We start from the raw sequence: 56,064 nt of genomic DNA on the forward strand, positions 1-56,064 counted from the left end.
CGATCCGGTGGCGTATCGGCAGAATAAATGCAGGGGGTGGCTGCAGACGTCATCCGATAAAGTGGCTAAGGCATTGTTTTATATGAAATGATATAACGGTAATATAATACCGTTAATTAAATATATGATTTATATGAAGAGAAGGGGTTTGACAGCGCGCCAGAAATCGCCATAGTGCGCGCCGATCCGGCCGCCGGTCTTCCGGCGGTTTTTTCCACCCGTTAGGAAGTCCGATGAAGACCTACAACGCCAAAGAGTCCGAAGTGGACAAGAAGTGGGTGCTGATCGACGCCGACGGCCTGGTTCTGGGCCGTCTCGCGTCGCTCATCGCCATGCGTCTGCGCGGCAAGCACAAGGCGATTTTCACGCCCAACGCCGATACCGGCGATCATGTCGTGGTGATCAACGCCGAGAAGGTGCGCGTCACCGGCCGCAAGGAACAGCAGAAGGTATTCTACTGGCATACCGGCCATCCGGGCGGCATAAAAGGCCGTTCGGTGGGCGAGAGCCTGTCCGGCCGTTTCCCCGAGCGCGTCATCATGAAGGCCGTCGAGCGCATGCTGCCGAAGGAGAGCCCGCTGGCTCGCCGTCAGCTCACTAAGCTCAAGGTCTACAAGGGCCCGGCCCATCCGCATGAGGCGCAGCAGCCGGTGAAGCTGGATGTCGCCGCGCTCAATCCGAAGAACAAGAGGAACGACTGATCATGGCCGAGGGACGTACACTCGCCGATTTGAGCAAGGCCGACGCCGCCACCAAGGCTGCCGTGGCCGCCAAGGCCAATGGTGACGAGCGCAAGCTCGACAAGTTCGGTCGCGCCTATGCCACCGGCAAGCGCAAGGACGCGGTTGCCCGCGTGTGGATCAAGCCCGGCTCGGGCAAGTTCACCGTGAACGGCAAGGAGAGCAACAGCTACTTCGCCCGTCCGGTGCTGCGCATGCTGCTGCAGCAGCCGCTGGTGGTCACCAACCGGGTCGGCCAGTTCGACATCATGGCCACCGTCGTCGGCGGCGGCCTGTCGGGCCAGGCCGGTGCGCTGCGCCACGGCATCTCCAAGGCGCTGACCTATTTCGAGCCGGGCCTGCGCCCGGCCCTGAAGGCCCAGGGCTTCCTGACCCGCGATCCGCGCGTGGTCGAGCGCAAGAAGTACGGCAAGCCGAAGGCCCGCCGCAGCTTCCAGTTCTCGAAGCGTTAAAAACATCTCCGGACCCATGGTCCGGTATGGAAGGGGCCGGGAGCAATCCCGGCCCTTTTTTACGCCCGGTTAACGATACCGGGCGGATTCTACAGTCGGACTTCCTCCGTCGCCGCCATCCGCATGACCCTGACCGATGCCTTCATCCTGGTGATCCCGGCCCTGCTGCTGCTGCTCGCAGCCGGCGGGTTGGCGACGCATATCGAGCGCATGGCCTATTACCTCTACGATGCCGGCGATATGACCAGCATCAACGGCATGAGCCCGCCGCAGCTTCAGGTACGCCACGGCGAATGCCGGCGCGAGCAGGAACGGCTGCGCGTGCTGCTCGCCGATATGGACGAGCATATCGAAAGCCTGCAGCGCGAACGCGCCAGCCTGCTGGGGCAGGAGCGCGCACTGGCCGACGTGACAAAGAATTTCGTCGCCGAGGCCGGCTATCCCACGGTCGGTGCGCTCGGCTACTACATCAAGATGGAGGGGCCGTCCAAGGAAATGCCGTTCGCCGGTCTCGCCTCGGTGGCCACCTCGCTCAGCGGCCGGCGGCAGGTGCGGCTGGTGACCTGGGGGCTGGCGCAGGTGGAGGCGCAGAACTTTGCCATGAACTGGGCCGGCGACGGCGCCCGCATCGTCAATGTACGGCCCTTCGAGGGCCGGCTGCTCTGGCACGAGGCCTGACGATGTCCGACATCATTTCCATTCTTGCCATCGTCATTATCCTGGCGCTGGTCGGACTGACGCTGGCGGTGGTGATCGACCGCGGCCGCATGGGCTGGGGGCGGGCGGCGGCCGAAGCCACGGCCCGGCGGCGCCAGTACGAGGACATGGCCGAGCGCATCCAGCATATGGAGCGGGTGATCGAGGAACAGAAGACCGATCTGGTGAACAAGGAGGGCAAGGCCGGCGAGCTGGGCCGCGAAATCGAGAAGATCAAGACCGATCTCGACAGTCGCGAGCTGCCTTTCCGCTACACCACCGTGCCGATCGCCAGCGGCGACATGTATGGCCCGACCTGGCGTTTTGTCGCCCGCCAGCCGGCCCTGGCCGAAGGCGCCGCGCCCGACCATCCGGCGGCGCAGTGGGATGCCGGCCGAACCTACATCGTGGCGACTGTGAATCAGTCGGAGGCGCGCTCGGTGATGGACCGCCTGCTGCCTCGCCACCGCGGCTTCAACATCGTCGCGGTCGGCGCCATCGTTTCCAATGCCCCATCAGCCAATTAGCGCCGTTTTTCCCGGCGGAACCGCATTTATGGTTAAAAGCCGGCGCCGCCGAGTCGGCGGCAAATGATCCGTTGATTTGGCCCGGGCTTTGCCCGACATTTATCCCCAGGGGACATTCCCCCGGGAAAGATATGGGGCCGCGGGATGGATCCCGTCGATATCGTTTTCGCGCTGCTGCCGTCGCTGCTGATGTTCTTCGCTGTCTCGCTCGGGGCCAACAGCCTTGAGCGCTATGTCTTCAACTATGCCCGCAACCGGTTCGAACTTGATCGGCTCGCCGCCGAAGTCGAGGGCGTGCGGGCGCGCATCGGCAATATCCGCATCGAATACGACGAATTGCTGGAAGACAAGGCCGAGCAGGAACTGCGCCTGGGCGAACGCCAGTCGGCCTATGGCAGCATCATGGCGCGCGAGGTGGAATTCAGCGACCCGCGCAACATGGTCGTCTACGAGATCGGCATCCCCAAGCCGCGTATGACCGGCTGGTACGTGAAGGCGATCGGGCCCGAGATGCACGAGATGTTCAGCGGTCCCGGATCGACCGTCTGTCCGTTTCCCGGCCGGCGCGCGGCGCGGCTGGTGATTTGGGGCCTGCCCAACGAGGAGGCGGTGCGCCTGCGCGCCAAGAAGACCTTCGGCGCATTGTCGGAAATCATGGTGATCCGTCCCTTCGACGGCAAGCTGCGGCTCGGCGATGCCTGATTTCACCCTTCCGCAATTCATCGGCATCCTGGCGGCGGCGGCCAATATCGGCATCGCCATCATGATCATCCTGCTGCTGGGCGAGCGTTCGCATGCCGCCTGGACCCGGGTGCGCCTGCGCGCCGAGGAATTCGTTGCCCTGAAGGCCGAACTCGAGGTCAGCGCCGCCGAGAGCGAACGCGCGGTGCAGCAACTGCGCGACGATATCGCCGGGCTGCAATCGCAGGTGCAGCGCGCCGAGCAGGATATCGAGGCGCTGCACAAGCGCCATCGCGAGACCGACCTGCCGATGGGCTATGTCTCGACGCCCGTCGACGTGGTCGACCGGCGCTATCGCACCTGGCGTGTGGTGGTGCGCAATCCCGATCTGGGTGCGGATGCCGGATCCTTCAGCCATCCTGCCTACCGCTGGATCGAGGGCCGGCTGTTCGACGTGCCGGCGCCGAATATGGAATACGCGGTCGAGACGATGCAGGCCCGCTTCCTGGCCCGCGACGGCTACACGGTCGAGCCCGCCCGTGAGCGTCAGGGCACGGTCAGCATCGAAACGGCGGAAGCGATCTAGTTATATATTAGTTTAACTATAATCTATTACACGCGATCTTTGAAATTCGCGTCGATGTAAATAATCTGATTTCGAAGTGATAAGGTGTCTTCATCGTTAGTGTGAAGGAAGCGGTTCGACGAAGGGTCGTATTTAAACCGACTAAATACTTTCCCCTCTGAATTAAGTAATTCAAGGAATTCGCCAGTCAGTCGCCAACTAGATTCATTTTTATTTTTTCCAAGCCCGATATTGCCATCAGGCATAAAGCTGATTTGTTTCCGCGCATGAGCGCTTTTCGAATTAAAATGCAGCACCCAACCAGATTGGTTGAGAAGAGCGAGGATGTTTTCGCTCTTTTCTGTATTCTTTTTCTGGCGAGACGAAGCGAGCTTTTGAGCAAATTCCGAGACTCTAATCGCTAGCAAAGCTGAAGCGGCAAAAACACCGAAGATTTGAAAAACGATGTCAAGCCATTCAGGCCATACAGGCGTATAACGTGCAATCAGGGACCCAACTTCTTCATAAACTTTCTGCGGAATCTGATTTCCCAAATAAACCACTAGCGAACTGAGTGAGACAACATTCGTTATTACGAAGTCGGTATAAATATTCTTTTCTCGACGGGCGCTTTCGATTTGAAGCCGCCAATTCAAGATATGTTGAACAAAATTGTAGATGACGATGGCGGCAAGAATATGTGGGATCGAAGATGGATCCTTGAGTTTAAACGGCAGCAGGGAGTGACCACCATCTGGGGCCTCAATCCCGACAAATATTGAAACTAACAGAAGCCCTGAGAAAATTGTCAGGATGCGTTTTTGTCTAATATATGAGTTGGTAGGTTCCAATAGATTCTGCTTTTTAATTTTTACCGGTTCAGCTCCCGCATGCCGCGTTCCAGCCCTTCCAGGGTGAGCGGGAACATGCGCTGGCCCATGATCTGGCGGATCACGCCTACCGAGGGCGTGAAGTCCCAGTATTTCTCCTGCACCGGATTGAGCCAGATCGCCTTCGGATAGGCATCCAGCAGGCGCTGCAGCCAGATCGCGCCGGCTTCCTCGTTCCAGTGCTCCACGCTGCCGCCGGGCTGCACGATCTCGTAGGGGCTCATGGTGGCGTCGCCGACGAAGATGATCTTGTAGTCGTGCTGATAGGTGCGCAGCACTTCAAACGTGGGCGTGAACTCGCTGTGTCGGCGGCGGTTGTCCATCCACAACTTCTCGTAGACGCAGTTATGGAAGTAGAAGAACTCCATGTGCTTGAACTCGGCGCGCGCCGCCGAGAACAGCTCTTCCGTCACGCGGATATGATCGTCCATCGAGCCGCCGATATCGAACAGCAGCAGCACCTTCACCTTGTTATGCCGCTCGGGCACCATCTTGATGTCAAGATAGCCGGCATTGGCGGCCGTCGATTTGATGGTATCCGGCAGGTCGAGCTCCAGATCGGCGCCTTCACGGGCGAATTTACGCAGCCGGCGCAGGGCGACCTTGATGTTTCGGGTGCCGAGCTCGACAGTGTCGTCCAGGTTTTTGTATTCGCGTTTGTCCCACACCTTCACGGCGCGTCGGTTGCGCGACTTGTCCTGGCCGATACGCACGCCCTCGGGGTTGTAGCCATAAGCGCCGAAGGGGGAGGTGCCTGCGGTGCCGATCCACTTGTTGCCGCCCTGGTGGCGTTCCTTCTGTTCTTCCAGACGCTGCTTGAGGGTTTCCATCAGCTTGTCCCAGCCGCCCAAAGCCTCGATCTGGGCTTTTTCTTCCTCGGTCAGCACCTTCTCGGCCAGCTTGCGCAGCCATTCCTCGGGGATCTCGGCCGAGATTTCATTGCCGGCACCGATGAAGGACAGGCCGTTGAAGCACTGGCCGAAGACGCGATCGAACTTGTCGAGGTTGCGCTCGTCCTTCACCAGGGCAGAACGGGAGAGGTAATAGAAATCCTCCACCCGATACTCCGGCACGCCCTTGTCCATCGCCTCGATCAGCGTGAGATATTCCCGCAACGTAGCGGGCACCTTGGCCTTGCGCAGTTCGAGGAAGAAGTTGATGAACATGGCGTCCTCCCGGCTGGCTATGCCTCAGCCGCGCTCACGTTTAACCACGCTCCCGGCGGGCGATGAAGGCCAGCCGTTCGAACAGATGCACATCCTGTTCGTTCTTCAGCAGCGCGCCGGCCAGCGGCGGGATCAGTTTGCCCTGGTCCTTCGTACGCAGCGCATCGGCCGGCAGGTCTTCGGCCATCAGCAGCTTGAGCCAGTCGAGCAGTTCCGAGGTGGAAGGCTTTTTCTTCAGGCCCGGGGTCTCGCGGATGTCGTAGAACACGTTCAGTGCATCGCGCACCAGGTTCTTCTGCACGCCCGGATAATGCACTTCGACGATCTCTTCCATCGTCTCGCGGTCGGGGAAGCGGATGTAGTGGAAGAAACAGCGGCGCAGGAAAGCGTCGGGTAGTTCCTTCTCGTTGTTCGAGGTGATGATCAGGATCGGACGCACGGCCGCCTTGATCGTCTCGCCGGTCTCGTAGACGAAAAACTCCATGCGGTCGAGTTCGAGCAGCAGGTCGTTCGGGAATTCAATGTCGGCCTTGTCGATCTCGTCGATCAGAAGCACCGGGCGCTGCGGCGCCGTGAAGGCTTCCCACAGCTTGCCCTTCTTGATGTAGTTGCGGATATCCTTCACCCGCTCGTCGCCGAGCTGGCTGTCGCGCAGGCGCGAAACGGCATCGTATTCATACAGGCCCTGCTGAGCCTTTGTGGTGGATTTCACATGCCAGGTCAGCAGCGGCGCGTTCAGCGCCTTGGCGATCTCGATGGCCAGCACGGTCTTGCCGGTGCCCGGCTCGCCCTTCACCAGCAGGGGGCGCTCGAGCGTGATGGCGGCATTCACCGCCACCTTCAGGTCGTTGGTGGCGACGTAGGACTCGGTACCAGTGAACTTCATATGACGTTTCCCAGACGGTTCTGTGGAGGCTGCGATCAATACAGAACGCTAGGTCGCGCACGGCATCCGTGCAAGCCGTGACGTTACGTCAGGTCTGTGGGGATGGGCGGCGAGGCGACAGCTTAGCTGACGGTCTTGTAATTGATGCAGATTTTCGCCTTCTCGTCGCTGTCGATGGCCTCTCCGGTGGAGCCGCAGGTGCCTTCAGCGGCCTCCTGGCTGCCATTGACGGCATTGACGCAGAACAGCGAGCATTCCTGGCATACCCCGAAACCGCCCACCTGGTGGCGGGCCTGCAGGTCGTGCAGCAGGCGGGTCAGGCCTTTTACCATCGCACCGCCAAGTTCCTCGGCGATTTCCTGGCTGGCCTGCTCTAGGGTCTGCATCGGGTCCCTGGACAGCATCGCCTGACCGGCCTCGGTGAGGCAGAGATCAACCTGGCGGCGGTCGCAGGTCTTTTTACAGCGCGTGATCAGCCCTTTGTTTTCCAAGGCGATCAGGGTCTGGGATACGGTCCCCTTGGTGGCGCCGAGATACTCGGCCAGTGCGGTGGGGGAACGGGAATACTTGTTGGCCTGGGCGATAAAGCGCAGGGCTTCCCACTGGGCCGGGTTCAGGCCATCAGCGAACTGCAGCTCTCGCGTCAGGCGGCCAAGGCGATCCAGAAGAAGGATAACTCTTTGAGCCAGCGCATCTTTTTCAGCGGGGAGCGGGGCCGAAAGGGCGGACTTGCCCGGCTGTTTTGCCGTGGCGAGCGATTGGGCGGTGATTGGCATCACAGTTTTGTTTCGACTCGCTATTAAGCCTTGCGGCGGGTGGGAGACGAAGCGTAGAGTTTCAATCGTATCGACCCGATACCAACTGCCCCGCCTCGGCGCCGACACACAATGGTAGTGCAGCGCCCGGTGAAAGTCGATGGAGGACGTACAATGACCATCGCGCGTGCCCCCCGGACCCTTGATAGCGCCGACCGGCGCTACCTCTCGACCGTCATGACCAAGGCCATGCTGTCCGAGGAAGAGGAATTAAGCCTAGCGCGCCGCTGGCGCGTTGATGGAGATCAAAGAGCGATGCAGAAGCTGGTGACGGCTTACCTGCGCCTCGTGGTCGCCACCGCCGCCCGCTTCCGCAATTACGGCCTGCCGATGCCCGACCTGATCCAGGAAGGCAATATCGGCCTGATGCTGGCCGTGAACCGTTTCGATCCCGAACGCGGCGTCCGTTTCTCCACCTATGCGTCCTGGTGGATCCGCTCCTCGATCCAGGAATACGTGCTGCGCAACTGGTCAATCGTACGATCCGGCACTTCGGCCGGCCAGAAGGCGCTGTTCTTCAATCTGCGCTGGCTGCGCGCCAAGCTGGAACGCGCTGGCGGCGGCACTCTAACCCTGGACAACGCCACCCGCGACGAGATCGCCACCGCGCTCAAGGTCTCGCCGGCCGATGTGACCGCCATGGCCCAGCGCCTGGCTGCCCGCGACCACTCTCTGAACGAGACCGTTGGCGGCGAGGAGGGCGGCGATGCCTTCCAGGATTTCCTGGTCGATCCGGGCCCGAATCCGGAAGAGATCGTCGCAGCCAAGGTGGATGGCGGCCAGCGTCATGTCTGGCTGACCGAGGCACTGAAGGAACTGAGCCCACGCGAACAGCTCATCATCGTCGAGCGCATGCTGAACGAGGAGAAGGCGACGCTGGAGGAACTGGGGGGCCGACTTGGGGTAACCAAGGAGCGTGTGCGCCAGATCGAGACCAAGGCCTTTCGCAAGCTGCAGGGGTCGGTGCAGCGCCGCGCCCGTCAGGCCGGCGAGAAGCTGGTGGGCAAACTGGAAGGCCTGACCTCGCTGGAACCCACCCACGCATAATTCTGTCGGAATTGCTCAAGCAGGCCAGAGCCGCGCTTGACATCGGAAGGGGTGAAGGGTAAACCGCCGCCTGCCGCGGGGGTGTAGCTCAGTTGGTTAGAGCGCCGGCCTGTCACGCCGGAGGTCGCGGGTTCAAGTCCCGTCACTCTCGCCATTTCCGCTCAATCCGGAAAAACAAAACCCGCCCAATAGCTTGAGGCGGGTTTTTGTTTGCCTGCTTCAGGCGATCTCCTTGTCGGCCGGGACCAGATGGCTGATGCCGACGATGGGCCGATGCCGGCTGCTGGCCAGCAGCGCCTCGAAGCGCTCGACATTCGGGCTTCGCTTCCCCGTTGGACGGGGATGCCACAGATGCAGGACAACGGACGCGAAACGGCCCGACTTGCGCCGTAGACCAGCGCGAAGCAGCCGCAGCGCAAAATCCGAATCCTCCAGGCCATGGCCAACATAGGTGGCGTCAAAGCCATCCACCCTGTCGATATCCTGGCGCCAGACGGCCAGGTTGCAGGTCTGCACCTTCTGCCAGCGGTCGGGATGGCGATGGCGCCGCCAGTCGAGAGGCAAGTTCAGAAGCTGGAAAGGCCGGTTTGCCCTTGCGAAAAGGGCTCGGGCGAACCAGGCCAGCCGGTTGGGCCGGGTCCAGGCCAGGGGCTGTTTCAGCATTTTCTCGGTCTGGCCGCGTTTGATATAGCAGCGCGCCCCGGCCACGAAACAGCCGCGTTCGGCCAGCCGGGCATGGGCGGCGATGAAATCGGGCAGCACCATGCAGTCGCCGTCGATGAACACAATATAATCACCGCTGGCCTGCAGCAGGGCATTGTTGCGCGACTCCGCCAGCCGGAACCCGGTATCCGGCTGCCAGGCATGCAGCAGCGGGCAGGGCATCTCCGGCCGCAGGCGCTCGATCAATGCCCGGGTTTCAGGCCCCGAGCCGTCGTCGGCCACCACCACCTCGAAATCCGTCCGGCCATCCAGCCGCTGCCAGGCCAGGCTGCGCAGCACCATTTCCAGGAAAACCGGCGAGTTATAGGTAGAAACGATGACGCTGATCTTTGCCGGTGCAGATTTCACCGGGCCCCCCATTTGCATACGATTACCCACCCCGTGAGCACGCTATGCGATTCGCTGCCCGCATACCAGCCGATTCCCTGAAGCGATGAACAAGGCGCTCCGTGAACGCAGTCGATACCACCAGCGATAGGTGATTTATTTGATGGCAATCAGGAAAAGCGATGAAGGCGCCGTGACTTGCGTTTCATTTGCGCGGGGCCCGCGTGTTGCAGCGCGAGAAGGAAACGGCTAGAACAGCCACCAACCTTGGGCGGGGTGGGACCGGTCCGGGGAGAGCCGTTTTTTCGGAGGGGAATCACCGTGGACGCCCTGCTGCGGGAATATCTGCCGATACTCCTATTCCTTGGCCTGGCCATCGTGCTGGCCGCCGTTCTGGCCCTGCTGCCCTTCGTGGCTGCCAAGCGCGCGCCGGACCCGGAAAAGAATTCCACCTACGAATGCGGCTTCGAGCCGTTTGGCGACAGCCGCAAACAATTCGACGTCCGGTTCTATCTGGTCGCCATCCTTTTCATCATTTTCGACCTCGAAGTCGCCTTCCTGTTCCCCTGGGCCATCTCGCTCGGCGAGATCGGCGTCTACGGCTTCTGGTCCATGATGGTCTTCCTCGGCATTCTGACCATCGGTTTCATCTATGAGTGGAAGAAGGGGGCGCTGGAGTGGGAATGAGCAACGCCATGCAGACGACCAGCCCCAACAGCCAGTCCGGCGGCGCGCCGAAACTGGGCTCTGACCAGGACAGCTTCTTCAAGGACCTGTCGGATGAACTGGCTGACAAGGGCGTGGTGATTTCCACGCTCGACAAACTGGCCAACTGGGCGCGCAGCGGTTCGATGTGGCCCATGACCTTCGGCCTGGCCTGCTGCGGCGTCGAGATGATCCATGCCTATATGGCGCGTTACGACCTCGACCGGTTCGGGGCGATGCCGCGGGCTTCGCCGCGCCAGTCCGACGTGATGATCGTGGCCGGCACGCTGACCAACAAGATGGCGCCGGCCCTGCGCAAGCTCTACGACCAGATGGCCGAGCCGCGCTATGTGATCTCGATGGGCAGCTGCGCCAATGGCGGCGGCTACTATCACTATTCCTATTCGGTGGTGCGCGGCTGCGACCGCATCGTGCCGGTCGACGTTTACGTCCCCGGCTGCCCGCCGACCGCCGAGGCGCTGGTCTACGGCCTTCTGCAGTTGCAGAAGAAGATCTGGCGCACCGGTACGATCGCCCGCTGAAGGAATTGAAGCGATGAGCGAAGCCAAGGCCCTTCTGCGCGAACAGGAACAGGCGCTGCGCGACCTGGCCGACCATCTCTCGGCCGGTCTGGGCGCCGACCTGCTTGAAACTTCGGTGGCGCGCGGCGAACTGACCATCCGCGTTCCGGCCGTGCGCATCGTCAAGGTGCTGACCTTCCTGCGCGACGACGGCAACTGCCAGTTCGCCGAGCTGGTCGACATTACCGGCCTGGACTGGCCGCAGCGGCCGCAGCGTTTCGATGTGGTCTATCATCTGCTCAGCCTCAAGCTGAACCAGCGCATCCGCATCAAGGTGAGCACCGACGAGGAAACGCCGGTGCCGTCGGTGACCGGCGTCTATGCGGCGGCCAACTGGTTCGAGCGCGAGACCTGGGACATGTTCGGCGTGATGTTTTCCGGCCATCCGGATCTGCGCCGCATCCTGTCGGATTACGGTTTCGAGGGACATCCTTTGCGTAAGGACTTCCCGCTCACCGGTTATGTTGAGGTGCGTTACGACGAGGCGCAGAAGCGCGTGGTCTACGAGCCCGTGCAACTGAACCAGGAATTCCGCCGCTTCGATTTCATGAGCCCGTGGGAAGGCGCGAAATACGTGCTGCCGGGCGACGAGAAGGCAGGCGAGGGGCAGAAGTAAGATGGCCGAAGTCTCCATTGCCAATTACATGGTCAATTTCGGGCCGCAGCATCCGGCGGCGCACGGCGTGCTGCGCCTGGTCATGGAACTCGACGGCGAGATCGTCGAGCGCTGCGATCCGCATATCGGCCTGCTGCATCGCGGCACCGAGAAACTGATCGAGCACAAGACCTATCTGCAGGCGGTGCCGTATTTCGACCGCCTGGATTACGTCGCGCCGATGAACCAGGAACATGCCTTCGCACTCGCCACCGAGCGCCTGCTGGGCCTGGAAGTGCCCGCGCGCGGCCAGGCCGTGCGCGTGCTGTTCGCCGAGATCGGCCGCCTGCTGAACCACCTGCTGAACGTGACCACGCATGCCCTCGACTGCGGCGCCATGACGCCGGCTTTGTGGGGCTTCGAGGAACGCGAGAAGCTGATGGAATTCTACGAGGGCGTTTCTGGCGCCCGCATGCATGCCGCTTATTTCCGGCCCGGCGGCGTGCATCAGGACCTGCCCAAGGGCATGGCAGAAGATATCGTCAAATACCTGCCGCGTATGCTGAAGGTGATTGACGATATCGAGGGCCTGCTGACCGAGAACCGGATCTATCGCCAGCGCAACGTCGATATCGGCGTGATCAGCGCCAAGGACGCCATGGACTGGAGCTTCTCCGGTGTGATGCTGCGCGGCTCGGGCGTCGCCTGGGACCTGCGCAAGTCGCAGCCCTACGACGGCTACGAGAAATACGATTTCGACATTCCGGTGGGCAAGAACGGCGACTGCTTCGACCGTTATCTCTGCCGCATCGAGGAAATGCGCCAGAGCGCTAAGATCATCGAACAGGTAGTTGCCAACCTTCCTGGCGGCCCGATCGCCTCCGACGATCGCAAGGTGGTTCCGCCCAAGCGCGGCGAGATGAAGCGTTCGATGGAAGCGCTGATCCACCACTTCAAACTCTACACCGAAGGCTATCACGTGCCCGAGGGCGAGGTTTATGCCGCCGTCGAGGCGCCGAAGGGCGAGTTCGGCGTGTATCTGGTGTCGGACGGCTCGAACAAGCCGTATCGCTGCCGCATTCGCGCCCCGGGCTTCCCGCATCTGCAGGCCACCGACTTCATGTCGAAGGGCTACATGCTGGCCGATGCCGTCTCCATCGTAGGCAACATGGATATCGTGTTCGGGGAGATCGACCGATGAGTGGCGTCCATATCGCACCCCCGGAGCTGCAGCCCGCCAGCTTTGAGTTCACGCCAGAGAACATGGCGCTGGCGAAGACGCATATCGCCAAGTATCCGGAAGGCCGGCAGCAGAGTGCGGTGATGCCGCTGCTCGACATTGCCCAGCGCCAGCACAACAACTGGTTGCCGCAGGCCGCGATCCGCTACATCGCCGATCTGCTGGGCATGCCGGCGATCCGTGTGCTGGAAGTGGCCAGCTTCTACACGATGTACAACCTTGCCCCGGTGGGGACGCATTTCGTGCAGGTCTGCACCACCACGCCCTGCTGGCTGCGCGGTTCCGACAAGGTGCTGAGCGCCTGCAAGAAGCATCTGGGCGTCGGTCCGGGCGAAACCACGCCGGACGGCAAGTTCACCGTGATCGAGGTGGAATGCCTGGGGGCCTGCGTGAATGCCCCGATGCTGCAGCTCGGCGACGACTTTTACGAGGATCTCGACGAGGAAAGCACCGGCAAGATCCTCGAGGCGCTGAAACGCGGCGAGACGCCCAAGCCCGGCCCGCAGAACGGCCGGCTTTCGTCCGAGCCGCTCGGCGGCGCGACCACTCTCACCACTTTCAATCCTGCCGGCGCCGCTGGCGGGAATGACGACTGAGGCGGAGCAAGCCCCATGCTTCAGGATAAAGACCGCATCTTCACCAATCTCTACGGCCAGCAGTCGTGGCGATTGGACGCCGCCCGCAAGCGCGGCGACTGGGACAACACCAAGGCCATCATCGAGAAGGGCCAGGACTGGATCATCGAAGAGATGAAGAAGTCGGGCCTGCGCGGTCGTGGCGGCGCTGGTTTTCCTACCGGTCTGAAATGGTCGTTCATGCCCAAGCAGTCGGATGGCCGTCCCAGCTATCTGGTGGTGAATGCCGACGAGGGCGAGCCCGGCACCTGCAAGGACCGCGACATGATGCGGCACGACCCGCACAAGCTGGTCGAGGGTTGCCTGATCGCCGGTTTCGCCATGCGCGCCAAGGCCGCCTACATCTATATCCGCGGTGAATTCTACCGCGAGGCCGAGAACCTGCAGGGTGCCATCGACGAGGCCTATGCGGCCGGCCTGATCGGCAAGAATGCCTGCGGCACCGGTTTTGATTTCGATGTCTTCGTGCATCGCGGTGCCGGCGCCTATATCTGCGGCGAGGAAACCGCGCTGATTGAAAGCCTGGAAGGCAAGAAGGGGCAGCCGCGCCTGAAGCCGCCATTCCCGGCCAACATGGGTGTCTGGGGCTGCCCCACCACGGTGAACAACGTGGAAAGCATCGCGGTGGTGCCGACCATCCTGCGCCGCGGCGGCGAGTGGTTCGCCGGCATCGGCCGTCCGAACAACACCGGCACCAAAGTCTTCTGCATCTCCGGCCACGTGAACAATCCGTGCAACGTGGAAGAGGAGATGGGCATTCCGCTCAAGGAACTGATCGAGAAGCATGCCGGCGGCGTGCGCGGCGGCTGGGACAACCTGCTGGCCGTGATCCCGGGTGGCTCATCGGTGCCGCTGCTGCCCAAGTCGATCTGCGACGACGTGCTGATGGATTTCGACAGCCTGCGCGCCCAGCGTTCGGGCCTGGGCACCGCCGCCGTGATCGTGATGGACAAATCCACCGACATCGTGCGGGCCATCGCCCGTCTGTCGAAATTCTACAAGCATGAATCCTGCGGCCAGTGCACGCCGTGCCGCGAAGGCACCGGCTGGATGTGGCGCGTGATGGAGCGTCTGGTCGACGGTCGCGCCGAGAAGCGCGAGATCGACATGCTGCTTGAAGTCACCACGCAGGTGGAGGGCCACACGATCTGTGCGCTGGGCGATGCCGCGGCGTGGCCGATCCAGGGTCTGATCCGGCATTTCCGCGGCGAAATCGAGCGCCGCATCGACGCCTACCATTCGGGTTCGCCGGTTCTGCCGGCGGCGGCCGAGTGACGGCTGGCTGAGTAGGCGGGGAAGGGTACAAGCATGCCCAAGTTGACCATCGACGGCATCGAAGTGACGGTTGATCCCGGTACCACCGTGCTGCAGGCCTGCGAACTGGCCGGCAAGGAGATTCCGCGCTTCTGCTATCACGAGCGCCTGACGATTGCCGGCAACTGCCGCATGTGCCTGGTCGAACAGGAGAAGGCACCCAAGCCGATCGCCTCCTGCGCGATGCCGGCCGCCGACGGCATGGTGATCCACACGGACTCGCCGATGGTCAAGAAGGCCCGCGAAGGCGTGATGGAATTCCTGCTGATCAACCATCCGCTGGATTGCCCGATCTGCGACCAGGGCGGCGAATGCGACCTGCAGGACCAGGCCATGGGCTATGGCCGCGGTTCCTCGCGCTACGACGAGAACAAGCGCGCGGTCAAAGACAAATACATGGGTCCGCTGGTCGAGACGGTGATGACCCGCTGCATCCACTGCACCCGTTGCGTCCGTTTCGTGACCGAAGTGGCCGGCGTGCCGGAACTCGGCGCCATCGGCCGCGGCGAGGACATGCAGATCACTACCTATCTGGAAAAGGCGATGACGTCCGAGCTTTCGGGCAACGTGATCGACCTCTGCCCGGTGGGCGCTTTGACCTCCAAGCCCTATGCCTTCACGGCGCGTTCTTGGGAACTGCGCAAGACCGAAAGTGTGGACGCGATGGACGCTGTCGGCGCGAATATCCGCGTTGATGTCCGTGGCCGCGAGGTGATGCGCATCCTGCCGCGCCTGAACGAGGATGTGAACGAGGAATGGCTCTCGGACAAGAGCCGCTTTGCCTATGACGGCCTCAAGGCCCGTCGCCTCGACCGCCCTTATGTGCGCAGGAACGGCAAGCTGCAGGAGGCAACCTGGGCGGAAGCCTTTGCCGCTGTTGCCGGTGGCCTGAAGGGGCTGACGGGCAGCCAGGTTGCAGCCATTGCCGGCGATCTCGCCTGCGCCGAGAGCGTCATGGCGCTGAAGGATCTGATGGACAAGCTGGGGTCGCCAAACATCGACTGCCGGCAGGATGGCGCCAAGATCGATCCGACCCTGCGCGCCGGCTATATCTTCAACAGCGGCATCGCGGGAATCGACGAGGCCGATGCGATCCTGATCGTGGGCAGCAATCCGCGCCGCGAAGCCGCGCTGATCAACGCCCGCATCCGCAAGCGCTATCTTACCGGCAAGGTCAAGATCGGCCTGATCGGCGAGCAGGCGCAGCTGACCTATAAGTATGACTATCTCGGTGCCGGCCCGGCCACGCTGAAGGACATCGCCGAAGGGCGCGGTTTTGCGCAAGTGCTGAAGGCGGCGCAGAAGCCGATGCTGATCCTGGGGCAGGGCGTGCTTGCCCGTGCCGACGGCGCAGCCGTTCTGGCGCTGGCGAAGCAGGTCGCCGATGCCTGCGGCCTTATCAAGGACGGCTGGAACGGCTTCAACATGCTGCATACCGCCGCGGCCCGTGTCGGTGCTCTCGATTTGGGTTTCGTGCCCGGTCAGGGCGGCAAGGATGTGGCAGGCATCCTGGCTGCCGCGCAGTCGGGCGAGATCAAGGCGGTCTACCTGCTGGGTGCCGACGAGGTCGATACGGCCAAACTCGGCTCGGCTTTTGTGATCTATCAGGGCAGCCATGGCGATGCCGGCGCCAAACGCGCGGACGTGATCCTGCCGGGCGCCGCCTATACTGAAAAGGACGCCTCCTGGGTGAATACCGAGGGGCGGGTCCAACTCGGCCGCCGTGCCGCAGCGCCTCCGGGCGATGCCCGCGAGGACTGGGCAATCATCCGCGCGCTGTCCGATGTGCTGGGCCAGACGCTGTCTTACGATAACCTGGGCATGCTGCGCCGGCGCATGCTGCAGGCCGCACCGCATTTCGGCGCCGTCGACAAGCTGACCCCGGCCGCCTGGGGCAATTTTGGTGCCGCGGGCGCGGTGAGCGACCAGCCCTTCGTGTCGCCGGTCGCCGATTTCTACCTGACCAATCCGATCGCCCGCGCCTCTGCGACGATGGCCGAATGCTCGGCCCTTGCCCGCGACGCGGCCATGCCGAAGACGGGTACCCATGACTGACGCATTCTGGAACACGCTCTGGACCGGTTACGTCTTTCCGGGCGGCCTGATCCTCGTCCACATCCTGATGCTGACGGTACCGCTGCTGATCGCGGTGGCCTATCTGACGCTGATGGAGCGCAAGGTACTGGCGGCGATGTCGCTGCGCATGGGCCCCAACGTGGTGGGCCCCTTCGGCCTGCTGCAGCCCTTTGCGGACGCCGCCAAGCTGATCTTCAAGGAGACCATCATTCCATCGGGCGCGAATAAGTTTCTGTTCGTCGCCGCGCCTTGCATCACCTTCATCCTGGCGCTGATCGCCTGGGCGGTGATCCCGGTGTCGGAAGGCTGGGTGATCGCCAACATCAATGTCGGCGTGCTGTATCTCTTCGCGATCTCATCGCTGGGCGTCTACGGCATCATCATCGCCGGCTGGTCGTCGAATTCGCGTTACGCCTTCCTTGGCGCGCTGCGCTCCTCGGCGCAGATGGTGTCCTACGAAGTCTCCATGGGCTTCGTGATCATCACGGTGCTGCTCTGCGTAGGCTCGCTCAATCTCTCGGCCATCGTGGAGGCGCAGAAGACGGTCTGGTTTGCCCTGCCGCTTTTCCCGATGTTTATCGTTTTCTTCATCTCGGCGCTGGCCGAGACCAACCGCCATCCCTTCGACCTGCCCGAGGCCGAAGCCGAGCTGGTCGCCGGTTATCAGGTCGAATATTCGTCGATGACCTTCGCCCTGTTCTTCCTCGGTGAATACGCGAACATGATCCTGATGTCGGGCATGACCACGATCCTGTTCCTCGGGGGCTGGCTGCCGCCGTTAGACATCGCGCCGTTCAACTGGATTCCGGGCATCGTCTGGTTCTGCCTGAAAATCTTCCTGCTGCTGTTCGTGTTCATCTGGGTGCGCGCCACCGTTCCGCGTTACCGCTATGACCAGCTCATGCGTCTGGGCTGGAAGGTGTTCCTGCCGTTCTCGCTGTTCTGGGTGGTGGCCACCGCGGGCGTTCTCGTCGCCTTCGACCTGCTACCGAAAGGGGTGTAAGCCATGGCTCTGCTCGACCGCGGTGCCCGTGCCATCTTCCTCTGGGAAGTGGTGAAGGGGCTTGGCCTGACTTTCAGCTACATGTTCAAGAAGCGCGCGACGCTGAACTACCCCTACGAAAAAGGCCCGCTCAGCCCGCGGTTCCGCGGCGAGCATGCCCTGCGCCGCTATGCCAACGGCGAAGAGCGCTGCATCGCCTGCAAGCTGTGCGAGGCGATCTGCCCGGCCCAGGCCATCACCATCGAGGCTGAACCGCGTGAAGACGGTTCCCGCCGCACCACGCGTTACGACATCGATATGACCAAGTGCATCTATTGCGGCTTCTGTCAGGAAGCCTGTCCGGTGGATGCCATCGTCGAGGGGCCGAATTTCGAATTCGCCACCGAGACGCGCGAAGAGCTGTTCTACAACAAGGACAAGCTGCTCGCGAATGGCGAGCGCTGGGAATACGAGATTTCGCGCAACATCGCCGCTGACGCGCCGTACCGCTGAGCGCATCGCAGGCGAGGGGGTAAACTATGATCATCCAGGCCTTGGCCTTCTACCTGTTCGCAGCGATCACCGTCGCCTCCGGCTTCATGGTGATCGCCTCGCGTAATCCGGTGCATTCCGTACTCTTCCTGATCCTGGCCTTCTTCAATGCGGCTGGCCTGTTCGTGCTGATGGGCGCGGAATTCCTCGGCATGATCCTGGTGATCGTCTATGTCGGCGCCGTGGCGGTACTGTTCCTTTTCGTCGTGATGATGCTCGACATCAATTTCGTCGAACTGCGCCAGGGTTTCCTGCAATACCTGCCGATTGGCGGCCTGATCGGCCTGATCCTGCTGGTCGAGTTGGCCCTGGTGCTGGGCGGGTGGGTGATTACGCCGGCGGCGAAGTCGCTTGCCACCGACCCGATCCCGCCGGTTGACCAGGTCACCAACACCCATGCGCTCGGTGCGGTGCTCTATACCAAATACATCTACCTGTTCCAGGGCGCCGGCCTGATCCTGCTGGTCGCCATGATCGGCGCCATCGTGCTCACCCTGCGCTCGCGTCCGGGCGTAAAGCGCCAGAGCATTTCAGAGCAGGTCAGCCGCCCGCGCGATGCCGCAGTGGCGATCCGCAAGGTCGAGCCGCGGAAGGGAATCTGAACATGACCATCGGCCTCGGACACTACCTCACTGTCGCAGCGATCCTATTCACGCTGGGAATCATCGGCATATTCCTGAACCGCAAGAACGTGATCGTCATCCTGATGTCGATCGAGCTGATGCTGCTAGCGGTGAACCTGAACCTGGTGGCGTTTTCCACCCACCTGAACGATCTGGTCGGCCAGGTCTTCGCGCTGTTCGTGCTCACCGTTGCGGCGGGCGAGGCGGCAATTGGTCTGGCGATCCTGGTGGTCTATTTCCGCAACCGCGGCACCATCGCGGTTGAAGACATCAACATGATGAAGGGCTGAGGCGGCGATGACGATGTACCATCTGATCGTTTTCCTGCCCCTGCTGGCCGCGATTATCGCCGGCTTCTTCGGGCGCCGTATCGGCGATGTTGCCGCCATGGCGGTCACCTGCGCCGCTGTGATCGTTTCTGCCATCCTGTCCTGGATTGCCTTCTATCTGGTGATTTCCAAGGGCATGGTTGTCAACGTGAAGGTTCTGGACTGGATCGATTCCGGCAGCTTCAGCGTCGACTGGGCGCTGAAGATCGACCAGCTCACCGCCGTCATGCTGGTGGTTGTCAATACCGTGTCGGCCGTCGTGCATGTCTACAGCGTCGGCTACATGAGCCATGACGAGCATCGGCCGCGCTTTTTTGCCTATCTGTCGCTGTTCACCTTCGCCATGCTTATGCTGGTGACGGCCGACAACTTCGTGCAGCTCTACATGGGCTGGGAAGGCGTGGGCCTGGCCTCCTACCTGCTGATCGGTTTCTGGTTCAAGAAACCCTCGGCCAATGCCGCGGCCATCAAGGCTTTCGTGGTCAACCGCGTCGGCGATTTCGGCTTCGCACTCGGCATCTTCGCGCTGTTCCTGGCCACCGGCTCGGTTACCTTCGATGCCGTCTTCAAGGCCGCGCCGGATCTGGCTGGCAAGACCTTCCATTTCCTCTGGAAGGACTGGGATATCCTCACGGTTGCCACCTTCCTGCTGTTCCTGGGCGCCATGGGCAAGTCAGCCCAGCTTGGCCTGCACACCTGGCTGCCGGACGCCATGGAGGGCCCGACCCCTGTTTCGGCCCTGATCCATGCCGCGACGATGGTGACTGCCGGCGTCTTCATGGTGGCACGCTGTTCGCCGCTGTTCGAATACGCGCCGGACACGCTGGCCTTCGTGGCTGTGATCGGTGCCAGTACGGCCTTCTTCGCAGCCACCGTGGGCCTGGCGCAGAACGACATCAAGCGTGTGATCGCCTATTCGACCTGCTCGCAGCTCGGCTACATGTTCTTCGCGCTGGGCGTCTCGGCCTATCCAGCCGCGATCTTCCACCTGTTCACCCACGCCTTCTTCAAGGCGTTGCTCTTCCTCGGTGCCGGCTCGGTGATTCACGCCGTTGATGGCGAGCAGGACATGCGCAACATGGGCGGTCTGTGGAAACACATCAAGGTCACCTATGCGATGATGTGGATCGGCAGCCTCGCGCTGGCAGGTTTCCCGATTTTTGCCGGCTATTATTCCAAGGACATGATCCTGGAAGTGGCTTATGCCGCCGGCGGGGTGGGTACCTATGCCTATGTACTGGGCATGGCCGCAGCGATCCTGACGGCTTTCTATTCCTGGCGCCTGCTGTTCATGACCTTCCATGGCGCGCCGCGTGCCGACCATCACGTCATGGAGCATGTGCATGAAAGCCCAATGGTGATGTTGGCGCCATTGTTCGTGCTGGCTTTCGGTGCGGTCTTTGCCGGCATTGCCTTCTATGACGGCTTCGTCGGCCATCACTGGCGCGAATTCTGGGGCGAAGCGATTTTCATCCTGCCCGAGAACAAGGCCATGGACGAGGCCCATAACGTGCCCTTCCTTGTCAAGGTCGGCCCGATCATCGTTGGCGTCATCGGGATTGCCATCGCCTGGCTGGCCTATATCCGCGACACCGGCCTACCCGTGGCGGCGGCCCGTCAGCACCGGATGCTGTATCAGTTCCTGCTGAACAAGTGGTATTTCGACGAGCTTTACGACCGCGTCTTCGTGCGGCCGTCATTCTGGCTCGGCCGGATATTCTGGAAGGGTGGCGACGGCAAGATCATCGACGGCTTCGGGCCCGATGGTTTCGCCGCCACCGTGGTGCGGTTGGCCAAGCGGGCCTCGATCCTGCAGACCGGCTATGTCTATCACTATGCCTTCGCCATGCTGATCGGCGTGGCGGCGCTGGTGACCTATTTCTTCAGTGCGATGGGGCACTAATCCGATGTCGAGCATGCCCTTGCTGTCGATCGTCACCTTCCTGCCGCTGGCGGGAGCCGCGTTCATCTTCCTGGCCCGTGGGCCGGAGGAGATCGTGGCCCGTAACGCCCGCGCCGTGGCTCTCTGGACCACCACGATCACCTTCGCGGTGTCGCTGCTGATCTGGCTGAATTTCGATAATTCGACCGCCGCCTTCCAGTTCGTGGAAAAGACCGACTGGATAGCCGCCGGCATCAACTACCATATGGGTGTCGACGGCATTTCGATGCTGTTCGTTATCCTGACCACCTTCCTGATGCCATTCTGCATTCTCGCCTCGTGGGAAGCCATCGAGACCCGCGTCAAGGAATACATGATCGCCTTCCTGGTCATGGAAACCCTCATGATCGGTGTGTTCTGCGCGCTCGACCTGGTGCTGTTCTACCTGTTCTTCGAGGCCGGCCTGATCCCGATGTTCCTGATCATCGGCATCTGGGGCGGCAAGCGCCGCATCTACGCCAGCTTCAAGTTCTTCCTCTACACGCTGCTCGGCTCGGTGCTGATGCTGCTGGCGATTCTGTATATGTATTTCACCGCCGGCACGACCGATATCCCGAGCCTGATGAAGACCGGGCTGTTCTCGGCGCAGGCGCAGACATGGCTATGGCTGGCCTTCTTCGCCTCGTTTGCCGTGAAGATGCCGATGTGGCCGGTGCATACCTGGCTGCCCGATGCGCACGTGGAAGCGCCGACGGCCGGCTCGGTGATCCTGGCTGCCGTGCTGCTGAAGATGGGCGGCTATGGCTTCCTGCGCTTTTCGCTGCCGATGTTCCCGTTGGCCAGCGAGTATTTCGCACCCTTCGTCTTCGCACTCAGTGTGATCGCCATCGTCTACGCCTCGCTGGTGGCGTTGGTGCAGGAGGACATGAAGAAACTGATCGCCTATTCGTCGGTGGCCCATATGGGCTTTGTCACCATGGGCATCTTCACGTTCAACACCCAGGGCGTCGAGGGTGCGATCTTCCAGATGCTCAGCCACGGTATCGTGTCGGGCGCGCTGTTCCTCTGCGTCGGCGTGGTTTACGACCGCCTGCATACCCGCGAGATCGCGCGTTATGGCGGCCTGGTCAACAACATGCCGAAATACGCTTTCGTCTTCATGTTGTTCACCATGGCCAATGTGGGCCTGCCGGGTACTGGCGGGTTCGTCGGCGAACTGCTCACCTTGGTCGGCGCCTTCCAGGCCAACACCTGGGTCGCCCTGATCGCCACCTCGGGCGTGATCTTCGCTGCGGCCTATGCGCTGTGGCTGTATCGCCGCGTGGTGTTCGGCGAGTTGACCAAGGCCGACCTGAAGGCGCTGGTCGATCTCAGCCCACGTGAGATCGCCATATTTGCGCCGCTGGTGATCATGACCCTGTGGATGGGCATCTATCCTGCGCCCTTCTTCGACGTGATTGCCGCCTCGGCCAAGCACCTGCTGGAACAGCATCAGACTGCGCTTGCCGCCGCCAAGGCGGTGGCGACCGCCGCCCGATAGAGCGGAAGAGGAGTTCGACCCGTGACCGCTTCGACCATGCCCGCCCTGGCGCCGGCCTATCCGGAGATCTGGCTTGCCCTGGCCTCGATGGCACTGCTGATCTTCGGTGTCTTCCGCGGCGATACTTCAACCCGCCTGGTGTCGTGGCTGGCCGTTGCCGTGCTCGCCGTTGCCATCCTTCTGGTCGGGCTTCAGCCGGCCGGAAGCCTGACCACTTTCGGCGACATGTTCATCGCCGACGGTTTCGGCCGCTTCGCCAAGATACTGATCCTGATCGGCTCGGCTTTCTCGATCATCCAGTCGCTCGGATACATCCGCTACGAACGGATGGAGCGTTTCGAATATCCAGTGCTGATCCTGCTGGCCAGCACCGGCATGCTGATGATGGTTTCGGCCAACGACCTGATCGCGCTCTATCTGGGGCTTGAGCTCCAGTCGCTATCGCTTTACGTCCTGGCCGCGTTCAAGCGCGATTCCGGCCGCGCCACCGAGGCGGGTCTGAAGTATTTCGTGCTCGGCGCATTGTCGTCGGGCATGCTGCTCTATGGCAGCTCGATGATCTATGGCTTCGCCGGCTCAACCAGCTTCCCGCTGATCGCGCAGTCGCTGGCCGAAGCCCAGGGCCAAGCGTCCATCGGGCTCGTCGTCGGTATCGTCTTCCTCTGCGCCGGCCTTGCCTTCAAGGTTTCGGCCGTGCCGTTCCATATGTGGACGCCCGACGTTTACGAGGGTGCGCCGACGCCAGTGACGGCTTTCTTCGCCGTGGCACCCAAGGTGGCGGCTATGGCCCTGTTCGTGCGTGCAATGCTCAGCCCGTTTGGCGAGATCGCCCATGACTGGCAGCAGATCGTCATCGTGGTCAGCGCGCTCAGCATGATCCTCGGCGCTTTCGCCGCCATCGCCCAGAGCAACATCAAGCGCCTGATGGCCTATTCCTCGATCGGCCATGTGGGATATGCCCTGGTCGGCCTGGCCGCCGGCACGCCGGAAGGCGTGCGCGGTATCCTGATCTATCTGGCCATCTATCTGGCCATGAACGTCGGTACCTTCGCGATCATTCTCTCGATGCGCCAGAAAGATCGCATGGTGGAAGGCGTGCAGGACCTGGCCGGTCTGGCCAAGACCCATCCCGGCATGGCACTGCTGCTGGCCGCCTTCATGTTCTCGCTGGCGGGCGTGCCGCCGCTGGCTGGGTTCTTCGGCAAATTCTATGTCTTCATGGCGGCGATCAATGCCAAGCTCTATGTCCTGGCGGTGCTCGGCGTACTCAGCTCGGTCGTGGGCGCGTATTACTACCTGCGCATCGTCAAGATCATGTATTTCGACGAAGCGGCCGAGCCGCTGGCCAAGCCGGTACGCGGCGAGCTGGGCGCGGTGATGACCTTGACCGGTCTGTTCACGATCCTGTTTTTCGTGATGCCGGGCCCGCTGCTGGCTGCTGCCGAGACTGCCGCCAAGGCACTGTTTCCGTAAGCGGGGCAGGGCTGGCGGACCCACGCTATGAAGTGGGATCTGCGGACGTTCGACGTCCTCGACAGCACTAACGAGGAAGTCCGTCGCCAGGCTGAAATCGGCGCGGCTGAAGGGCTGGCCGTGCTGGCGCGCAGCCAGACGGCAGGCCGTGGCCGCCGCGGCCGGGCTTGGGAGTCACCGGCCGGCAATCTTTTTATCTCGCTGCTGCTGCGGCCAAGCGTGCCACCCGCGCAGGCCGCAACTCTGTCTTTCCTTACCGCCGTGGCATTGGCCGAGGCGCTGGAACTGGCGGCGCCGCAGCTCGGGCCCGCCATCACCTGCAAATGGCCCAATGATGTGCTGGTGAATGGCGCCAAGATCGCCGGCATCCTCCTGGAATCCCGTACGCGGCCTGATGGCGAACTCGACTGGGTCACGGTGGGTATCGGCGTCAACCTGGCACGCCATCCCGAACAGGCTCCTTATCCGGCCACGGCGTTGGTTGCCCATGGCGTGCAGGTCATGCCGGAGGATTTTGCGCCTTGGCTGCTGGCCCGCTATGGCTACTGGTACGGCCGCTGGCGGCAGGAGGGTTTCGCTCCGGTGCGCGAGGCCTGGCTGAAAAAAGCCCAGGGGCTGGGCCTGCCTGCCGTGGTACGGCTGCCGGATCGGGAATTGCACGGCCGTTTCGTGGCGCTGGACGATAGCGGTGCCTTGCTTCTGGAAATGCCAGACGGTCGCGTGCAGACTGTCACCGCTGGTGACGTTTTCCCGGCCGGCTGAAAGGACGACGCCATGTTGCTCGCCATCAATGCCAACAACACCAACGTGAAATTCGGCGTGATCGACGGCGACCGTATCGTCGGCGAATGGCGCCAGCACACTTCGGCGATGCGCACGGCCGATGAGCATGCCGTCTGGCTGCTGCAACTCATGCAGATCGAGGGCATCGACCCCAAGGCCATCGATAGCGCAATCATCGCCAGCGTGGTGCCCCAGGCCACTTTCAACCTGCGCCGGCTCTGCACCCGTTACTTCAACACCGAGCCGCTGGTGCTGGGTGAACCGAATGTGACATACGGCATCCAGATCAAGGGGCAGGGGGCCGGCGCCGACCGGATCTGCAACACCGTGGGCGCGGCCGTTCTGTTCCCCAGGACACCGATGGTTGTGGTCGATTTCGGCACTGCCACCACGTTTGACGTGGTGGATGAAGAGGGCAGTTATTGTGGCGGCGTGATCGCGCCGGGCATCAACCTTTCGATTGAGGCGCTGGTGAATGCGACAGCCCTGCTGCCGCGCATCGTGGTGGAAAAGCCCAAGACAGTGATCGGCACCACCACCATTGCCTGCATGCATTCTGGTGTCTTCTGGGGCTATGTCGGGCTGATCGAAGGCATCGTTGCCCGAATCCGCACCGAATTCGGCCGGCCGATGAAGGTGATTTCCACCGGCGGACTGGCCCCGGTGTTCGATGGTGCCACCGCCGTGATCGAGCAGATCGTGCCGGATATCACGGTGCGCGGCCTTATCGAAATCCACCGGCGCAGCACGACATAAACCGCATGTCCGAACGCCTGGACCAGAACAGCCTGTATTTCCTCCCGCTGGGCGGGGTGAACGAGATCGGCATGAACCTGAACCTTTATGGGTTCGGGGACCGGTGGCTGATGGTCGACCTGGGCACCAGCTTTGCCGACGAAGGCATGCCGGGCGTTGATCTGGTGCTGCCGGATGTGACCTGGATCGCCGGCCGGCGCGAACGCCTACTGGGCGTCGTACTGACCCATGCCCACGAGGACCATCTGGGCGCCATCAGCCATGTCTGGGAGGAACTGCGCTGCCCTGTCTGGGCCACTGGTTTTGCAGCCAGTGTGCTGCGCAAGAAGCTGGAAGAGAAGGGACTGGCCGACGAGGTGCCGGTACACGTCTACAAACCCGGCGAGATAATCGAACTCGGGCCGTTCAAGATCCGCTCGATGAACATCACGCATTCCACGCCCGAGAGCCAGGCGCTGGCCATCGAGACTCCGGCCGGCGTGGTGCTGCATACCGGCGACTGGAAACTTGATCCCCGCCCGGTGCTCGGACCGCAGACGGAGGTGGAAACCCTGCGCGGCTATGGCGACAGGGGCGTGCTGGCCCTGGTCTGCGACAGCACCAATGTTTTCAACCGCGGCCATTCCGGTTCGGAAGGCGACGTGCGCGACAGCCTGATGCAGGTGCTGGCCAACAAGCCCGGCCGGATCGCCGTAACGACGTTTTCCTCAAATCTGGCGCGGCTTGAAAGCCTGTTTTCGGTGGCGGCGCATCTGGGCCGCCATATCTGCCTGATCGGGCGTTCGCTGCACCGTTTCATCCAGGCGGCACGCGAGAATGGCTATCTCGAACACATTCCCAATCTGGTAGACGAGCGCGAGGCTGGGTTCCTGCCGCGCGAGAAGATTATGTATGTCTGCACCGGCTGCCAGGGCGAGCCGCGCGGCGCCATGGCGCGCATCGCCTTCAACAGTCACCCCCATGTGGTGCTATCGCCGGGCGACACGGTGGCCTTTTCTTCCAAGATCATCCCCGGTAACGAACGCACACTGTTCCGCCTGCATAACGAGCTGGTGCGCAACGGCATCGAGGTGATCACCGAGAAGGATGCCTTCATCCACGTCTCCGGTCATCCCTCGCGCGACGAGTTGGCCGAGATGTATCGCCTGGCGCGGCCGCAGATCGCCGTGCCGGTGCATGGTGAGCCGCGCCATCTGGTGGAACATGCCCGTTTTGCCCAGAGCCTGCAGGTGCCGCATGGCATCGTGCCGCGTAATGGCGACCTGATCCGGCTGGCGCCTGGCGCGCCGGATGTCGTCGAGCAGGTGCCTTCGGGCCGGCTGGCCATAGACGGCGACGAACTGGTGCCGGTCCAGGGAGGCGCGCTGCAGGTACGCCGCAAGCTGGCCTTCAACGGCGCCGCCTCGGTCAGCCTGGTCGTGGATGGCGAGGGGCGGTTGCAGACACGGCCACACGTAAAGCTTTCAGGCGTGGTGAACGGCGATGCCGAACTGATCGGGGCCGAAATCGCGGCCGAGATCGCTGCCGCCGTCGACCGGCTGAAACCAGGCGCCCACCGCGATGATGGCAACTTGGAACAGGCGGCCCACCGGGCCCTGCGGTCCGTGCTGAAGGGGCTGACCGGCCGCAAGCCGATCACCCAGGTGCATGTCATCCGTATGCCGGATTAGGGGCCACCTCGTGCGCTGCTGACGCAACGTCACGCCTTGCCCCCGGGCCCGGCCGGCCCCATATTGCACTGCAGAAAACGACCACAGACCGCAGGGAAACGACCGCCATGATCGGCCGCCTCAACCACGTCGCCATTGCCGTACCCAACCTTGCCACCGCCGCGGCCACCTATGCCAACACGCTCGGAGCCAAGGTCTCGGCGCCGGTCGATGAGCCCGACCATGGCGTCACGGTGGTGTTCGTCGAACTGCCCAATACCAAGATCGAGTTGCTGCATCCGCTGGGCGAGAATTCGCCCATCGCGAAGTTCCTGGCCAACAATCCTTCGGGCGGCATGCATCATGTCTGCTACGAGGTGGATGACATCATCGCCGCCCGCGACAAGCTGAAGGCCGAGGGCGCACGCGTGCTGGGCGACGGCGAGCCGAAGATCGGGGCGCACGGCAAGCCGGTGCTGTTCCTGCATCCGAAGGACTTCTGCGGCACTCTGGTCGAGATCGAACAGATCTGAGCCGGCGGTTCGGGCATGACCTGGTTCAACAACAGCATTGCCTTTGTCATCATCTACATGGTGGTGCTGTTCTGCGTGTTGCCCATCGGCGTGAAGACGCCGGACGAGGCCGGCGAGACCAAGCTGCCTGGCCAGGCCGATTCCGCGCCCGTGAATCCGCGTCTGGGCTTCAAGTTCCTGCTCACATTCGCGATCAGTTGCGTGCTGTTCGGCATCTATTTTGCGGTCGGTTATTACGACCTGCTGGGCCTGAACGACCTGCTGGGGCGTGGTCTGTAAGACAGCGCCGGTATCCGGGTATCGGAAGCTTCCGAGTCGCTACTTAAGCGGGAAAATTCTCGGGAATCGCTAAGGCGGGTCGCCAAAAAAAGAAAGGAGCAAGGACATGCCTCGCTCCGTATCCCGTCTCGCGGGTAAGTTTAAGCCTCCCCAGACTTGGGCCGCCTGTTACCAAGCGGTTGCGTATTTTCTATACCGAATGATGAAACCGGTGTCACCCGAAAAGTTATGGCTTCCTAACAAAATGGTAATAATGCGCCGCCAAGGTTGTGGGATGCGCCTGCTTGCGACCGCTGTAATTCTACCCGGCCTGCTGGTGGCCTTGTTTATGGCCTCCGGGGCCTGCGCGCAGGCCTCCCAGACCCCAAAAACACCATCCGAGTCGCCGTCAGGGACCCTGCCAACTGTGATTGTGCTGGATGCCGTCGACTGTCGCCGCCTGCTGGCCCGCCAGGGCAGCGTGACCATGCATCAGCCGGCTCCGGATGTGACCTACCAGCCGGGCCGAGACGTCGATTCCCAGGGGCGGCCGGTCGCGCCAGCCGATCTGCCGGGCAGCAATCCGTTCCCCATGGAAGGGCCCATCACCCTCGACCTGCTCATACCCCTGGAAACCCTGCTGGGCAGCCGTACGCCGCCGCGCATGGGCAAAGCCGAGACCGGTGTGGGGAAGGTGGCCATCGACCCGAAAACGGGCCGGCTGGCTTTCAACGGCCAGCCGCTGGATCCCAAGGGTGAGGATGCCTTGGCGACTGCCTGCCGCGACTATCTGGCCAAACACCAGCCGCCACGGCGCTGATCGTCCCGATCCTTGCGGGTGGTGGGCCGCGGCCTTAAAAACGCCCCAATATCCCGCCATCTCCGTTACCCCACAGGATTGTCATACCCATGCGGCTCAGCAGCTATTTCCTGCCCGTCCTCAAGGAAAACCCGAGCGAAGCGCAGATCGTCAGCCATCGGCTGATGCTGCGCGCCGGCATGATCCGGCAGACCGCCGCCGGCATCTACAGCTGGCTGCCGCTGGGTCATCGCGTGCTGAAAAAGATCGAGCAGATCGTGCGCGAGGAGCAGGATGCGGCTGGGGCCCAGGAATTGCTGATGCCGACCATCCAGCCGGCCGAGTTGTGGCAGAAAAGCGGCCGCTATGAGGATTACGGCAAGGAGATGCTGCGCATTACCGACCGTCACGAACGGCCCTTGCTCTACGGCCCGACCAACGAGGAGATGCTCACCGATATCGTGGCATCTGAGTGGAAGAGCTATCGCGACCTGCCGAAGATTCTCTATCACATACAGTGGAAATTCCGCGACGAAGTGCGCCCGCGTTTCGGCGTGATGCGTGGTCGAGAATTCCTGATGAAGGATGCCTATTCCTTCGATCTCGACCAGGCTGGTGCGCGGCGCTCCTACAACCGCATGTTCGTGGCCTACCTGCGCACCTTCGCACGACTGGGTCTGAAGGCTATCCCAATGCAGGCAGATACGGGCCCCATCGGTGGCGATCTCAGCCACGAATTCATCGTGCTGGCCGAAACCGGCGAAAGCGGCGTGTTCTGCGACAAGGCCCTGATCGAGCGCGATGTGCTGAGCGAGAAGGTCGATTACAGTTCTGACCTGCAGCCCATCGTGGATTCCTGGACTGCGCCATATGCGGCCACGGATGAAAAACACGATACAGCGCGCTTTGAGGCCCTGCCCAAAGACCGTCAGGTGGCGGCCCGCGGCATCGAGGTGGGCCATATCTTTTATTTCGGCACCAAATATTCCAAGCCGATGGGTGCGGTGGTGCAGGGGCCGGGTGGCGAAAGCATCACGCTGGAGATGGGTTCCTACGGTATCGGCGTGTCGCGTCTGGTCGGCGGTATTATCGAGGCGAGCCATGACGATAACGGCATCATCTGGCCGTTCAGCGTTGCACCTTTCCATGTCGGTCTGATCAACCTGAAGGTCGGTGACAAGGATTGCGACGCGGCCTCCGAATCACTCTATGCAAAGCTGCAGGCCGCCGGCTTCGACGTGCTGTATGACGACCGCGACGAACGCGCTGGCGCCAAGTTCGCCACCATGGATCTGATCGGCCTGCCATACCAGGTGACCATCGGTCCGCGTGGCGTGAAGGCGGGGACGGTCGAAGTGAAGAACCGTGCCACCGGCGAGAAGGAAGAGATCACCCCCGAAGCGGTGCTGAACAGGCTGGCCGCCCTGCGGGCCGCGTAATCATCCAAGGACAACGCATGCCCTTCTTTTCCAGGTTTGAGTGGATGCTGGCGCTGCGCTATCTGCGTGCGCGCCGGCAAGAGGGCTTCATCTCCGTGATCGCGGTGTTCTCCTTCCTCGGCATCATGCTGGGGGTGGCCACCCTGATCATCGTGATGAGTGTGATGAATGGATTTCGCGCCGAGTTGCTGGGCCGCATCCTGGGGCTGAACGGGCATCTCACCATCCAGCTCGAATCGCGCAACAGCCTGCCCGATTACGAATTCGTGGCCGATGCGGTGGGCAAGATGCCCGGCGTGGTGCTGGCCAATCCGATGATCGAGGGCCAGGTGATGGCGACGGCCAACAACGCGGCCGCCGGCGTGATGGTACGCGGTGTGCGCCAGGCCGACCTGATGCGGGAAGGGGCCATCGCCAAAGGTTTGCGCGAGGGTAGCCTGAGGGATTTCGAGGGTGACGATGCAGTTGCCATCGGCCACCGGCTGGCACGCAAGCTTGGCCTGCGGCTGGGCGACCAGATTACGCTGGTATCGCCGCAGAATAATACCACGCCATTTGGCAGCGTGCCGCGGCTGGTGCGCTACCGCGTGGCGGCGATCTTCGATGTGGGCATGTTCGAGTATGACTCGGCTTTCGTCTATGTGCCCTTCGAGGCCGCGCAGACCTATTTCCGCCTGCCCAATGCCGCCAGCGCGGTGGAAGTGCGGCTGGAGAATCCCGACCAGGCACGCCAGGTCGCGCGGCAGATCATGCAGCGACTGGGTCCGCAATACCGCATCTACGACTGGCAGCAGGCCAATGCTCATTTCGTCAGTGCGCTGGAGGTCGAGCGCAACGTAATGTTCCTGATCCTGACGCTGATCATCGTGGTGGCGGCCTTCAATATCATCTCCAGCATGATCATGCTGGTGAAGGACAAGGGCCGTGACATCGCCATCCTGCGCACCATGGGCACCTCGCGCGCCTCTATCATGCGTGTCTTCGTGATTGCCGGCGCCAGCATCGGTGTTCTGGGTACGACCAGCGGCTTTGCCCTCGGCCTGGCATTCTCGCTCAACATCGAGCATATCCGTCAGTTCCTGCAGAGCCTGACCGGCTGGCAGCTTTTCCCCGCCGAGATCTATTTCCTCTCGCAGCTGCCGTCCAAGGTGGATTCCACCGAGGTCGTCTATGTCGTGGCGATGGGGCTGGCGCTGTCGCTGCTGGCAACCCTGTATCCCAGCTGGCGCGCCGCCCGCCTCGATCCGGTGGAGGCGCTGCGGTATGAGTAACGTTCTGGAGCTGCAGGATATCCGCCGCACCTTCAGTCAGGGTGGCGAGACGGTCGAGGTGTTGCGTGGCGTCGAGCTGACCGTAAAAGGTGGCGAGATCGTAGCCCTGCTTGGGCCGTCAGGCTCGGGCAAGTCCACGCTGTTGCATATCGCCGGCTTGCTGGAGCGGCCGAGTTCGGGCCGCATTGTGATCGGCGGGCAGGATTGCAGCGCAATGGATGATGCCGAGCGCACGCTGACCCGCCGCCATCGCATCGGCTTCGTCTATCAGTATCACCACCTGCTGCCGGAATTCTCGGCGCTGGAAAACGCCGCCATGCCGTTGCGGGTGCGCGGCGAAAGCGCATCTGCGGCCGGTGCGAAGGCCACCGAATTGCTGACGCATTTGGGGCTGGGTCATCGCCTGAGCCATCGTCCGGCGCGGCTGTCGGGCGGCGAGCAGCAGCGCGTGGCCATAGCCCGCGCCGTGGTGGGCAGGCCCGACCTGCTGCTGGCAGACGAGCCGACCGGCAATCTGGATGAAAAGACCGCCGAGACGGTGTTCGCCGAACTGACCGGTCTGGTGCGCAACAACGGCATCGGCGCGCTGATCGCCACCCATAATATGGAGCTGGCGCGGCGCATGGACCGCATAGTTACCCTGCATGAAGGCCGGTTACGGGCAGCCTGACAATTCGCTCAGGCTGCTTTTCTGCCGGCCTCGCGCATTCGGGCCAGCCACGCTTGCCGCGTGGCATCGTTCGTACCGCCCACGTTACCGAATAGTGTTTCGTTCACGCACTTGACTCCAACAAAGCCCAGGATGTTGCGCTTGAGCAGCCGCAGGGCATGGGCGAAGAAAACCCAGCGATAGGCGAAGGCAGGCATGCCCATGGTGATCGCCACATGGGCAGTGCGCCCGGTCAGTCGCTGTTCCGGTAAGCCTTTGGCGCGATAGGCGAAGGCGAAACCGGGCCGCAGCACCTGCTCGAAAAACGCCTTCAGCATTGCCGGCATGTCGCCGAGCCAGAGCGGAAACATCACCAGCAGATGCTCGGCCCAGGCAATGGCGTCCTGCGCCTCGGTCAACGCGCCAGACGGCAAACCATGCTCGAAGTCCGACTGGCTGCGCAGATAAGGTATATCGAGCGTGGCGATATCGATGCGCCGGATTTCATGCCCCGCCGCCTGCGCGCCATCGGCATAGGCCTCGGCCAGCACCCGGCAGAGCCGGTCATGCGACGGATCGGGATGGCCCAGCAGGATCAGAATGCGTTTGCCCATACCTGCAAACTGCCCCATGGCATGACCGCCTGCCTTGATCTGTATCAGGGCCGGACCACACACCGGTTGCCGCCGCGTCATGGGAATGTGGCAATTGCGCCGGTACGAGAAGGGCTTAGGATTTCCTCGATAAACGGAGGAAACCATGAGCCAGCCACAGATCGTCCTGCTCACCCATGTGAAGCATTTTATCGGCCCGACCGCGGTACATCGCCTGGTGCGCGAGGGGATGACGGTGGTCTGTCATGACATGACCTTCGCCGATCCGGCCGTGCGCGAGGCTTTCCGGGCCGATTTGCCCGGCGCGGAAGTCTGCGCCGCCACGGCACCCGCCGATCTGGTTGCTGAAGTCGTCGGCCGTTTCGGCCGGCTGGACGCACTGGTTTCCAACGATCCCTATCCAGCGGTGCGCGCCGCCGTCGACGAAGCGGACCCAGACGAGTTCCGCCGCGCCATCGAGGCCCTGATGGTCTGGCCCTATACGCTGATCGGTCGGGCGGCGGCACAGATGAAGGCGCAGGATGGCGGCCGTATCCTGATTGTCTCGTCAGCCGCACCGCTCACCGGCATCCCGAATTATTCGATGTATGCCATTGCGCGCGGCGGCGCCAATGCCATGGTGCCGACACTGTCGAAGGAACTGTCGCGCTGGAACATCCCGGTCAACGCAATCGCCCCCAACTACATCAAGAACCCGGATTACTTCCCACCCGAACTGCTGGCCAACAAGGAGGCCGTGGCCAAGATGGTGAAGAATATCCCGCTCGGTCGCCTGGGCGAACCGGAGGAGGTGGCCGAACTGGTTGCGCTGTTCGCCAGTGGCCGCTGCGGTTTCGTTACCGGCCATGTCATTCCCATCGCCGGCGGCTGGGCGTAGGAGCTATTTAGCCGGCGCGTTTGCCTGCTTCGGCTTTGTCGGCAGGGTCATCGCTAATACCCCGATAAAGACACAGACAAAGCCGATCCAGGCGGTAGGACCAAGGCTTTCGCCCAGGAAAAGCACGCCGATGCCCACGCCTATGGGCACGCGCAGATAGGCCTGCGCCGTGGTGCCGACCGAACCCAGGGTATGGATCAGCCGGAAGTAGATGGCGAAGGCCAGCGCGGTGGAAAATACCGACAGGCCGAACAGGGCTAGGATCGAGCTTGTGGAGGGCTCCAGCGTCCATGGTCGGTCGATGATCAGGCTGGCCGGGATCAGCAAGGCCGTACCGCAGAGCAGCGAGCCGGCTGCCGGTACCAGAGGATCGAGGCCCTTGAAATTGCGACCGAAGATCGCCGCGCCGGCATAGCTGATGGTAGCAGCGATGATGGCGAGCTGCGAGATCAGTTCGCGGCCCAGACCATTCAATGCCTGCAGGCCGACGATCAGGCAGATGCCAGCCATGCCGGCAATCACCCCGAACAGTTTGCGTACTGTTGTCGGCTCGTGGCGGGTGATTGCCACGGTCAGCAGGAAGGCAAAGATTGGTGTGGTTGAATTCAGGATCGCCGCCAGTCCGGCATCGACGCTGTATTCCGCCCAGGCGATCAGGGTGAAGGGCACCACGCTGTTGAGGCAGGCCTGGAACAGAAAGCGTTTCCAGGTTTCGCGGTCATGCGGCAGGTGGATGCCGCGCAGTTGCAGGATCGCCAGCAGCAGCAGGCTCGCGATCAATGTGCGGGCTGCGATCAGCGTCACTGGCGGGATGGTGGCGATGCCAAGCTTGATGAAGGTGTAGGACGCACCCCACAGGGTCGCCAGGGCGGCGAGCAGGGCATATTCGACGGCGGGATTGGAACGGAGGTCGGACATCGGGCCTAAAGGGAATCGGAAGGGGTGGGGATCAGACTGCCATGCCGGGCAGGGCCTGTCGTCATACCATGCTACGGGCCTGGCCGAAGCATGGCGCGATCATTCAATACGGCCTCGCCGTTTGCCCGCAGAATACGGCATCCAAGCCTGGAGGATGCCATGCAATTATCCGTTAACGGTCGCCCTGTTGCCATCCCGGATGCCCGGGCAGGTGATCCGCTCTTATGGATCTTGCGCGAGGAACTGGGACTGGTCGGCACGAAATTCGGCTGTGGCCAGGGCCTGTGCGGGGCCTGCACGGTGCATGTCGGCGGTGCGGCGGTGCGTAGCTGCCAGATCGCTGTGGCCGATGCGGCAGGACAGGCGATTGTCACTATCGAGGGACTGGCCGGGGACGATGGCATTCTGCATCCGGTGCAGCAGGCCTGGATCGAGGAAAGCGTGCCGCAATGCGGCTACTGCCAGGCCGGACAGATCATGTCGGCAGCCGCGCTGCTGCAGGCGACACCACGTCCGGACGATGCCACCATCGATGCCGCGATGGCCGGCAATCTGTGCCGCTGCGGCACCTATGCGCGCATCCGCAAGGCGATCCAGGCGGCCGCAAAAAAACTTGAGCAGCAGCCATGAGACCTCTGTCGCGCCGGCTACTGCTCAAGCGCACAGCCCGCGTTGCGGCTGGTGTCACGGTGTTTGTCGCGGCGCCGGCCTGTGCCTTCAATCCTCTGCCAGCCATGCCGACCCGCAGCATGCCGGAGGCCGGGGCTCGGCAGGCCTGGCTGCGGCTGCTGCCCGATGGTCGCGTGCGGCTGTTTCTACCGCGCCAGGAAATGGGCCAGGGTGTCAGCATCGCCCTGCGCCAGATCGTCGCCGAGGAACTGGATTGGGATATTGACCGCGTGGAAATTGAGCTGCCGGATACAGCATCCATCGCTCCGGTCAAATCCACGGTGGGTAGCGACAGCCTGAAAGATTTTGCCGAGCCGGTGGCGCGCGCTGCCGCTTTGGTGCGCGAGCATGTTAAGAGTGGCGCCGGTGGCGCCGAAATCAGCGACCGTGGCCAGCCGGTGTCCCTGCGCAGCTTCCGCCGCAATGATGCCCGTCGTCATGTCGGCATCGGTCTGCCAACCGAAAAAATCGAAAGCATTGTGACCGGCGCGCCACTCTTTGCCGGCGACATCCGCCTGCCAGACCTGCTGTTCGGCATGGTACTGCCGGTCGGAGCAACTATTTCAGGACTGGGCGATGAGGTGCGACTGGTAACTCTTCACGATGGGCGTAGTGGCCTTTTATCTGCTTATCCGGCCGCGTTGCATGCTGCAGCAGCACGGATCGAACGGGATGGTACGGGGCAACCGATGCCGGCAGTGGATATCGATGCCGTTGAGCGAGGCGGCGGCCCCGAGCATAGCCTGCGGGGCGATGCGGTGAATGCCGATGCTTCCTGGACGCTGGATCGACGTTACGACATACCCTTCGCGGCCCACACCGCCATCGAACCACGCAGTGCGGTGGCGCAATGGCATGCCCCGGACGCTGCCGTGCGGCTGGAAATCTGGACCGGAACGCAGGACGCATTCTTCGTGCGCGAAACCCTGGCGCGACAATTGAGCCTGCCAACGGAAAAAGTGCTGGTCCATAGCTGTCGTATCGGCGGGGGCTTCGGCGCCCGCACAATAGTGCGACAGGAACTGGAAGCCGCTTTGCTGGCACAGTCAGCCGGTCGGCCAGTGAAGGTGCAATGGAGCCGCGCCATGGAATTCAGCGACGGTTTTCACCGCCCGCCATCCTCGCACCGTATCCGGGCCCGACTGGATTCCAATGGCCGTATCGCGGACTGGTGGCATGGTTTCTGTTCCGGCCATGTCATTTTCACCTCGGCCGCCATGCCGCGCTGGATGCAACTGGCCACCAGCCTGGTGAAGGATCCCGGGGTGGCGCGGGGTGCTGTGCCTGTCTACGCATCGACACGCATGCGGGTGGAATTTTCCGATATTCGTCTGCCTGTCGATACCGGTCCATGGCGTGGTCTGGGTGCCGGACCAAATGGTTTTGCCATTGAATCCGCCATGGACGAACTGGCCGGCTTGGCCGGGCGGGATCCGCTGCAATTCAGATTGGTAAATCTCGATCCGCAGCACATGCGGCTGAAAGCTTGCCTGGAGCGGGTGGCAGACATATCAGGCTGGACGACGCGACCGCGCTCCGGCTCAGGCTTTGGACGAGGCATCGCTTGTGGCATCTACAAGGAAAGCAGTTATGCCGCTGTGGTGGCAGATGTGTCCGTGGCTGCCGATGGTGCGGTGCGGGTGATGCATCTGTATTGTGCGCAGGATAGCGGTCTGGTGGTGAATCCCGATCAGGTACGGGCTCAGATCGAGGGCAATCTGGTCTGGGGGATCGGCATGATACTAAGCGAGAAACTGCCGATTGAGGATGGCCGGGTGGCCGCCTATAGTTTTGCCGATTACACCATTCCAACCATGGATGCCGTGCCGGTGATCGACATTGTCCTGATCGAACCAGCGGGTGTCTTGCCTAGCGGCGCCGGAGAGACCGCAATGGTGGCAGTGGCGGCAGTGGCGAATGCCATCGCGGCAGCCACCGGCCGGCGTGTGACGACGCTGCCCTATCGTCCACAAACGCCAGCCTGATACCGTGAGCGATTATGCCAGCGCCGCCTTCGTCGGCCTGATCCTGCGCCAGATGGCGGTGGCAGGCATTCCGGTGCCGCAGGAACTGTCGCCGGGGCCATCGCCGGGCGGACCACCTATGGCATCTCTCGACCTGAAACGGCAGTTACTGGCCAATGCCTGCACTGTGGCGGGGCCGGGTTTTGTGCTGCAGGTCGGGCAGGGTATCCATGCCATACCCAGTGATCCAACTCTGGATGCGCTGCGCCGGGCAGTGGATGCTACCGACCTCCTCGACCGCTGGTGCCGGTTGGAGAAATACCATCATTCCCACCATCGTGTACGCGTTTTAAAGGCTGGCGAGCGGGAGATGCGACTCAGTCACGTATCGCTGCGCACGACGCCGCCCGGGCCGCTGGAGAATCTGGCAGTGCTCGGGTTGCTGGCGGCTCTGCTTCAGGCCATCGGTTGCAGCGGCCTGGATATCGATCTCGGTCATGCCTCGGATTGTGTTGCTGCAATGCGCGAGGGCCATATCGTGCTTGCGGCGCAGGCGATTGGTACCCTGCCAACGGCAAAATGGCATATACGCTGGCGCGATCTGCGCCGGGAAGATCGTATCCAGCCGCCGCCCCTGCAGCCCAACCTGCCGGATCGGCTTTATACCCTGTTCGACGACGACCCGGTTCGCCATTGGCCGATTGCGGAGGCCGCTGCAGCCATGGCGATGTCGTCGCGCAAGTTGCAAAGACTATTACAGACACACGGGGCGTCATACTCCGGCATCCTGCGCGATGCGCGTGTCCGTCGTTCGGCGAGGATGATGCTTGAAACGTCGGCCAGCCTGGCCGAGATCGGCTATGCCGCCGGCTTTGCCGACCAGGCGCATTTCACGCGTGAATTCCGCCGCATCCTCGGCGCCAGCCCGGCGGAATGGCGTCGCGTGGCGACCGGCGCCTGATCCTTCAGCGCCGCCGCGCCCGCCAGTCCCCGCGGCTCTGGCCCCACAATTCGGTATCGATGTTGATCGGGGCTGGCAGGCGGCTCTTACGCAGCCAGCGCGATCCCAGGCGCTGGGCCACTTTCTGCGAATTCACATTTTCCGGCACGATGCAGTGGATCACATCGCTCCAGCCCAGATGTTCGAATGCCCAGTCGATGGCTGCCGTAGCCCCCTCGGTGGCATAGCCCTTGCCCCAGGCGTCACGTACCAGGGACCAGCCCACCTCGGGGCCCGGCCAGCCCTCCGGCCGCCATGGCCCCACCCGGCCGATCCAGCGGCCGCTGGCCTTTTCGATCACCGAAAACATGGCAAAGCCATCGATCTGCCAGGCGCCGGCCATGATGCAGAGGCTGCGCCAGGCTATCGGTCGTTCCTGGACCCCGCCCAGATGCTTTTGGCTCTCCGGATCGGCCATGAAAGCCGCCCAGGCATCCAGATCGGTAGCCATGGGCGGGCGCAGGATCAGGCGTTCGGTTTCGAGGGTAATGGTCATGGGCGAGGCTTATGCCATCCTGTGGGGTCGGGGGAAACCATAACCGCGAGTTTCTGGATGTTGGACAGCGTTTTCCAGCGTGCGGCGTGAAATACCATATCTGGCTTGTCCATCTCTGGTTTTTTCCGGTTCGTTCGCCTAGGGCTGGGATTCGTCCGCAAGCGTTCTGCCGACGGCCAGCAGGAACCGGCACTTATCCACAAGATATTGGGAATCAACGCGAATCCGTCATACTCCCAATGGGATTCGGATTCCTTGCGTTCTGGTTTCCGCCACCTAGGTCGCGTATCGTATTTCGCGAACGAGAATCGAAAATCGCCATGAGCTTCGCTGACTTTGTCCATCTGCGTGTCCATACCGCCTATTCGCTGACCGAGGGGGCGATCCGGCTGCCCAAACTGGCCGAGTTGTGCGTGAAGCTGCGCATGCCCGCCGTGGCGATCACCGACACCAACAACCTGTTCGGCGCCCTGGAGGGCTCGAAGGAACTGGCTGGCAAGGGCATACAGCCGATCATCGGCTGCCAGCTCAGCCTGGCCCGGGCCGACCAGGCCCAGGCCGGTTTCGGCAAGTCGCTGAAGAAACCAGATCCCGACCGCATCGTGCTGCTGGCCCAGAATGCCGACGGCTATGCCAATCTGATGCAGCTTTCCACCAAGGCATACCTGGAACCGCCGCCGGGCGAGGCGGCGCAGGTGGGCTGGGCCGATCTGGAAAAATGCAGCGAAGGCCTGATCTGCCTGAGCGGTGGACCCGGCGGTCCCATCGCGCGGCTGCTGTCGGAAGGTCAGACCGATGCCGCGCGCCAGCAGCTAGAGGCGCTCAAACGCATCTTTCCCGGGCGGCTCTATGTCGAATTGCAGCGCCATGGCTGGGCCATCGAGGCCAAGACCGAGCCGGGCCTGCTGGATCTGGCCTATGCGCTGGACCTGCCGCTGGTGGCGACCAACGACTGCTATTTCCCCGACGAGAGCATGTATGAGGCGCATGACGCGCTGCTCTGCATCGCCGAGGGCACTTATGTGGGCGAGCAGAATCGCCGTCGGGTCACACCCGATCACCGTTTTAAATCGGCCGAGGAAATGCGCGTGCTGTTCGCCGACTTGCCCGAAGCGGTCGACAACACACTGGTTATCGCGAAACGCTGTGCCATCAAGGCCGAGGAGCGCAAGCCGATTCTGCCCAGTTTCGGCAGCGCCGGCGAGTCCGAGGCGGATACCTTGCGCCGTATGGCCCGCGAGGGACTCGAACTGCGATTGAAGCAGATCGGTGTGAGCGGGGATGCGGCCAAGCCCTATTACGAACGTCTCGAATTCGAATGTGAGACGATCATCAATATGAAGTTCCCCGGCTACTTCCTGATCGTGGCCGACTTCATCCAATGGGCCAAGCGCAACAACGTGGCCGTGGGGCCGGGGCGTGGCTCGGGTGCCGGTTCGGTGGTGGCCTGGGCGCTGACCATCACCGATCTCGATCCACTGCGCTTTGGCCTGCTGTTCGAGCGCTTCCTCAACCCTGAGCGCGTATCGATGCCCGACTTCGATATCGATTTCTGCCAGGAGCGGCGGGAAAAGGTGATCGAATACGTGCAGCAGAAATACGGCGCCGCGAACGTCGCCCAGATCATCACGTTCGGCAAGCTGCAGGCCCGCGCCGCGCTTCGGGACGTCGGCCGCGTGCTGCAACTGCCGCTGGGCCAGGTGGACCGCATCTGCAAGCTGGTGCCCAACAATCCGGCCAATCCGGTGACGTTGGCTCAGGCAATCAAGGACGAAGTGCGTCTGCGTGAGGAACGCGACCGCGACGAAGCCGTGGCGCGCATGATGGATATCGCGCTCAAACTGGAAGGCTTGTACCGTAACGCCTCGACTCATGCCGCAGGCGTGGTGATCGGCGACCGCCCGCTGGTGGAGCTTGTGCCGCTCTATCGCGATCCGCATGCCAGCATGCCGGCGACGCAGTTCTCGATGAAATACGCCGAGGCCGCCGGCCTGGTGAAATTCGACTTCCTAGGCCTCAAGACGCTGGACGTGCTTGAGAAGGCTGTCGAGCTGATCCGCAAAAAAGGCGTGCAGATCGACCTGGCCGCTATTCCGCTGGCCGACCAGCCAACCTTCGAGCTGCTTGGCCGGGGCGATACGGTGGGTGTGTTCCAGCTCGAAAGTTCGGGCATGCGCGACATGCTGCGCAACATGAAGCCTGATGCTTTCGAAGACATCATTGCCCTGGTTGCGCTCTATCGCCCGGGCCCGATGGAAAACATCCCGAGCTATATCGCCCGCAAGCACGGCAAGGAAAAGCCCGATTACCTGCATGAATGGCTCAAGCCGGTGCTGGAAGAGACCTACGGTGTCATCATCTACCAGGAACAGGTGATGGAAATCGCCAAGGTGCTGGCCGGGTATTCGCTGGGCGAAGCTGACCTGCTGCGCCGCGCCATGGGCAAGAAGATCAAAGCCGAGATGGACGCGCAGAAGGAGCGCTTCGTGACCGGCGCGAAGGAAAAGGGCGTCGATCCCGACCGTGCCGCCTTCATCTTCGAACTGGTGGAAAAGTTCGCTGGCTATGGCTTCAACAAGAGCCACGCGGCCGCCTATGCTCTGGTGGCCTGGCAGACCGCCTATCTGAAGGCGAATTTCCCGGTCGAATTCATCGCTGCCTCGATGACCCTCGATCTATCCAATACCGACAAGCTGAATGTCTTCCGCCAGGAATGCGCACGCCAGGCCATCGCCCTGCTGCCGCCCGATGTGAACCGTTCCGAAGTCGAGTTCTCGGTCGAATACGAAAAGTCCGAAAAGGGAGCGATCCGCTATGCGCTGGCTGCCGTGCGCAATGTCGGCATCGCGCCGATGGGCCAGATCGTGGAGGAGCGCAAGTCCGGCGGTCCGTTCAAGTCACTGTTCGACTTTGCCGGCCGGGTCGACCCCTCCGCGCTGAACAAGCGCATGCTGGAAAACATCGCCAAGGCCGGCGCTTTCGACGGACTGGAGAAAAACCGTTCCAGGATGCTGGCCGGGCTGGAGACGCTGATCCGCTACGCCCAGAGCAAGGCGGAAGAGCGCGCCTCCAACCAGGTGTCGCTTTTCGGAGGCGGCAAGACGGAAGAACGGCTGCCCAAGCTGCCCGAGGGCGAGACATGGACGCCGATGGAGCAGCTTGCCAAGGAATTCGAGGCGATCGGCTTCTACCTCTCTGCCCATCCGCTCGATGCCTATCAGGCCACGCTCAACCGCGTAGGCGTGAAACGGTATGCCGACATGCTCAAGCTTCTGCATTCCGGCGACCAGGTCTTCAAGGTGGCCGGCACGGTGATTTCCAAACAGGAACGCACCTCGCAGAAGACCGGCAACCGTTTCGCCTTCGTGCAATGCTCGGATGCCTCGGGCATGTTCGAGGTGATGCTGTTCTCCGAGGTGCTGGCGCAGTACCGCGACCTGTTGGAGGCCGGTGCGAATATCGTCTGGACGCTGACCGCGCGGGCCGATGGCGAACAGCCGCGCCTGAGCGCCCAGAAGGCCGAAAAACTGGACGACGTGGCCGCCCGTGCCGCCGCCGGCATCCGCATCATGGTGGAGAACGACAAGCCCTTCGCCCAGATCAAGGGCCTGCTCGACAAGGCCGGGCGTGGCAAGGGCCAGGTGCTGTTGGGCCTGAAGCTGGATGGAGCGGACCTGCCGGGTGGCGTGGAAGCCGATATCAAGCTGCCCAGCGGCTATGCCATCAATCCGACCATCCGCCACCAGATCCGTGTGCTGCCGGGTGTGGTGGAGGTTTATGATATTTAAGAGCACCGCATGAATCAGGTTCAACCCCAGGCTATTCACCGCAAGGATTACCGCGCGCCGGATTACCGCATCGAGAGCGTCACACTCGAATTCGACCTGGTGCCCGATGCCACGGTGGTGAAATCCAGATTGAGCATGGCGGCGGTTAATTCGGGCGCGCCGCTGGTGCTGGATGGCGAAGACCTGGAACTGCATTCGCTCAGGCTTGACGGTCGTGCGCTGGCGCCTGGCGAATATGTGCTGGCCGAGCGCACGCTCACCATTCAGAATCCACCGGCCAGGTTCACGCTGGAGATTGAGACGCAGATCAACCCGAAGGGCAACACGCAGCTTTCGGGCCTGTACCAATCCAGCGGCAATTACTGCACTCAATGCGAGGCGGAAGGTTTCCGCCGCATCACCTATTTCCTCGACCGACCGGATGTGATGACGACCTATCGTGTCACCATCCGTGCTGACCGCAAGGCCTGCCCGGTGCTGCTGTCCAACGGCAATCTGGTGGAGGAGGACGCGCTGCCCGATGGCCGACATTATGCCGTTTGGCGCGACCCGTTCCCGAAACCCTGCTATTTGTTCGCGCTGGTGGCCGGTGATCTGGCCTGCAACGAGGATACCTTCATCACGCAGAGCGGCCGTCAGGTTAGGTTGCGCATCTTCACCGAGCACGGCAAGGCAGCACGCAGTTCCTATGCCATGGATGCGCTGAAACGCTCCATGCGCTGGGACGAAACCCGCTTTGGCCTGGAATACGACCTGGAGCTTTTCAACATCGTTGCCGTCAGCGACTTCAACATGGGCGCGATGGAGAACAAAAGCCTCAATGTCTTCAATGATCGCTATATCCTGGCCGATCCGGAAACCGCCACCGACGGCGACTTTGCCGCAATCGAGGCCGTGGTGGCGCATGAGTATTTTCATAACTGGACCGGCAACCGCATCACCTGCCGCGACTGGTTCCAACTCAGCCTGAAGGAAGGCCTGACGGTCTTTCGCGATCAGGAATTCTCATCCGACATGCGCTCGCGGCCGGTGAAGCGCATCCAGGATGTGCGTAATCTGCGAGCCCGCCAGTTTCCTGAGGATGCCGGCCCGCTGGCACATCCGATCCGGCCCGACAGCTACATCGCCATCGACAACTTCTATACCGCCACGGTTTATGAGAAGGGCTCTGAAGTCATCCGCATGATGCATACCCTGTTGGGCGAGGATGGCTTCCAGAAGGGCATGAAGCTCTATGTCGAGCGGCATGACGGCGAGGCGGCGACCTGCGACCAGTTTCTGGCAGCCATGGCCGATGCCACTGGCGCCGATCTGGAGCAGTTCCGTCTGTGGTATTCCCAGGCCGGCACGCCGGAACTGCGGGTCGAGGGGCATTACGATGCGCAGAATGGGGATTACGTCTTGACTGTGACACAGGATTGCCCACCCACGCCGGGCCAGCCTGTGAAACAGCCGATGCATATTCCGCTACATGTCGGCCTGCTGGATGAGCAGGGGCAGGATATTCTCCTGCGCCTGGAAAATGAGACGGCCTTGCCCCAGCGGGGCGGACGCGTACTGTCACTGACTGCGCCGAGGCAAACCTTCCGCTTCCGGGGCGTGCCGCAGCCGTGCGCGCTGTCGCTCAATCGCGGCTTCTCAGCGCCGGTGAATATCAGGGTGAACCAGAGCGGCGCGGAGCGCGCCTTCCTGATGGCACATGATTCCGATGCCTTCGCGCGCTGGGAAGCCGGCCAGCAATATGCCACTGACCTGCTGCTGCGGCGCGTGGCAGACCCGTCCAATTCGTTCGATCCGGCTTATGTTGCGGCCATTGGCCAAATTCTGCGCGATACCGGTCTGGAACCAGCCTTTACGGCTGAGGCCATCACGCTGCCCGGCGAGGATTATGTTGCTGACCATATGGCGGTAATCGATGTCGAGGGGATCCACAAAGCCCGCCGTGCGTTGCGTCGCCTGATTGCCGAGAGCCACCGTGATCTGCTGCTGGAAATCTATGACGCCAACCGCGTGCCCGGACCCTACAGCCCCGATGCCGGGCCGGCCGGCAAGCGCGCGCTGAAGAATGCCGTGCTGTCGCATCTTTCCGAACTGGCTGCAGACCAGCGTAGTATTTTGGATCGTATCGCCGGCCAGTATCGCGATGCCGACAATATGACCGACCGCATGGCCGCTCTGCGCCTTCTGGTGGATATCGATGTTCAAGAGCGACAGGCCGCGCTGGACGATTTTCATAAGCGTTTCCGCGACGACGCGCTGGTGCTCGATAAATGGCTGGCGCTGCAGGCAATATCGGTTTTGCCGGATACGCTGGAGCGCGTCAGGGGGCTGCTGAAACATCCCGCCTTCTCGATGCAGAAGCCCAACAAGGTGCGGGCGCTGATCGGCAGCTTTACGGCGAATGCGCTGCGATATCATGCCGCCGATGGCTCCGGATATGCCTTCCATGCCGATCGGATCATCGAGCTCGATCCGATCAATCCGCAGGTGGCCGCCCGTCTGCTGGCGCCGCTGGGCCGGTGGCGGCGCATCGACCATGACCGGCAGAGGAGGATGAGGGCGGAGCTGGAGCGCATTCTGGCCGTTCCGAAACTCTCTCGCGAGACTTATGAGATCGCCTCGAAGTCGCTGGCCGGATGAGGCCGCAAAAGCCGGATAGCGGTCACGGGCTCTGAACCGCTAACCCGGCAGGTATGACATTCATTCCTGCCGACTCCGCTTTCCGCCGCCTGTGGTTTGCCAACCTTGCCGCCAATGGCGCCGAGCAGCTTGCCCTGGCCGCTATTCCCCTGATGGCCGCGCTGGCACTGAACGCAACGCCCGAACAGATGGGCGGGCTTACGGCCTTTCAGACCCTGCCATACCTGCTGTTTTCGCTTTTGGCCGGAATCTGGGCCGACCGGTTCCCGCGACACTGGCTGATGGCCGGGGCGGAAGCCGTCCGTGCCGTTTTGCTACTGTGGCTGCCATTGCTGGCGCTGGCCGGTTGGCTGGACCTGGTGGCGTTAGCCGCTATCGGCTTTGTGCTGTCGGCATCCACCGTGCTGTTCAATGTCTCGGCCCAGGCCTATTTGCCGGCACTGGTGGGCCGCGAGTCACTGGCCAGAGCGAATGCCCGGCTGGAATTTGCCCGCGCCGCTGCGGTCTTCCTGGGACCAGGCCTGGCCGGAATGGTTGCAGGCTGGACCTCGCCGGCTACGGCGCTTGCAGTCTCGGGCATCACTTCCGCACTGGCAGCCTGGTTGCTTGTTGCGCCAGCGATGCGTCGCGACCAGTCGAAGATGCAAACAGGTCTGCCGCTCGGCCGGGCACTCGCTGAAGGTTTTCTTCTGGTCTGGCGCCATCCGCTGCTGCGTGCGATAGCCGGCTGTGCCATGGCCTGGAATTTCAGTTGGTTCGTGCTGATGGCCGTTCTGGTGCTGTTTGCCATAAACGAATTGGGGCTCAGCCCGGCACAGATCGGCTTCGCCCTAGGCACGCAGGGGCTTGGCATGCTTTTGGCGGCATCCTGCCTGCCGGCCATCCATGCCCGGCTGCGGTTGGGGCCTATGATCCTGCTTGGACCTACGATGTCGGTGCTTGCCGCCCTGTGTGTCGGCGGCGCAACCATTTTGCACGGTTCAATGGCCTATGGCGCGATTTGTGCCGGTTTCTTCCTGTTCGGCTTCGGCCCGATGCTATGGACCATTGGCCAGACCAGTCTTCGGCAAGCCATTGTGCCCGCACGGTTGATCGGCCGCGTCAGCGCGATGCAGCAGGTGGCGACGCTGGGCATGAGGCCTCTCGGCGCATTGGCGGGGGGGTGGGTCGGCGGAGAATATGGATTGGCGGCCACGATCTGGCTGGCTGTTGCCGGCTATGGCGTGCAGTTGGCGATCATTCTGATGTCGCCTATGCCGCGCCTGAGCGAACTGCCTGAAGCGATGACGGAAGAAACCGCCTAGCCCGGCAGCTTGAAACCGATGGCGCCGCGCAGATCGGCGCCTTCCAGATCGGCGCCACGAAGATCGGCATTGGTCAGGTCTGCATCCAGAAAGGAGCAGCCGCGCAGATTGGCGCTACGCAGGTCGGCCAAGGTCAGGATCGAACGGTTGAATACCGCGCCTTCCAGATCGGCGCCCTGGAACTTGGTCTGAGTGAGATTGCATTCTTGCAGGCTCGCGGCCTGGCGCCGATGCTTGGCTCCGGAGATGCTGACCGGCGACATCTTGGCGCCGCGGAAATCGGCATTGGTCATGATGGCGCGGTCGAATTTAGCACCCTGCAGATTGCAAGTGGCGAAATTGGCATTCAGCATCATGGCGCCGCGTAGATCGGACAACACAAAACGCGATCCGGAGAAGTCTGTGTTCCGCAGGATAGCGTATGAGAAATCGCCGGCGGAGAAATTGATCTGGGTGAGCTTGAGGTCGGAAAGGTCATAGCGGCTGAAATCTACCCGCATGCCCTGCTTGCCAAGGGTCTCGATCCAGGTCAGGTGTTCGCGCACGATGAATTGCAGCGAGCGGTCCAGGCTGTCCAGGCTGCGTGGCATGATCGCCTTGGTAACGTCGGCGTCGCGCAGGTCGATCGGACGAAAATAGGCAGCCGTCAGGTCGGCGCCCTCGAAATTGGTTTCGTTCAGCACGGCGCCGGCCAGGACCGAGCCGTGCAGTACGCAATGCGACAGATTTGAGCCAGTGAGATCTGCGCCGGTGAACAGGCAACCGGCTAGGTTGGAGCCAGATAGATCGGCGCCGTTCAGCTTGGCATTGGAGAAGTTGCAGTTACTGAGGTCAGTGTTGCGACCGACCACCTTGCCCAGCTTGGCTGAAGTCAGGTTCGCGCCGGCCATCTTGGCATTGTCTATCGACGTGGCGCGCTTCAGCACAGCGATCAGGTTGCCATCCTCGTCAGGCCGCAGCAGCACGCCATCGCGGATATCGGCATTGGTCAGGTTGGCGCTTTCCAGATTGGCATTACGCAGGTTCACGCCGCGCAGATCCGCCTTGGTCAGGTCGGCACGTCGGAAATCGGCACCCTGCAGGTCCGCAGCAAAAAACGATGAGCCGACCAGTACCGCGTGGCTGAAATCGGCGTAGTTCATCTTGCTGCCAACGAAGTCAGCCGAGGTCAGTTCCTTGCCGCTGAAATCTATACGGGAGGCGTCGCGGAAATGCAGCACCATGCGTTTCCCGCCGCGTACTCCGCGCACGTAATTGGCGTGGTTTTCGAACAGCTCGTCGATTTCGTACTGGGCAATGACCTTGACGGGGTTATTCATACGGGCCGCTTCATCCAATCTGCGGCCGGTAGCCTAGCACAGGAGGCGGTGGTCACGACAATCCTCATGACAGGTTGACACCGGTGGCGCCGGTGAAATCGGCTCCGCTCACCTCGGCATCACGCAAATCGGCACCGGTCAGGTCGGCGCCGCGGAAATTTGCCCCTCTCAGGTTGGCATCGCGCAGATCGGCATGCATCAGAATGCTGCGCGAAAGGTTGGCGCCCTCCAGGTCGCAGGTGCTTAAGTTGGCCTGGCTCAGGTTGGCGTTTTCCAGATTTGCCTGCCAGCGCTTGCCATGCATTGACGAAATCGGCATCGGACTGAGCTTTGCGCCGCGGAAGTTGCTGCCGATCAGATTGGCGCCAGAAAACTTCACGCCCCGAAGATCAGTGCCAGCGAATTGCGCATTCAACAGCATGGCATCGCTGAAATCGCACATGGTCAGTGTCGCGCCGCCGAAATCAGCCTCGACAAGTGTCGACTGCACGAACAATGCAGCGGAAAGGTCGATTTGGGCGAGTTTGACGCCTGACATGTCGATGCGGCTGAAATCGGCGCGTTGGCCTTTCGCACCCAGGGAATCTGCCCAGGCCAGATGTTCGCGCAGGATGATCTGCAGCGGTTTTTCGAGGTCGGCTATCAACTTGGGTAGAAGGGCGCCGCTCATGCGCGCATCGCGCATTTCGCTGGTGCGGAAGAATGCTCCCGCCAGATCGGCCCCTTCGAAGCGCGTTCCATTCAGCATCGCACCAGCCAGAACGGCGCCAGACAGCGTACACCCGCTCATGTTCGTATTGGTCAGGTCTGCGCCGACAAAGATCGCTCCACGCAGATCGGAATTCGACAGGTCGGCATCCACCAGCCGCGCATTGGCCAGATTGGCATGGGTTAGGTCTGCCTGCTGGCTCATGATACGGCCGAGTTTGGCACCCACCAGCTTGGAGTGGGTCATCTGCGCCTTTTCGGTCACCGCGCCTCCAACGGCGATCGGCACCAGATTCCCATCCTCATCCGGCTTGAGGAGGCGTCCGTCACGAAGGTCCGCGCCGGAAAGATCGGCAAATTCCAGGATGGCGCCGCGCAGAATTGCGCCGCGCAGATCCGAGCGGGTGAGGTCAGCCGACGATAGGTCGGCATTCTCCATCACGGCCCCATAAAAATTGGCTCGGGTCAGCTTGGCAAACTTGAATATGGTGGCACGGAATACGCCGCCCACCATATTCGCCTCGCGCAAGTCACGGTTGGCGAAATTCAGGCCGGATGCATCGCGGAATTGCAGATTCAGACGGGTTCCACCCCGCATCCCGCGGGCAAAACGCTCATGGCTCACCAGCAAGGGGTCGAGGTCTTTTTGCTGGATTACCGAGTCTGACATGGCCGGCATATCATCATGCCGCTGCGCCGGGCGCCAGTATCCGATTGTCAGAACACTGAAAAATCATATGGTTAACACATGGGTGGAACGGCCGGGCGGCGTTGGAGGCCTTTCTTGCATCCAGCAGCTTGCGCCGGAACCGCGAACCGGGTAAAAGCGCGGCGCTTAAACCCACACGCAGGCTTGCGCAGCCTTGGGGGAGACATTCCCATTGCCGCGTTCCGGTGTCCTAGCCCCGAGAGGGGCAAAGACGACGTCTGCGGAGGCCCAACCGGAAAAGGACAGAGGATGACCCTGCCGACCTTTACCATGCGTCAGCTGATCGAAGCTGGCGTTCATTTCGGCCACCAGACCCATCGGTGGAACCCGAAGATGAAGTCGTATCTCTTCGGAGAACGCAACAATATCCACATTATCGACCTGCAGCAGAGCGTTCCGCTTCTGCACCGCGCCCTGCAGGCCGTGCGCGATACCGTCGCCGGCGGCGGCCGGGTGCTGTTCGTCGGCACCAAGCGTCAGGCCTCCGAGGCGATTGCCGAGGCCGCCAAGAAGTGTGGCCAGTATTACGTCAATCACCGCTGGCTTGGCGGCATGCTGACCAACTGGAAGACCATCTCCCAGTCGATCAAGCGTTTGAAGGAACTGGAAGAACTTCTCTCGGCCGAGCAGAACACCGCAGGTCTGACCAAGAAGGAAGTCCTGAACCTGACCCGCGAGCGCGAGAAGCTGGACCGTGCGCTGGGCGGCATCAAGGACATGGGCGGCCTTCCCGACATCATGATCGTGATTGACACGGTGAAGGAAGACATCGCCATCGCCGAGGCCCGCACGCTGAACATCCCGGTGGTTGCGATCCTGGATTCGAACTCGGACCCGCAGGGCATCACCTATCCGGTGCCGGGTAACGATGACGCGCTGCGCGCCATCAACCTGTATTGCGATCTGTTCTCGCTGGCCGTCCTGGGCGGCATCGAAGAGCAGCTGTCTGCCAGCGGTGCCGATCTCGGCGCGGCCGAGGAAATGCCGGTCGAGGTGATCGCGGAAGCGGGCGCCGAGGGTGGTCAAGCCGCGGCCCAGGCTTAAGGCCTGATGCATCCGGTCGCGGCGCCTCTGTCGGTTCCGACGGGGCGCCGCAGCCATTTCAATGACAGGGCCGTGACAGCGCGGTCCAACACTTGAACCTGAGAGGACGACATGGCTGAGATCACTGCGGCCCTGGTGAAGGACCTGCGCGAGAAGACCGGCGCGGGCATGATGGATTGCAAGAAGGCTCTGGCTGAAACGAATGGCGATCTGGACGCCGCCATCGATTGGCTGCGCAAGAAGGGCCTGTCGGCTGCCGCCAAGAAGGCTGGCCGCGTGGCGGCCGAAGGCCTGGTCGCCGTGGCGATCAAGGACAACAAGGGGGCCATCGTCGAGGTGAATGCCGAGACCGATTTCGTTGCCCGCAATCCGCAGTTCCAGACCCTGGCCAGCGGCATCGCCACGGTGGCGCTGACCGCCGGCGATGATATCGTCGCGCTGGAAGCCGCGGCTTTCCCGGGCACCGGCCGGAACGTGAAGGATGAAGTGACGCAGGCGATCGCCACCATCGGCGAGAACATGACCCTGCGCCGCGCCAAGACCCTTACAGTCGATGGCGGTATCGTGGTTGCCTATGTACACAGCGCCCTGGCCGATGGTCTTGGCAAGCTTGGCGTCCTGGTCGGGCTGAAGTCGGGTGGCAAGCGCGAGGTGCTGGAGCAGATCGGCAAGCAGCTGGCGATGCATATTGCTGCCGCCAATCCTCAGTCGCTGAGCGCCAAGGACCTGGATCAGAGCCTGGTCGAGCGCGAGCGTACCGTCCTGAGCGAGCAGGCTGCCGCCTCGGGGAAGCCGGCAGACATTATCGCCAAGATGGTAGAGGGCCGTATCCGCAAGTTCTATCAGGAAGTTGTGCTGCTGGAGCAGACCTTCGTGATCGATGGCGAGACCCAAGTCGGCAAGGCGGTTGAGAAGGCCGCCAAGGATGCCGGCGCCCCGATTGAAGTGACCGGTTTCGTCCGTTTCCAGCTGGGCGAAGGCGTCGAGAAGAAGGCCGACGATTTCGCAGCGGAAGTGGCCAAGATGGCCGGCTGAGAGCCGGTCTCAGTCAGGATCGGGCAGGGGGGCGAAAGCCCCCCTTTCCATGTCCAGACCATCGGCGTTCGGGCTTGCCGACGTCCGGCCCGGTCGTTTCCGGGGGGGCGGCATGGTATAAGTCCGCCACAGAATCGCCGTGCTTTACCGTCATCCCTTGGCGTAGCCGCGCCGAGGCATTCTCTGGAGAACCGCCCTCCATGGCCATCAAATACCGTCGTGTCCTGCTGAAATGCTCGGGCGAGGCCCTAATGGGGCCGACACCCTATGGCATTGACTTCGAAACGGTCGACCGCATCACCGCCGAGATCAAGGCGGTTCATGGCTTGGGCGCCGAGGTCTGTCTGGTGATCGGAGGGGGTAACATATTCCGTGGCGTGGCCGGTGCCACCCAGGGGATGCAGCGGGCCTCGGCCGACTATATGGGCATGCTGGCAACCGTGATTAACGCCCTGGCTGTTCAGCACGCCCTCGAGTCACATGGCGTGCCGACCCGGGTGATGTCGGCCATTCGCATGGACACCGTCTGCGAGCCGTATATCCGCCGCCGCGCCATACGCCATCTGGAGAAAGGCCGTGTGGTGATCTTTGCTGCCGGTACCGGCAACCCGTTCTTCACTACCGACACGGCTGCAGCGCTGCGGGCGGCGGAAATGGGCTGCGATGCCCTGCTGAAGGGCACTCAGGTGGATGGCGTCTACAGCGACGATCCGAAAAAGAACAAGACGGCCACGCGCTATGACACCCTGACCTATATGGACGTGCTGCAGCGCGACCTGAAGGTCATGGACGCTTCGGCCGTGAGCCTGGCACGGGAAAACCGGATCCCGATCCTGGTGTTTTCCTTGCACGAGGCAGGCGGCTTCGCCAAAGTGCTGGCCGGCACCGGACGGTGCACGGTCATTCAGGACCAGTAAGCCGGAAATCCCGTGCAAGTATTTGATTTTATAATAAAAACAGGAGATGGCCGTGGCCGAGCCTGACATTGACGACATTGAGCGGCGTATGAACAAGGCAATCGACGTGCTGAAGCACGAATATGCCGGCCTGCGGACGGGGCGTGCCAGCATAAGCATGCTCGATCCCGTCCGGGTTGAAGTTTACGGCAGCATGATGCCGATCAATCAGATTGGCACCGTGAGTGTGCCAGAGCCGCGTATGATCAGCGTGCAGGTTTGGGACAAAAGCAATGTGAAGGCAGTTGAAAAGGCGATTGCAGCCAGCGGCCTGGGATTGAACCCGCAAGCCGACGGCACGCTCATCCGCATCCCGATCCCGGAATTGAACGAGCAGCGTCGCAAAGAGCTTACCAAGGTGGCCGGCCAGTATGCCGAGCAGGCAAAGGTGGCCGTTCGCGGCGTGCGTCGTGATGGCATGGACCACCTGAAGAAGGCAGAAAAAGACGGCGAGCTCGGTGAAGACGACGCCAAGATGTATCAGGATGAAATCCAGAAACTGACGGACGACGCGACCAAAAAAATTGACGAAATGCTGGCCCAGAAGACCAAGGAGATCCTTCAGGTCTAACCATGTCTCAACCGGTCGCATCCCAGGCTCTGGCCCCGCCGCCGCCACGCCACGTTGCCATCATCATGGATGGCAACGGGCGTTGGGCGAAGGCGCGTGGCTTGCCGCGCAACCTTGGCCATCGCCAAGGCGTAGATGCGGTGCGCGAGGTGGTGAAGAACTGCCGCAAGCTCGGCATAGAGTATCTGACTCTGTATGCCTTCTCTTCTGAAAATTGGAAGCGGCCCGAGAGCGAAGTCAGCGGTTTAATGGATTTGTTGCGCCTTTATATCCGGCGCGAACTTGCTGAACTGCGTCGTAACGGCGTACGTATTCGCGTGATTGGCGATCGCACAAGACTGGCACCAGACATCGTGTCCCTGATCGAGGATGCCGAAGCGCAAACCCGTGACAATCGGACCCTGACATTAGTGATAGCCCTCAGTTATGGCGGGCAGGACGAGATCGTGGCCGCCTGTCGCCAGATCGCGGAGCAGGTTTCGGTCGGTAAGCTCGCTCCCGAACAGATCACTGCAGAGACAGTAGCCGGGAATCTGCAGACGGTGGGTATTCCCGATCCAGATCTGGTGATACGCACAAGCGGTGAGCAGCGGCTGTCCAATTTTCTGCTATGGCAATCCGCATACAGTGAACTGGTTTTCGTCGATAAGCTCTGGCCCGATTTCAATGCCAGTGATTTGGCAGAGGCAGTCGGTGAATTCCAGCGGCGCGAGCGACGTTATGGCGCAAGCGGTGAGTGAGCGCGAACCAGAAGCCGCAAAGCCTGCTCTGGGCGGCCGTGGCCTGACCAAACGGATCATCTCGGCGGCCCTGCTGCTGCCGCTCGCCATTGCTGCGGCGTGGTTCGGCGATACGGCTTTTATCGTGCTTGTTGTCCTGGCCGGCCTCCTGATGCTGTGGGAGTGGCAAAGACTGCCGAAACTGGCCGCAGAGAAAGGCTGGTCGAGCAACGCGCTGCTCTGGGCATTGGTGGGCTTGCTTTATATAGGTTTGCCCTGTCTTGCCCTGATCTGGCTACGCGAGCAGCCCCTGCACGGACGGCACATCGTTTTCTGGCTGTTCTGTGTCGTATGGGCTACGGACACCGGCGCCTATTTCGCTGGGCGGAGTATTGGGGGCCCGAAATTAATTCCAAGTATCAGCCCTAACAAGACATGGGCTGGTCTGCTTGGGGGCATGGCTAGCGCGTCGCTGGTTGGCGGTTTGGTGGCGGCGATCAACCCGGTTCTGCCGGCATTCGCGCTGGCTGGTTTCGCAAGCCTCGTCGCCGTTGTTTCGCAGGCAGGCGACTTTACGGAGTCTGGTATCAAACGCAGCTTCGGCGTGAAGGATGCAAGCCATCTTATCCCTGGCCATGGCGGCATGCTTGACCGGCTTGATGGCATGCTGTTCGCAGCACCGTTCGTGGCGCTTTGCGATCTGCTGTGGGGGCATGCCATATGGTCATGACGCCCTCTGCCGATATGCCGCGACGCGTCACTATCCTCGGTTCGACCGGCTCCGTCGGACGTTCGACCATTGATCTGCTCAGCCGGGAACCGGAACGCTTCCCTGTCGAGGCACTGACCGCCCAAAGCAATGTGGCCCTGCTGGCCGATCAGGCCATGATGCTGAGGTCTCGGTTGGCAGTGATCGGTGACGAAAGCCTTCTACCCGAACTGCGGCAGCGTCTCGCCGGCAGTGGCATAGAGGCAGCCGCCGGAAGTCGTGCCATCATTGAGGCCGCTGCGCGGCCAGCAGAATGGGTGATGGCCGCCATTGTCGGGGCAGCAGGCCTGGAACCGACATTGGCAGCGGTACGCCGCGGAGCGATTGTCGCCTTGGCCAACAAGGAAACCCTGGTCTGTGCCGGCGCTCTGGTCATGCGCGAGGCCGCACAGCAGGGCGCCACTATCCTGCCGGTAGATTCCGAGCATAACGCGATCTTCCAAGTCTTTGATTTCAATGCTCCAGAGACCGTCGATCGGGTGATCCTCACGGCATCCGGCGGTCCTTTCCGGACCCTCAGCCTGGGCGAAATGCGGGAGGTCACGCCCGCACAGGCGATCGCTCATCCGGTCTGGAGCATGGGGGCGAAAATATCGGTCGATTCGGCAACGCTGATGAACAAGGGGTTGGAACTGATCGAGGCGAGTTTCCTGTTCCCGGTTCCTGAGCCAAGAATCGAGGTGCTGATCCATCCTCAATCGGTGATCCACAGTTTGGTCTCGTATGTCGATGGCTCGGTGCTGGCCCAGCTTGGCAGTCCGGATATGAGGACGCCCATCGCCGTGGCGCTGGCCTGGCCGTCCCGCATGGCTACCCCTGCGGGACGTCTGGATCTGGCCGCTGTCGCCAAACTTACCTTCGAAGTACCTGATTCTGCTAGGTTTCCTGCGTTAAACCTGGCGCGGCAGGCCTTGCAAACCGGTGGCGCGGCACCTACAATTCTTAATGCTGCGAATGAAGTCGCTGTTGACGCCTTCCTGAACGGCCGGATCGGTTTTCTCGATATCACCCGTATTGTCGAGCAGACCCTGACCCGCCTTGTCGGCGGAACGCTAGGCGATCTGGATGCGGTGCGTGAGGCAGATCAGGCAGCCCGGGAATATGCCGCGCGTCTGGTGGATCCGACGGGCGATGGCCGGGTCGTGCGGGTGCAAACGAGAGGACTAAGCCGGCCTTAGCCGTCGGTGATCGAGGAGCCATGGATTTCATCGTCAGTCTTGCCGGATACGTCATCCCATTCGTCGTTGTCCTGACCATCATCGTATTCGTCCATGAACTGGGCCATTACTGGGTGGCACGCAGGTGCGGCGTGAGGGTGGAGGTGTTCTCTATCGGGTTCGGCCCGGAACTCTTCGGCTGGAACGACAAGCACGACACGCGTTGGAAAATCAGTGCCATCCCGCTTGGCGGCTATGTAAAATTCTTCGGTGACGCCGATGCCGCATCCAGTGCCGATAGCAGCGCCGTTGCGGCCATGAGCCCGGCCGAGCGGAAGGTATCGTTCCATCACCAGCGCTTGCGTAACCGGATGGCCATTGTTGCCGCTGGCCCGGTGGCCAATTTCATTTTCGCCATTTTCATTTATGCCGCCCTTTTTAGCCTGATCGGCCAGCCTTTCACCCCGCCGGTGGTTGGCGACGTAGTCTCGGGTAGTGCGGCCGAAGCTTCGGGCTTACGTCCGGGCGATCGCATTCTGAGCGCTGACGGCACCCGCATTCAGCGCTTCGAGGAACTGCGCTCTTATGTGGCCTTGCGCGCCGAAACGCCGATTGCTCTCACAGTGCT

At 62.1% G+C, this 56,064-nt stretch carries 55 protein-coding genes and 1 tRNA gene (1 of these 56 cut by a window edge); 46 read left to right on the forward strand and 10 right to left on the reverse strand.

The annotated features are described in order from the left end of the window. Positions 1-233: 233 nt before the first annotated feature. From rplM to ACK4FK_RS12580, 6 genes are all read left to right on the forward strand, one after another. Positions 234-701, forward strand: coding sequence for a 50S ribosomal protein L13 (rplM, locus tag ACK4FK_RS12555; RefSeq protein WP_409745304.1), 468 nt, complete (start codon positions 234-236; stop codon positions 699-701). 2 nt (positions 702-703) lie between these two features. Then, positions 704-1,192 carry a 30S ribosomal protein S9 gene (rpsI, locus tag ACK4FK_RS12560; RefSeq protein ID WP_409745305.1) on the forward strand — a complete coding sequence of 163 codons (489 nt, stop codon included), beginning with the start codon at positions 704-706 and terminating at the stop codon, positions 1,190-1,192. A gap of 123 nt (positions 1,193-1,315) precedes the next feature. Continuing rightward, the gene (locus ACK4FK_RS12565; RefSeq protein WP_409745306.1) at positions 1,316-1,870 is read left to right on the forward strand and encodes a hypothetical protein; all 555 of its coding nucleotides are present in this window, start codon (positions 1,316-1,318) and stop codon (positions 1,868-1,870) included. Positions 1,871-1,872: 2 nt separating this feature from the next. Next, complete coding sequence (locus tag ACK4FK_RS12570; RefSeq protein WP_409745307.1) at positions 1,873-2,415, forward strand: hypothetical protein; 543 nt, start codon at positions 1,873-1,875, stop codon at positions 2,413-2,415. A 144-nt stretch (positions 2,416-2,559) separates the two neighbouring features. Continuing rightward, the gene (locus ACK4FK_RS12575; RefSeq protein ID WP_409745308.1) at positions 2,560-3,117 is read left to right on the forward strand and encodes a hypothetical protein; all 558 of its coding nucleotides are present in this window, start codon (positions 2,560-2,562) and stop codon (positions 3,115-3,117) included. Beyond that, on the forward strand, positions 3,110-3,682 hold the full coding sequence (locus tag ACK4FK_RS12580) for a hypothetical protein (protein ID WP_409745309.1): 573 nt from the start codon (positions 3,110-3,112) through the stop codon (positions 3,680-3,682). The genes ACK4FK_RS12575 and ACK4FK_RS12580 overlap by 8 nt, the downstream gene beginning before the upstream one ends. A 26-nt stretch (positions 3,683-3,708) precedes the next feature. Here ACK4FK_RS12580 and ACK4FK_RS12585 read toward each other — a convergent pair whose 3' ends face one another. The 4 genes from ACK4FK_RS12585 to ACK4FK_RS12600 all read right to left on the reverse strand — a co-directional run bounded on the left by ACK4FK_RS12585 (position 3,709) and on the right by ACK4FK_RS12600 (position 7,379). Beyond that, positions 3,709-4,512 (reverse strand): hypothetical protein, encoded by an 804-nt coding sequence (locus ACK4FK_RS12585; protein ID WP_409745310.1) that lies wholly within the window; start codon positions 4,510-4,512, stop codon positions 3,709-3,711. 20 nt (positions 4,513-4,532) lie between these two features. Further along, complete coding sequence (locus ACK4FK_RS12590; protein WP_409745311.1) at positions 4,533-5,717, reverse strand: vWA domain-containing protein; 1,185 nt, start codon at positions 5,715-5,717, stop codon at positions 4,533-4,535. A gap of 40 nt (positions 5,718-5,757) precedes the next feature. Beyond that, positions 5,758-6,603, reverse strand: a complete 846-nt coding sequence (locus ACK4FK_RS12595) for an AAA family ATPase (protein ID WP_409745312.1) — start codon at positions 6,601-6,603, stop codon at positions 5,758-5,760. Between the two features lie 122 nt (positions 6,604-6,725). Next, positions 6,726-7,379, reverse strand: coding sequence for a MarR family winged helix-turn-helix transcriptional regulator (locus ACK4FK_RS12600; RefSeq protein WP_409745313.1), 654 nt, complete (start codon positions 7,377-7,379; stop codon positions 6,726-6,728). A 153-nt stretch (positions 7,380-7,532) separates the two neighbouring features. On the opposite strand from ACK4FK_RS12600, the gene ACK4FK_RS12605 reads away from it, so the two are divergent. Next, on the forward strand, positions 7,533-8,465 hold the full coding sequence (locus ACK4FK_RS12605) for an RNA polymerase factor sigma-32 (RefSeq protein ID WP_409745314.1): 933 nt from the start codon (positions 7,533-7,535) through the stop codon (positions 8,463-8,465). Positions 8,466-8,542: 77 nt separating this feature from the next. Then, positions 8,543-8,619 (forward strand) — tRNA-Asp (locus tag ACK4FK_RS12610). Positions 8,620-8,684: 65 nt separating this feature from the next. On the opposite strand, the gene ACK4FK_RS12615 is transcribed toward ACK4FK_RS12610, so the two are convergent. Further along, on the reverse strand, positions 8,685-9,536 hold the full coding sequence (locus ACK4FK_RS12615; RefSeq protein ID WP_409745315.1) for a glycosyltransferase: 852 nt from the start codon (positions 9,534-9,536) through the stop codon (positions 8,685-8,687). A 300-nt stretch (positions 9,537-9,836) separates the two neighbouring features. Between ACK4FK_RS12615 and ACK4FK_RS12620 the strand changes: the two genes are divergently transcribed. The 23 genes from ACK4FK_RS12620 (at position 9,837) to ACK4FK_RS12730 (ending at position 32,200) form a co-directional block, all read left to right on the forward strand. After that, positions 9,837-10,202, forward strand: coding sequence for an NADH-quinone oxidoreductase subunit A (locus ACK4FK_RS12620; protein ID WP_409745316.1), 366 nt, complete (start codon positions 9,837-9,839; stop codon positions 10,200-10,202). An 8-nt stretch (positions 10,203-10,210) separates the two neighbouring features. Further along, positions 10,211-10,762 (forward strand): NuoB/complex I 20 kDa subunit family protein, encoded by a 552-nt coding sequence (locus ACK4FK_RS12625; protein WP_409745317.1) that lies wholly within the window; start codon positions 10,211-10,213, stop codon positions 10,760-10,762. 13 nt (positions 10,763-10,775) lie between these two features. Next, the gene (locus ACK4FK_RS12630; RefSeq protein WP_409745318.1) at positions 10,776-11,417 is read left to right on the forward strand and encodes an NADH-quinone oxidoreductase subunit C; all 642 of its coding nucleotides are present in this window, start codon (positions 10,776-10,778) and stop codon (positions 11,415-11,417) included. 1 nt (position 11,418) lies between these two features. Next, complete coding sequence (locus ACK4FK_RS12635) at positions 11,419-12,597, forward strand: NADH-quinone oxidoreductase subunit D (RefSeq protein WP_409745319.1); 1,179 nt, start codon at positions 11,419-11,421, stop codon at positions 12,595-12,597. Further along, on the forward strand, positions 12,594-13,232 hold the full coding sequence (gene nuoE, locus ACK4FK_RS12640; protein WP_409745320.1) for an NADH-quinone oxidoreductase subunit NuoE: 639 nt from the start codon (positions 12,594-12,596) through the stop codon (positions 13,230-13,232). Before ACK4FK_RS12635 ends, nuoE begins: the two co-directional genes overlap by 4 nt. A 15-nt stretch (positions 13,233-13,247) precedes the next feature. Beyond that, complete coding sequence (gene nuoF, locus ACK4FK_RS12645; protein WP_409745321.1) at positions 13,248-14,546, forward strand: NADH-quinone oxidoreductase subunit NuoF; 1,299 nt, start codon at positions 13,248-13,250, stop codon at positions 14,544-14,546. Between the two features lie 33 nt (positions 14,547-14,579). Then, on the forward strand, positions 14,580-16,640 hold the full coding sequence (nuoG, locus tag ACK4FK_RS12650) for an NADH-quinone oxidoreductase subunit NuoG (protein ID WP_409745322.1): 2,061 nt from the start codon (positions 14,580-14,582) through the stop codon (positions 16,638-16,640). Beyond that, the gene (gene nuoH / locus ACK4FK_RS12655; RefSeq protein WP_409745323.1) at positions 16,633-17,664 is read left to right on the forward strand and encodes an NADH-quinone oxidoreductase subunit NuoH; all 1,032 of its coding nucleotides are present in this window, start codon (positions 16,633-16,635) and stop codon (positions 17,662-17,664) included. Before nuoG ends, nuoH begins: the two co-directional genes overlap by 8 nt. Before the next feature lie 3 nt (positions 17,665-17,667). After that, positions 17,668-18,156, forward strand: coding sequence for an NADH-quinone oxidoreductase subunit NuoI (nuoI, locus tag ACK4FK_RS12660; protein WP_409745324.1), 489 nt, complete (start codon positions 17,668-17,670; stop codon positions 18,154-18,156). Positions 18,157-18,182: 26 nt separating this feature from the next. Continuing rightward, positions 18,183-18,797 (forward strand): NADH-quinone oxidoreductase subunit J, encoded by a 615-nt coding sequence (locus tag ACK4FK_RS12665; protein ID WP_409745325.1) that lies wholly within the window; start codon positions 18,183-18,185, stop codon positions 18,795-18,797. A 2-nt stretch (positions 18,798-18,799) separates the two neighbouring features. Then, the gene (gene nuoK, locus ACK4FK_RS12670; protein ID WP_300298993.1) at positions 18,800-19,108 is read left to right on the forward strand and encodes an NADH-quinone oxidoreductase subunit NuoK; all 309 of its coding nucleotides are present in this window, start codon (positions 18,800-18,802) and stop codon (positions 19,106-19,108) included. A gap of 13 nt (positions 19,109-19,121) precedes the next feature. Continuing rightward, positions 19,122-21,050, forward strand: a complete 1,929-nt coding sequence (gene nuoL, locus ACK4FK_RS12675; protein ID WP_409745369.1) for an NADH-quinone oxidoreductase subunit L — start codon at positions 19,122-19,124, stop codon at positions 21,048-21,050. A gap of 4 nt (positions 21,051-21,054) precedes the next feature. Then, entirely contained in the window at positions 21,055-22,569 is a 1,515-nt protein-coding gene (locus ACK4FK_RS12680) for an NADH-quinone oxidoreductase subunit M (RefSeq protein WP_409745326.1), read from the forward strand. A gap of 36 nt (positions 22,570-22,605) precedes the next feature. Beyond that, positions 22,606-24,042 (forward strand): NADH-quinone oxidoreductase subunit NuoN, encoded by a 1,437-nt coding sequence (gene nuoN, locus ACK4FK_RS12685; RefSeq protein ID WP_409745370.1) that lies wholly within the window; start codon positions 22,606-22,608, stop codon positions 24,040-24,042. Positions 24,043-24,069: 27 nt separating this feature from the next. After that, positions 24,070-24,804 (forward strand): biotin--[acetyl-CoA-carboxylase] ligase, encoded by a 735-nt coding sequence (locus ACK4FK_RS12690; RefSeq protein ID WP_409745327.1) that lies wholly within the window; start codon positions 24,070-24,072, stop codon positions 24,802-24,804. A gap of 12 nt (positions 24,805-24,816) precedes the next feature. Then, on the forward strand, positions 24,817-25,581 hold the full coding sequence (locus ACK4FK_RS12695; protein WP_409745328.1) for a type III pantothenate kinase: 765 nt from the start codon (positions 24,817-24,819) through the stop codon (positions 25,579-25,581). Positions 25,582-25,586: 5 nt separating this feature from the next. Beyond that, positions 25,587-27,251 (forward strand): ribonuclease J, encoded by a 1,665-nt coding sequence (locus tag ACK4FK_RS12700; protein WP_409745329.1) that lies wholly within the window; start codon positions 25,587-25,589, stop codon positions 27,249-27,251. 107 nt (positions 27,252-27,358) lie between these two features. After that, the gene (gene mce / locus ACK4FK_RS12705) at positions 27,359-27,763 is read left to right on the forward strand and encodes a methylmalonyl-CoA epimerase (RefSeq protein ID WP_409745330.1); all 405 of its coding nucleotides are present in this window, start codon (positions 27,359-27,361) and stop codon (positions 27,761-27,763) included. 15 nt (positions 27,764-27,778) lie between these two features. Next, positions 27,779-28,042: a DUF1467 family protein gene (locus ACK4FK_RS12710; RefSeq protein ID WP_409745331.1), complete on the forward strand. Its 264-nt coding sequence runs from the start codon at positions 27,779-27,781 to the stop codon at positions 28,040-28,042. 406 nt (positions 28,043-28,448) lie between these two features. Further along, positions 28,449-28,841 (forward strand): hypothetical protein, encoded by a 393-nt coding sequence (locus ACK4FK_RS12715; RefSeq protein WP_409745332.1) that lies wholly within the window; start codon positions 28,449-28,451, stop codon positions 28,839-28,841. Positions 28,842-28,930: 89 nt separating this feature from the next. Further along, positions 28,931-30,259 (forward strand): proline--tRNA ligase, encoded by a 1,329-nt coding sequence (gene proS / locus ACK4FK_RS12720; protein ID WP_409745333.1) that lies wholly within the window; start codon positions 28,931-28,933, stop codon positions 30,257-30,259. Positions 30,260-30,276: 17 nt separating this feature from the next. Continuing rightward, positions 30,277-31,530, forward strand: coding sequence for a lipoprotein-releasing ABC transporter permease subunit (locus ACK4FK_RS12725; RefSeq protein WP_409745334.1), 1,254 nt, complete (start codon positions 30,277-30,279; stop codon positions 31,528-31,530). Then, positions 31,523-32,200 (forward strand): ABC transporter ATP-binding protein, encoded by a 678-nt coding sequence (locus ACK4FK_RS12730; RefSeq protein WP_409745335.1) that lies wholly within the window; start codon positions 31,523-31,525, stop codon positions 32,198-32,200. Before ACK4FK_RS12725 ends, ACK4FK_RS12730 begins: the two co-directional genes overlap by 8 nt. Positions 32,201-32,208: 8 nt before the next feature. On the opposite strand, the gene ACK4FK_RS12735 is transcribed toward ACK4FK_RS12730, so the two are convergent. Continuing rightward, a complete protein-coding gene (locus ACK4FK_RS12735; RefSeq protein WP_409745336.1) occupies positions 32,209-32,793 on the reverse strand; it encodes an NAD(P)H-dependent oxidoreductase in 585 nt (194 codons plus the stop codon). A gap of 145 nt (positions 32,794-32,938) precedes the next feature. Between ACK4FK_RS12735 and ACK4FK_RS12740 the strand changes: the two genes are divergently transcribed. Further along, entirely contained in the window at positions 32,939-33,670 is a 732-nt protein-coding gene (locus tag ACK4FK_RS12740) for an SDR family oxidoreductase (protein WP_409745337.1), read from the forward strand. A 3-nt stretch (positions 33,671-33,673) separates the two neighbouring features. Here ACK4FK_RS12740 and ACK4FK_RS12745 read toward each other — a convergent pair whose 3' ends face one another. Continuing rightward, complete coding sequence (locus ACK4FK_RS12745) at positions 33,674-34,588, reverse strand: DMT family transporter (RefSeq protein WP_409745338.1); 915 nt, start codon at positions 34,586-34,588, stop codon at positions 33,674-33,676. A 159-nt stretch (positions 34,589-34,747) separates the two neighbouring features. On the opposite strand from ACK4FK_RS12745, the gene ACK4FK_RS12750 reads away from it, so the two are divergent. From ACK4FK_RS12750 to ACK4FK_RS12760, 3 genes are read left to right on the forward strand one after another with little or no spacing between them, the layout of a single operon-like run. Beyond that, positions 34,748-35,218, forward strand: coding sequence for a (2Fe-2S)-binding protein (locus ACK4FK_RS12750; RefSeq protein ID WP_409745339.1), 471 nt, complete (start codon positions 34,748-34,750; stop codon positions 35,216-35,218). After that, the gene (locus tag ACK4FK_RS12755; RefSeq protein WP_409745340.1) at positions 35,215-37,242 is read left to right on the forward strand and encodes a molybdopterin cofactor-binding domain-containing protein; all 2,028 of its coding nucleotides are present in this window, start codon (positions 35,215-35,217) and stop codon (positions 37,240-37,242) included. The genes ACK4FK_RS12750 and ACK4FK_RS12755 overlap by 4 nt, the downstream gene beginning before the upstream one ends. A 4-nt stretch (positions 37,243-37,246) precedes the next feature. Next, the gene (locus ACK4FK_RS12760; RefSeq protein ID WP_409745341.1) at positions 37,247-38,182 is read left to right on the forward strand and encodes a helix-turn-helix transcriptional regulator; all 936 of its coding nucleotides are present in this window, start codon (positions 37,247-37,249) and stop codon (positions 38,180-38,182) included. 4 nt (positions 38,183-38,186) lie between these two features. Here the strand turns inward: ACK4FK_RS12760 and ACK4FK_RS12765 are convergent, their stop codons facing one another. After that, the gene (locus ACK4FK_RS12765) at positions 38,187-38,717 is read right to left on the reverse strand and encodes a GNAT family N-acetyltransferase (RefSeq protein ID WP_409745342.1); all 531 of its coding nucleotides are present in this window, start codon (positions 38,715-38,717) and stop codon (positions 38,187-38,189) included. A 320-nt stretch (positions 38,718-39,037) separates the two neighbouring features. Between ACK4FK_RS12765 and dnaE the strand changes: the two genes are divergently transcribed. The 3 genes from dnaE to ACK4FK_RS12780 are packed head-to-tail and all read left to right on the forward strand — an operon-like array spanning position 39,038 to position 46,449. After that, positions 39,038-42,505, forward strand: a complete 3,468-nt coding sequence (gene dnaE, locus ACK4FK_RS12770) for a DNA polymerase III subunit alpha (RefSeq protein WP_409745343.1) — start codon at positions 39,038-39,040, stop codon at positions 42,503-42,505. Positions 42,506-42,514: 9 nt separating this feature from the next. Then, complete coding sequence (gene pepN, locus ACK4FK_RS12775) at positions 42,515-45,145, forward strand: aminopeptidase N (RefSeq protein WP_409745344.1); 2,631 nt, start codon at positions 42,515-42,517, stop codon at positions 45,143-45,145. A gap of 53 nt (positions 45,146-45,198) precedes the next feature. Beyond that, positions 45,199-46,449: an MFS transporter gene (locus ACK4FK_RS12780; RefSeq protein ID WP_409745345.1), complete on the forward strand. Its 1,251-nt coding sequence runs from the start codon at positions 45,199-45,201 to the stop codon at positions 46,447-46,449. Here ACK4FK_RS12780 and ACK4FK_RS12785 read toward each other — a convergent pair. Then, entirely contained in the window at positions 46,446-47,768 is a 1,323-nt protein-coding gene (locus tag ACK4FK_RS12785; protein ID WP_409745346.1) for a pentapeptide repeat-containing protein, read from the reverse strand. The two genes, ACK4FK_RS12780 and ACK4FK_RS12785, sit on opposite strands and share 4 nt — an antisense overlap. A gap of 64 nt (positions 47,769-47,832) precedes the next feature. Further along, on the reverse strand, positions 47,833-49,146 hold the full coding sequence (locus ACK4FK_RS12790) for a pentapeptide repeat-containing protein (protein WP_409745347.1): 1,314 nt from the start codon (positions 49,144-49,146) through the stop codon (positions 47,833-47,835). A 288-nt stretch (positions 49,147-49,434) separates the two neighbouring features. On the opposite strand from ACK4FK_RS12790, the gene rpsB reads away from it, so the two are divergent. The 8 genes from rpsB to rseP all read left to right on the forward strand — a co-directional run. After that, on the forward strand, positions 49,435-50,229 hold the full coding sequence (gene rpsB, locus ACK4FK_RS12795) for a 30S ribosomal protein S2 (protein WP_409745348.1): 795 nt from the start codon (positions 49,435-49,437) through the stop codon (positions 50,227-50,229). Positions 50,230-50,340: 111 nt separating this feature from the next. Further along, complete coding sequence (tsf, locus tag ACK4FK_RS12800; protein ID WP_409745349.1) at positions 50,341-51,264, forward strand: translation elongation factor Ts; 924 nt, start codon at positions 50,341-50,343, stop codon at positions 51,262-51,264. Positions 51,265-51,464: 200 nt separating this feature from the next. Further along, positions 51,465-52,181, forward strand: a complete 717-nt coding sequence (gene pyrH, locus ACK4FK_RS12805) for a UMP kinase (protein WP_409745350.1) — start codon at positions 51,465-51,467, stop codon at positions 52,179-52,181. Between the two features lie 52 nt (positions 52,182-52,233). Further along, positions 52,234-52,791 (forward strand): ribosome recycling factor, encoded by a 558-nt coding sequence (frr, locus tag ACK4FK_RS12810; protein ID WP_409745351.1) that lies wholly within the window; start codon positions 52,234-52,236, stop codon positions 52,789-52,791. Between the two features lie 2 nt (positions 52,792-52,793). Further along, a complete protein-coding gene (locus tag ACK4FK_RS12815) occupies positions 52,794-53,531 on the forward strand; it encodes an isoprenyl transferase (RefSeq protein ID WP_409745352.1) in 738 nt (245 codons plus the stop codon). Further along, a complete protein-coding gene (locus ACK4FK_RS12820) occupies positions 53,512-54,240 on the forward strand; it encodes a phosphatidate cytidylyltransferase (protein WP_409745353.1) in 729 nt (242 codons plus the stop codon). Before ACK4FK_RS12815 ends, ACK4FK_RS12820 begins: the two co-directional genes overlap by 20 nt. Continuing rightward, the gene (locus ACK4FK_RS12825; RefSeq protein ID WP_409745371.1) at positions 54,237-55,457 is read left to right on the forward strand and encodes a 1-deoxy-D-xylulose-5-phosphate reductoisomerase; all 1,221 of its coding nucleotides are present in this window, start codon (positions 54,237-54,239) and stop codon (positions 55,455-55,457) included. The genes ACK4FK_RS12820 and ACK4FK_RS12825 overlap by 4 nt, the downstream gene beginning before the upstream one ends. Before the next feature lie 20 nt (positions 55,458-55,477). After that, positions 55,478-56,064, forward strand: the 5' portion of a protein-coding gene (gene rseP, locus ACK4FK_RS12830; protein WP_409745354.1) for an RIP metalloprotease RseP. The gene runs 550 nt beyond the window's last position; 587 of the gene's 1,137 nt are visible here — the first part of the coding sequence; it begins with the start codon at positions 55,478-55,480; the stop codon falls past the right edge of the window.

Source organism: Ferrovibrio sp. (genome assembly GCF_046297895.1).
Lineage (GTDB): Bacteria > Pseudomonadota > Alphaproteobacteria > Ferrovibrionales > Ferrovibrionaceae > Ferrovibrio.

Bases quoted from the DNA above. Each gene is read 5' to 3' on its own strand.
- nuoK (WP_300298993.1), top strand. From the start codon at position 18,800: ATGACCATCGGCCTCGGACACTACCTCACTGTCGCAGCGATCCTATTC.
- ACK4FK_RS12740 (WP_409745337.1), top strand. From the start codon at position 32,939: ATGAGCCAGCCACAGATCGTCCTGCTCACCCATGTGAAGCATTTTATC.
- nuoH (WP_409745323.1), top strand. From the start codon at position 16,633: ATGACTGACGCATTCTGGAACACGCTCTGGACCGGTTACGTCTTTCCG.
- nuoN (WP_409745370.1), top strand. From the start codon at position 22,606: ATGCCCGCCCTGGCGCCGGCCTATCCGGAGATCTGGCTTGCCCTGGCC.
- ACK4FK_RS12595 (WP_409745312.1), bottom strand. From the start codon at position 6,603: ATGAAGTTCACTGGTACCGAGTCCTACGTCGCCACCAACGACCTGAAG.
- ACK4FK_RS12765 (WP_409745342.1), bottom strand. From the start codon at position 38,717: ATGACCATTACCCTCGAAACCGAACGCCTGATCCTGCGCCCGCCCATG.
- ACK4FK_RS12735 (WP_409745336.1), bottom strand. From the start codon at position 32,793: ATGGGCAAACGCATTCTGATCCTGCTGGGCCATCCCGATCCGTCGCAT.
- ACK4FK_RS12575 (WP_409745308.1), top strand. From the start codon at position 2,560: ATGGATCCCGTCGATATCGTTTTCGCGCTGCTGCCGTCGCTGCTGATG.
- ACK4FK_RS12745 (WP_409745338.1), bottom strand. From the start codon at position 34,588: ATGTCCGACCTCCGTTCCAATCCCGCCGTCGAATATGCCCTGCTCGCC.
- ACK4FK_RS12630 (WP_409745318.1), top strand. From the start codon at position 10,776: ATGAGCGAAGCCAAGGCCCTTCTGCGCGAACAGGAACAGGCGCTGCGC.
- ACK4FK_RS12600 (WP_409745313.1), bottom strand. From the start codon at position 7,379: ATGCCAATCACCGCCCAATCGCTCGCCACGGCAAAACAGCCGGGCAAG.
- ACK4FK_RS12785 (WP_409745346.1), bottom strand. From the start codon at position 47,768: ATGAATAACCCCGTCAAGGTCATTGCCCAGTACGAAATCGACGAGCTG.
- ACK4FK_RS12570 (WP_409745307.1), top strand. From the start codon at position 1,873: ATGTCCGACATCATTTCCATTCTTGCCATCGTCATTATCCTGGCGCTG.
- tsf (WP_409745349.1), top strand. From the start codon at position 50,341: ATGGCTGAGATCACTGCGGCCCTGGTGAAGGACCTGCGCGAGAAGACC.
- proS (WP_409745333.1), top strand. From the start codon at position 28,931: ATGCGGCTCAGCAGCTATTTCCTGCCCGTCCTCAAGGAAAACCCGAGC.
- rplM (WP_409745304.1), top strand. From the start codon at position 234: ATGAAGACCTACAACGCCAAAGAGTCCGAAGTGGACAAGAAGTGGGTG.
- ACK4FK_RS12790 (WP_409745347.1), bottom strand. From the start codon at position 49,146: ATGTCAGACTCGGTAATCCAGCAAAAAGACCTCGACCCCTTGCTGGTG.
- ACK4FK_RS12725 (WP_409745334.1), top strand. From the start codon at position 30,277: ATGCCCTTCTTTTCCAGGTTTGAGTGGATGCTGGCGCTGCGCTATCTG.
- nuoF (WP_409745321.1), top strand. From the start codon at position 13,248: ATGCTTCAGGATAAAGACCGCATCTTCACCAATCTCTACGGCCAGCAG.
- ACK4FK_RS12690 (WP_409745327.1), top strand. From the start codon at position 24,070: ATGAAGTGGGATCTGCGGACGTTCGACGTCCTCGACAGCACTAACGAG.
- ACK4FK_RS12625 (WP_409745317.1), top strand. From the start codon at position 10,211: ATGCAGACGACCAGCCCCAACAGCCAGTCCGGCGGCGCGCCGAAACTG.
- ACK4FK_RS12710 (WP_409745331.1), top strand. From the start codon at position 27,779: ATGACCTGGTTCAACAACAGCATTGCCTTTGTCATCATCTACATGGTG.
- ACK4FK_RS12700 (WP_409745329.1), top strand. From the start codon at position 25,587: ATGTCCGAACGCCTGGACCAGAACAGCCTGTATTTCCTCCCGCTGGGC.
- ACK4FK_RS12605 (WP_409745314.1), top strand. From the start codon at position 7,533: ATGACCATCGCGCGTGCCCCCCGGACCCTTGATAGCGCCGACCGGCGC.
- mce (WP_409745330.1), top strand. From the start codon at position 27,359: ATGATCGGCCGCCTCAACCACGTCGCCATTGCCGTACCCAACCTTGCC.
- pyrH (WP_409745350.1), top strand. From the start codon at position 51,465: ATGGCCATCAAATACCGTCGTGTCCTGCTGAAATGCTCGGGCGAGGCC.
- ACK4FK_RS12750 (WP_409745339.1), top strand. From the start codon at position 34,748: ATGCAATTATCCGTTAACGGTCGCCCTGTTGCCATCCCGGATGCCCGG.
- ACK4FK_RS12815 (WP_409745352.1), top strand. From the start codon at position 52,794: ATGTCTCAACCGGTCGCATCCCAGGCTCTGGCCCCGCCGCCGCCACGC.
- ACK4FK_RS12635 (WP_409745319.1), top strand. From the start codon at position 11,419: ATGGCCGAAGTCTCCATTGCCAATTACATGGTCAATTTCGGGCCGCAG.
- ACK4FK_RS12730 (WP_409745335.1), top strand. From the start codon at position 31,523: ATGAGTAACGTTCTGGAGCTGCAGGATATCCGCCGCACCTTCAGTCAG.
- nuoL (WP_409745369.1), top strand. From the start codon at position 19,122: ATGTACCATCTGATCGTTTTCCTGCCCCTGCTGGCCGCGATTATCGCC.
- nuoG (WP_409745322.1), top strand. From the start codon at position 14,580: ATGCCCAAGTTGACCATCGACGGCATCGAAGTGACGGTTGATCCCGGT.
- ACK4FK_RS12825 (WP_409745371.1), top strand. From the start codon at position 54,237: ATGACGCCCTCTGCCGATATGCCGCGACGCGTCACTATCCTCGGTTCG.
- ACK4FK_RS12680 (WP_409745326.1), top strand. From the start codon at position 21,055: ATGTCGAGCATGCCCTTGCTGTCGATCGTCACCTTCCTGCCGCTGGCG.
- nuoI (WP_409745324.1), top strand. From the start codon at position 17,668: ATGGCTCTGCTCGACCGCGGTGCCCGTGCCATCTTCCTCTGGGAAGTG.
- nuoE (WP_409745320.1), top strand. From the start codon at position 12,594: ATGAGTGGCGTCCATATCGCACCCCCGGAGCTGCAGCCCGCCAGCTTT.
- ACK4FK_RS12665 (WP_409745325.1), top strand. From the start codon at position 18,183: ATGATCATCCAGGCCTTGGCCTTCTACCTGTTCGCAGCGATCACCGTC.
- ACK4FK_RS12780 (WP_409745345.1), top strand. From the start codon at position 45,199: ATGACATTCATTCCTGCCGACTCCGCTTTCCGCCGCCTGTGGTTTGCC.
- ACK4FK_RS12580 (WP_409745309.1), top strand. From the start codon at position 3,110: ATGCCTGATTTCACCCTTCCGCAATTCATCGGCATCCTGGCGGCGGCG.
- ACK4FK_RS12590 (WP_409745311.1), bottom strand. From the start codon at position 5,717: ATGTTCATCAACTTCTTCCTCGAACTGCGCAAGGCCAAGGTGCCCGCT.
- rpsB (WP_409745348.1), top strand. From the start codon at position 49,435: ATGACCCTGCCGACCTTTACCATGCGTCAGCTGATCGAAGCTGGCGTT.
- dnaE (WP_409745343.1), top strand. From the start codon at position 39,038: ATGAGCTTCGCTGACTTTGTCCATCTGCGTGTCCATACCGCCTATTCG.
- pepN (WP_409745344.1), top strand. From the start codon at position 42,515: ATGAATCAGGTTCAACCCCAGGCTATTCACCGCAAGGATTACCGCGCG.
- ACK4FK_RS12755 (WP_409745340.1), top strand. From the start codon at position 35,215: ATGAGACCTCTGTCGCGCCGGCTACTGCTCAAGCGCACAGCCCGCGTT.
- ACK4FK_RS12820 (WP_409745353.1), top strand. From the start codon at position 53,512: ATGGCGCAAGCGGTGAGTGAGCGCGAACCAGAAGCCGCAAAGCCTGCT.
- rpsI (WP_409745305.1), top strand. From the start codon at position 704: ATGGCCGAGGGACGTACACTCGCCGATTTGAGCAAGGCCGACGCCGCC.
- ACK4FK_RS12695 (WP_409745328.1), top strand. From the start codon at position 24,817: ATGTTGCTCGCCATCAATGCCAACAACACCAACGTGAAATTCGGCGTG.
- ACK4FK_RS12565 (WP_409745306.1), top strand. From the start codon at position 1,316: ATGACCCTGACCGATGCCTTCATCCTGGTGATCCCGGCCCTGCTGCTG.